This window comes from Paenibacillus sp. FSL H8-0548 (genome assembly GCF_038630985.1).
In the GTDB taxonomy this organism is placed as follows: domain Bacteria; phylum Bacillota; class Bacilli; order Paenibacillales; family Paenibacillaceae; genus Pristimantibacillus.
The window spans coordinates 4,906,281-4,963,951 of record NZ_CP152049.1 but is presented as its reverse complement, the minus strand read 5'-3'; the positions used below and the strand labels follow the sequence as shown (position 1 = coordinate 4,963,951).

Below are 57,671 nucleotides of genomic sequence, written 5' to 3'. Positions count from 1 at the left end.
AGCAGACAGCACTTATTTTCAAAATTTGGTTTACGAAGCTGATTTGAAAATCGGCGGGGTAAACTCAGACGGAACTGGCTTGCTCTTCAGAGTAAACAATTTATCAGATAGAGTTGCTGACGGATACACTGGCTATTATGCAGCATTAACTCTAGATAAAAAAGTTACACTCGGTAGAGTAACTGGAAATGGAAATGTGTGGAAAGAATTGGTGGCGCCTAAAGCAGTCGGTGTGAATCAAGGACATGTCAAGATCGTTGCAGTTGGAAATCACATTCAAATGTACTTAAACGATATGACGACCCCGGTAATTGACTATGTCGACAATGACGGACAGCAGATTACAGTTGGCGGACAGGTGGGTATCCGTACTTGGTGGGGAACATCGACAATTGATAATATAGTCGTTAGAGAGTATTCGGAGAATAAGACTTCCGCACCTGAATTCAGTGTTGCTGCTGGTAATTATGCTAAATCGCAAGCGGTTTCATTGACATCAGCTACACCTGGAGCAGTTATCCGTTATACAACAGACGGAAGTCAGCCTAACAGCGCTTCACCGGTATTTACTGCCCCGATCACCGTGACATCTCCAACGCTTATTAAAGCGTATGCAGAGAAAACGGGAGAAATGGTCTCCGAAACGGCAGAGGCTTTCTATTCTATCGCTAGAATCGAAGCGGAATTGACGGATGATTTTGAAGATGGTAATTCGGTTGGTTGGACTACTTACACAGGTGTCCAATCAGGTGCTTGGTCCGTAGTAAACGGCAAGTACGAGGTTCAAAATGCTAGAGGCGACAAAGCGATGCTTGACGTAACTCCTGAGCAGTTTGTAATGGAAGCGGATATCAATCCATCTGCCAGCCTACAAACCAGCGGTTTTGTATTTAGAGTTACGGACCCTGGCAATGGCGCGGATAATATGAGCGGCTATTTCGCAGGAATATCTCCGAGCGGATCTCTTGAAGTTGGTAAAATGAATTCGGCTGCGAATAATGGCGCTGGAAAATGGACTGAGATTACAAGGGTCACAGCTGCCGTTTTACCAAATAAAGTTAATCAATTGAAAGTGGTAGGTCTCGACTCGACTTACTATATTTTCGTAAACGGCAAATTGGAGGTTCAATTTACGGATACGGAGTATACAACAGGCGCAGTCGGACTTAGAGCTTGGAACGATAACAACAAAGTTTCTTACGATAATGTTAAGGTTACAAGCTTAACATTCAAGGCAGAAACGTTTGATGAGAATTTTGATGATGGAAACGCTCAGGGCTGGACGACTTATGGCGGCACTTGGAGTGTTACTGACGGCAAATATAAGGTGCTCGATGGTGCTGGCTTCAAAGCGGTTGCGGATGGAACCAACTACAGCAACCTGACTTACGAAACTGATATTTCTATAAGTAATGCTACTGGCGACCAGAATGCGGGCGTCCTATTCAGAGTTAGCAACCCAACGGTTGGTACTGACAATCTGAAAGGCTACTATGCTGGCATCGGCATAGATGGGCGTGTATCTGTCGGTAAATTCAATAACGATTGGACAGGAATAGCATCGATCCCTTATCCAATCAGCCAAAACAAGGTTTACAAGATGAAAGTAGTAGCAGAAGGCAGAAATATTGACGTGTATATTGACGGCGAGATTGTAGTTAGTGTCGTAGACCGCACTTATACAGAAGGTGCTATCGGACTAAGAACATTCCTCGTAGATGCGGTCTATGACAACATCAAAGTTACGGATACAGGTAAGGTTACTCAACCGTCTTATGATTGGTCATGGGTGCAAGGTGCGGTATTCGTTCCTACGAACGTGGTTAACCAAATTGAGCAATGGCGCAGTTATGATCATGAGATTAATGATCGTGAGCTCTCCTATGCCAAAACATACGGAATTAACTTCGTTCGTGTGTTCATGCACAATCTATTGTGGGAAAATGATAAGGATAACTTCATAGCAAATATGAATGATTTCCTTGCATTAGCGGATAAATACGATATTAAGGTAGAGCTTGTATTCTTTGATGATTGCTGGAATGATTTCCCGGTATGGGGTGATCAGCTTGCACCAAGATACGGCGCGCATAACAGCCGCTGGGTGGAAGGTCCAGGTGATGCAGTAAAAGCAAACTATGCAGCTAACAAAGAGAAGCTTAAAGATTATGTCCAAGGTGTAGTAGAAGAATTCGAGAACAATGATGCAGTAGTAATGTGGAACGTTTACAACGAGCCAAGCAACGGCGAGACCGGCTTGATGGACACCGTTACGAAGCAAATTATGAACGATTCTCGAATTTGGATTAGGGAAACAGGATCAATGAAGCCGATGACTTCTACTGGCGATAAGTTCTCAGGCGGACCTTTCTCCGACTTCATTACGTATCATCCTTACGATGCCACTTATCCGATTTATCCAGAGAAATTCGGACCAAACAGCGGAGTCCTAGCTGATGAGGTAATGAACCGTTTGACGCAAACGGTACCTGGTGTAGTTGAAAACTTCGGTGACAAAGGTTTAGGTTTTGTCATGTGGGAGTTTGGCATTGGCCGTGATAACACTCGTTTCCCATGGGGCAGCGATGTTAATCCTCTAACTGAAGAACCAGCAGTTCCTTTCCATGGCGTCGTCTACCCAGACGGACATCCATGGGATGTTAATGACATTAAAGCGCTAGTTGGCGATGCTTATGACACGCTGCCGATCTTTAATGTACAGTATTTTAAAGATATCAACTTCGCTCAGCCGGTTAAGAAATCGATTACGCCTCGTATTGATTTTGACCTAGGAAACGAGAGAGGAACAGGATCACCTGATCCAACAGTGGGCATCGGTGAAGATAACTTCTCCGTAAGATGGAATGGAACAATTCAACCCGCCGTTACAGGAGACTATACGATTTATGCAGACAGCGATAACATCGCGGGAGTATGGATCGGCGGTACTAAAGTTATTGATAAGAAATCTAATGTTCGAGAAGAAGTAAGCGGTGTTACTAGCCTGACAGGTGGAGATAAGCTTGCGGTAACTGTCGAATATGTACATGCGACAGGCGATGCAAGCTTGCATGTACAATGGTCCGGACCAAACATGACGAAGCGAGTTATGCTTCCGGTATATTCCGAAATTCCTGTTGAATCCGTGTCTGTAACACCTGCTAATGTATCGGTGAAGGTAGGCGAGACAACGCAGGTGATTGCTTCCTTCGAACCGGTAAACGCTTCGAATCAACAAGTAATATGGAGCTCCAGCAAACCTGGAATCGCTGTCGTTAGTGCAGACGGCGTAGTGAAAGGTATAACAGCAGGTTTAGCAACGATTACCGCTACAACGGTTGACGGCGGGAAGACAGCCACGGCAGAGGTAAACGTGACAGCTGGAACAACCTTCACGAACCCGATTGTACCTGTCTCATCGGGTGCAGGTTCGGCGGATCCATCGATTGTATTCAAGGATGGCTATTACTACTATGTGAAGTCATTGAATGATACTTCATTAGTCGTAGCCAAAGCCAAAAGATTAGAAGACATCGGTTCAGCGCCTCGCGTGACGGTGTATACGCCGCCTGCAGGCACGATGTATTCGAAAGAGCTTTGGGCTCCGGAGTTGCAGTATATCAACGGCAAGTGGTATATCTACTTCGCTGCAGATGATGGTAATAACGCCAACCATCGTATGTATGTACTGGAAGGAAATTCACAAGATCCACAGGGCTCATATACGTTCAAAGGAAAAATTACGGATTCCACGAACAAATGGGCAATTGACGGCGCTGTATTGCAAGCTGATGATAATTCCTTGTACTTTCTATGGTCTGGTTGGCCAGGCGATGTCGATGGAAGACAGAATATCTACATCGCGCCAATGAGCAACCCATGGACGATTAGCGGTGACCGAGTATTGATTTCTACACCGACTGAGTCGTGGGAGTTGAATGGAACTCCTCGCATTAATGAAGGTCCGGAAATCTTGAAAAAAGACGGAAAAATATTCATCGTATATTCCGCTAGCGGAAGCTGGACGGATGATTACACGCTGGGTATGCTGACCAACACGGATGGCAATTTCTTGACTCCGGCTTCTTGGACGAAGAGTGGCCCGCATTTCACAAAAGTTGCCACAACATTTGGTCCAGGCCATAATACCTTTACCAAATCACCGGATGGAACTGAGGATTGGATTGTTTATCACGCGACATTGAAATCTGGCGCAAGCTGGGGTAATCGAAGCGTGAGAGCGCAGAAATTCACTTGGAATCCAGATGGAACACCAAACTTTGGAACTCCTGTAGCGTACAACGCACCGGTTGAACAGCCTTCGGGCACACCTGCTGTTGACCGTTACAAGTATGAAGCTGAAGATGCAGCACTGCACGGCAACGCGGCAGTTGTTTCATCAGAGAACAGCTCTGGCGGTAAAGTCGTCGGCAAGCTCGATACTGCCAGCGATTATGTGGAATTTACAGTTGAAGTTGCGGATGCAGGTGCTTACAGCTTGATCGTTATGGCTGAGAATGGATCTGCTGACTCTGCAATTGCTGAGCATGAATTGACGGTTAATGGTGGAACAAGTCAATCGGTTTTCTACCAAAACTTTGGTTGGAATCGTATTAATCCGACATCACTAGACGTCAATTTGAACGAGGGCACAAATACGATACGTCTTGCGAAGAAAACGAATTTTGCACAGGTGGACTACATCGTGCTTGATCGTATTGTGGCTGACGCAGCTAACATTCTTCCAGTAGAATCATTGAATGTGGATAAACCTGCTTTGAGCATTTCAGTCGGAACAACTGAGCTACTAACATCATCACTAAAACCGATTATGGTTTCGGATCAAACCGTTTCGGTGCAATCATCGAATCCTGCAGTAGCGACTGTGACTCAAGTAGGAACAGATTCTGCAACAGGAAGCGCTATATTTAAGGTAACAGCATTGGTGCCTGGTACTGCGCAAATTAAAGTTGTTAGCTCAGCGAATGGCAGCGTCATGGCGGAAAGCGTTGTAAAAGTTCTGCCGGAGAAACAAGAACCGAATCTATCGCTTTATGAAGTTGATCAATTTGATACGGCAACTTTAAATAGTGCATGGTCAGTTTTCCAAGAGTTGAAATCCAATTGGAGTTTAACAAACAATAATGGATTTATGACCATCCGTACGACAGCTACAGACATCTATCAAACCACCAACTCATTAAACAACGTATTCCTGCGTAACGTACCGGCAAGCGGGGATTTTGAAATCCTTGCGAAGTTTACTGCTCCAGTTACGAAAAATCATCAACAAGCTGGTATCATCGTATGGCAGAATGCGGACAACTTCGTCAAATTCAACCATGTATGGGCTGATGGAAAGACTCTCGAGACTGCGTACGAAATTAATGCAAAGTATCAAAAACCGGGTAACTTTGTCAAACACCCAGGTGGAGAAACGCATACACTTAAGATCAAAAAGGTAGGCAATCTTTACACAACCTACTATTGGGATGGTTATGAGTGGATTCAAGCATCTGATCCTGTTACAGCTACTCTAAGTAATATTAAAGTAGGATTCTATGCAAGTAATATCGTAGCTAGTGATTCTCCAATTGACGCGAAATTTGATTATTTTGCGATCAGAGAGATCGCAGGCGGCGTAGACTTATCTCCGAAGACAGCTTCGCTGCAAGTTGGAGAGACGGTACAGCTTGAGAACTCAGGTATAAGCGGCACTGCTGTAACATGGACTTCAGCGAACACAAATATTGCTACCGTTAGCAATACAGGTTTGGTTGAAGCGAAAGCGCCAGGAAGGGTCGCTATTCAAGCGGTATCCAATGGCGGAGATTTCAGCTCGAAATCCATCGTAACGGTTCAAGGCGATGCTACGCCAGGAGAAGAGCTGTACAGTGAAGATTTCACTAGTGGTAATACTGCTGATTGGACCACTTATGGCGGTGTATGGTCTGTAAAAGACGGAGCATATACAGTTTCAAGCGGCGCTGGATATAAAGCCATGCTGGAGACAGAACAGTTCACTGACTTCGTATTGGAAACTGATGTGAAGATTGTTAGCGGAACAGAGGCTGGCCTCGTATTCCGGGCATCTAATCCAAGTATCGGTCCTGATGCGTTAGACGGTTACTATGTCGGCATTAATGCAGCGAAGAAATTCGCTACACTAGGCATGTTCACGAACGGCAAGTGGAGTGAGATTGCTACAAGGAATTTGCCGATTGATGTGAACGAATCGTATTCGATTAAAGTTATCGTGAATGAAAACCATATCCAGGTTTACATTAACGACAATCCGCTTAACATGAATCCTTATCCGAAGTTTGATGTGGCTGAGCCATCGCATCCTTCGACAGGATCGATTGGTTTAAGAACGTTCAATGCGGTAGCTCAGTTTGATAATGTGAAGGTTAGCTCCTATGTGGAAACAATTACAGGCCCAACCTACAACAACTTAAATCAGCTGGGTGGCATTGCTGATCCGCATGCCATGTTCTATGAGGGAGTTTACTATCTCTATGGTACGGACACTGCGAATTCTCCAAATATGCAAACAGGCATTAAAGTCTATACATCGACAGATCTCGTAAATTGGACAGAGGAAGGTTACGCTCTTCGTAGAGAAGATTCATGGGGCGAAAAACAATTCTGGGCACCCGAGGTTATCGAGAAAGACGGCACGTTCTATATGTACTACGCTGTAGAGGAACATCTGGCGGTTGCAACAAGTGATTCACCGCTTGGGCCGTTTAAACAGGAGGTTAAAGAGCCAATTCATCAGAATCCAAAAGAGATCGATGCACATATCTTCACGGACGATGATGGAAAAACTTACATGTACTTCGTTCGATTCAATAATGACAATCATCTTTTGGTTGCTGAGATGAACGATGATATGAAGACGATCAAAGAAGACACAATTAAATTTGTGTTCGCTGCAACTCAGGAGTGGGAGAATAGTCAGAAAGCGCCCGTTGCAAAGATTAATGAAGGACCATTCGTCATTAAGCATAAAGGCACATACTACATGACCTATTCCGGCAACCACTTCCAAAGCCCGGATTACGGCGTAGGCTACGCTACAGCGCCGACACCGCTTGGTCCATGGACAAAGTATGAGTTCAACCCGATTATGAAAGCTAACGCGCTCGTACCTGGAGCAGGACACCATTCGTTAATTCAATCGCCGGATGGTACTGAATTGTTTATGGTTTACCACACGCACTATGCAATTGGTCAAACCGAACCAAGGAAGCTGGCGATAGACCGCGTACAATTTGTACCACAAGCAGTTGGGCCGGATCTGATGGAAGTTTGGGGTCCAACGATTACACCGCAGCTAATGCCTTCAGCTAATGGAGCCATTGGCGTTGATTCGATCGCATTGAGTGGACTTGGCGGAGCAACTGCCATTACTGCAAAAGGCGGAACATTGCAGTTGATTGCGACTGTACTTCCGAACAATGCGACTAACAAACAAGTAACATGGTCGATCTTAGATGGATCTACATTTGCTGAAATCTCGGCAAACGGCTTGTTGAAAGCTAAGGCAGATGGAACCGTAACGGTTAAAGCAGAATCAGTTAGCAATCCTTCCGTATCGAATACGATTGCTATCGCAATCTCTGGTCAAGCCGATGTGGTAGATCCAGAAGTTGCAGTCGAGTCGCTTACCATAAGCGGCCAAGGCGGAGCAACAGCAATTACGGCGAAATCTGGTTCATTGCAGTTGAATGCAGCCGCACTTCCGAACAATGCGACTAACAAAGATGTAACTTGGTCGATCGAAGTCGGTTCGCAATTCGCAACAATTACGGCTGGCGGCTTGTTGACAGCTGTAGCAGATGGAACGGTAACTGTGAAAGCAGTATCGGTAAGCAATCCAGCTGTATCGAACACGATTGTCATCACGATCTCCGGTCAAGCTGATGTGATAGATCCAGAAGTTGCAGTCGAGTCGCTTACCATTAGCGGCCAAGGCGGAGCAACTGCGATTACAGCAAAAGCTGGAACGCTGCAGCTGAATGCTGCAGTACTTCCGAACAATGCAACTAACAAGGATGTAACTTGGTCGATCAATGCCGGTTCGCAATTCGCAACAATAACGGCTAGCGGCTTGTTGAAAGCTGTGGCAAATGGATCTGTAACCGTGAAAGCAGCATCGGTTAGCAATCCAGCTGTATCGAACACGATTGTCATCACGATCTCCGGTCAAGCTGATGTGGTAGATCCTGGACCTACCAATCCGCCGGTATCGACGCCTGCTCCTGAGGCTCCAGCCAAAGTTGAAGGCAACGTCTTGACGCTTCCAGTTGTGAAGCCGGATGCGAGCGGTGTGTTGACTGTTAAGGTAGCAGCTTCCGATTTCAACAAGCTTCTTGAACAAGCGGATAGCAAGTCAGTAAGTATTAAAGTCCAAAATACAGATTCGGCGAAAACGGCTGTTGTTGCTCTAACAGCAGGACAGCTTGAAGCGGCCAAAGCAAAAGGAATTGAAAGCGTCAATGTTGATATGGGCGCAGCGACATTTACCGTTACAGCAGGTCAATTTACTGCTGGACTAGACGCATCGACAGAAATCTCGCTTTCGATTTCCAAAGTCGATAACAGCAGCTTGTCTGCTGATGCCAGCGCAATTGTCGGCAGCAACCCTGTCTACGATTTCACACTCTACATTAACGGAGCAAAAGTTTCTGATTTCGGTGGAGAAACGATTAAAGTGTCGCTCGATTATGACCTGAAATCGAATGAAAATCCAAACCAAGTTGTCGTTTACTACATCAGTGACAGCGGCAAACCCGAAATCATTAAAAATGCGAAGTATAATGCTGAGACTGGCAAAGTAGAATTTGATGCCAAACACTTTAGTAAATACACGGCTGTAAACAACGCTGTTACATTTACGGATCTCGCAAATGTGGCATGGGCGCAAACAAGTATTGAAGCGCTGGCAGCTCGTGAGATTGTGAACGGTGTAGGCAATGATAAGTTTGCACCAAGCAGCAAAGTGACTAGAGCGCAATTTATTACGATGCTGATGAACGCCTTTGAATTCACTGATTCCAGCGCAGTAAGCTCGTTCAGTGATGTGGAGGAAGGAACTTGGTATTATAATGCTGTAGCTCTTGCGCAGAAGCTTGAAATCGTTAAGGGTAAAACAGACGGCAGCTTTGGTGTAAATGATGAAATTACTCGCGAAGAGATGTCTGTTATGGCTTATCGCGCATCGAAGCTTGCAAAGGTAGACCTGAGCGCTGCAGGGGAAACGCAGCAATTTGCGGATCAATCTGATATTGCAGCTTACGCTTCAGAAAGCGTCAGCGCAATGCAAGGCGCAGGAATTGTGAATGGCAAAGGGAATAACCTCTTCGCTCCGAAGGATCATGCTTCGAGAGCAGAGGCTGCCAAAATCATTTACAGCTTATTTAATCTGTTGCCTTAATATTAAATCATAAAAAAACCGCCACCTTCTCATACCAATGAGGGGGTGGCGGTTTTTGTTGATATTTAATAATTAGCTAAACAAAAGAACCGAATAGTATATAAAAAACCATTTGTGTGTAAATACATGAACCTCTAGATTACGTAAAATTATAGATGATCATAAAAATAGAGTGTTCATAAAGGAAGGAGTGGCCTAATGAGCGGAAAAGTATTACTAACGATGGAAGAGGTAAGCAAAACTTTCCCTGGTGTGAAGGCGCTTAGCGACGTGAACTTCACCCTGCGAAAAGGCGAGGTCCACGCATTAATGGGAGAGAACGGCGCGGGCAAATCGACCTTGATAAAAGTATTAACCGGTGTTCACCCGATGGATAAAGGCAAGGTGCAGTTGAACGGGAGAGTAATTACAGCTAGGTCTCCGCTGGAGGCTCAAAGCCTTGGGATCAGTACCGTTTACCAGGAGATTAACTTATGTACGAATCTATCGGTAGCAGAGAATTTGTATATCGGCCGCGTGCCAAAGCGCAGAGGATCAATTGACTGGAAGAAAATGCACGCTGATAGTGAGCAATTGCTGAAGCGGTTGAATCTAAACTTAGACGTAAAAAAATCTCTAGCCGATTATTCAGTAGCGATTCAACAAATGGTTGCGATTGCGAGAGCGGTGGATATGTCCAGCGGTGTTCTTATATTGGATGAACCGACATCGAGTCTTGATACTCAAGAGGTGCAGCAGTTGTTTACGGTTATGCGCAAGCTTCGTGACGAAGGTATGGGAATCGTATTTGTCACTCACTTCCTTGACCAAGTTTATGATATATCCGATCGCATTACGATCTTGCGGAACGGCTCATTAGTTGGCGAGTATGAGACAAGCAAGCTGTCCAAGAGCAGTCTTGTAACCCATATGATTGGCCGTGAATGGAAAGAAGAGGACGAGCATCGCAAGACAGAGTCGAGCTACACGTCAGAAGTTGTGATGTCGGCGAAATCCCTTACGAGAGCAGGTTCGATTAATCCTGTAAGCTTGGAAGTAAAGAAAGGCGAAATCGTCGGACTAGCTGGTCTACTCGGCTCAGGCCGCTCTGAATTTGCTAATCTGATCTTTGGTATTGATCAATCAGATAGCGGTGTTATGACGATGGGATCTGAGCAATTCCAATCGATGAGTCCGAAGAAAGCGATTCGGAAAGGGATTGGCTTCTGTCCAGAGGATCGTAAAATTTCCGGTATTGTTGGCGAGTTAACGATACGTGAGAACATTATACTCGCGCTACAAGCGAAAAAAGGTATTTTCAACTATATTCCTCTTAAGAAGCAACAGGAAATTGCACAAAAATTTATCGACCTGCTGCGTATCAAAACACCGAGTATGGAACAGCGAATTGATAACTTGAGCGGCGGTAATCAACAGAAGGTCATTCTAGCCCGGTGGCTGGCAACTGAGCCTAAATTGCTAATCTTAGATGAGCCGACACGCGGTATTGATGTGGGTTCAAAAGGTGAGATTCGCAGACTGATATTGGACTTGGCGAAGTCGGGACTTTCGATTCTCATTATCTCTTCTGAGCTCCAGGAAATAATTGAGTGCGCGGATCGGATTGTTGTCCTGCGTGATCGCATGCAGGTTGGGGAGATCAGCGGCGATGACATGAATGAAACAAGCATTATGAAAATGATTGCAGAAGGAGGCGGAACAGATGAGCAATATTCGCAAACTGGCAGCTAATGTCATGCATACAAAAATAATATGGCCGATTACAGCTTTAGCCGCTATCCTATTGTTTAATTTGTTTTTTGTTCCAGGTTTTTTCAATGTTGAAATCAAAGACGGTCATTTATTCGGCAGCCTGATCGATATATTGAACCGCGCTGCGCCTATTATGGTTATCGCTATCGGTATGACGCTCGTTATTGCGAAGGAAGGAATCGATATTTCTGTAGGCTCCGTTCTAGCTATTGCAGGAGCGGTCGCTATTTCCTTGATTGGCGTTGTGCCGCTATGGATCGCGATAGGCGCTGCCCTGCTTGCCGGTGTGCTATGCGGATTATGGAATGGCGTGCTTATTGCTTACTTAGGCATTCAGCCAATGGTAGGGACGTTAATCTTAATGACCGTTGGACGCGGTATAGCCCAGCTTATTACAGAAGGTAAAGTATTGACGACGGATAGCCAGGCTTACGGATTTATCGGTAAAGGTTTTTTTCTGGGACTGCCATTCTCAATCTTTATTGCGGCATTCGTTTTCCTTCTTGTTCTTTATTTAAAGAAACGTACAGCACTTGGCTTGTTCCTGGAAGCAACAGGTACCAACAAAGTTTCCAGTGAATACGCAGGGGTTGAACCACGGAAAATTTACTTGTTTGTATACATCGTGTGCGGTTTATGCGCTGCGATTGCGGGACTGCTCGTGAGCTCGAACATCAGCAGCGCAGACGCTAATAACGCTGGTTTGTGGATTGAGCTGGATGCGATATTGGCTGTTGTAATTGGCGGAACTTCGATGCGCGGGGGACGCTTCTTCCTAGCAGGTACGGTAATCGGCGCGTTGTTCATTCAATCGCTGACAACGACGATCTATTCGATGGGCGTACCGCCTGAGCGAATTATGGTTGTCAAAGCGATTGTAGTCATCATCGTAAGCTTGATGCAATCCGATCGTTTCAGACAGATGTTCCAACAGAAGAATAAAAAGGCGGTGATCGGATGAAGCTGAACTTCCGAATTAACCAGAACAACATTATCATTCTTTCGACGCTGCTTCTTATCATTTTGTTATACGGAGCCGGTTCTGTACTTTATACAGGCTTCTTCTCTTGGCAAGTATTTTTCAATCTATTTATCGACAATGCTTATCTCATTATCGTAGCTACCGGTCTTGCATTCGTTATTATTACAGGCGGAATTGATTTGTCGGTTGCCTCCGTCGTGGCCTTTGTCAGTGTCATGTCGGCTGCACTGCTTCAGCAGGGCATGAACCCCTATGTTGTAATGGCTCTTTGCTTAATCATGGGTATCCTGTTTGGCGCAGGACAAGGCTATTTGATTCAACGCTTTGATCTGCATCCGTGGATTGTAACGTTGGCCGGGATGTTCCTGGCACGGGGCGCAAGTTATTTCATTACGACACAAAGTATCGCAATCGAAAACTCGACGTACACGGCTATCTCGAAGTTTAAAATTAATCTAGTAGGATCAAATTTTATTTCGGTTAGTGTTATCATCGCATTGGCCGTCGTCGTCCTCGCCGTCTATGTTGCCAAATATACGGAGTTCGGTCGAGCGGTATTCGCAATTGGCGGCAGTGAACGTTCGTCTGTACTCATGGGTCTTCCTGTACCGCGTATTACGATATTGGTATACACGATTAGCGGATTTTGTTCAGCGCTTGGCGGTATCGTCTTTACGTTCTACATGCTGTCCGGCTACAATCTTCATTTGATGGGGATGGAGATGGACGCAATTGCTGCTTGTGTAATCGGCGGTATTCTACTAACAGGCGGCTTCGGCTACCTGGTTGGACCTCTACTGGGCGTTATTTGTTCGGGTATTATTCAAACCATCGTCATGTATCAAGGAACGCTCAGCTCATGGTGGACAAAAATTGTGGTTGGATTCCTGTTGTTCCTGTTCATTCTCTTGCAGAGAGTTATCGTTATCCGCAGACAAAAACGCCGTGTTATCAGTCATGCTCCAGAGCTGCCGGCTAATACTGGCGGAAGGGATCAGCACACTCCTGCATCCGTTTAAACGCTGTGATAGATTCACAGCCGAATATGTTAATAAGTGCTGAATATAGCAAATTATAACGTTATTTTCTAAATACAATCTTCTTGAAACAATTTATATTAATAATGTAAACAAAACACATAGTATAAAGGGAGGAACAAAGAACATGTTTAATTTCAAAAAAAGTTCTTTTGTATTGACAACCGTTTTAGCAGTAGGTCTCTTGCTTTCAGCATGCGGCGGCAATGCAGCTAACAACAATACAGGAAAGGCACCAGCTAATACTGGTACGGAGAACACAGCTCCTGCAAATGAGCCTGCATCAGACAAGAAAATTGTACTCGGCTTCTCGCAAATCGGTGCTGAGAGCGGCTGGCGTGATGCTGAAACACAATCGATTAAAGATACTTTCGGCAACGATGCGCAATTCGAACTGAAATTCTCTGACGCTCAACAAAAACAAGAAAACCAAATTAAAGCAATCCGTACATTCATCTCCCAAAAAGTAGATGCAATCGGACTTGCTCCAGTCGTAGAAACTGGTTGGGAAACCGTATTGGAAGAAGCAAAAGCAGCTAACATCCCAGTTTTCTTGCTTGATCGTACTGTAAAAGTAAGCGATGAGTCCCTTTACACTTCATTCATTGGTTCTGACTTCATTCTTGAAGGTCAAAACGCTGCAAAAACAATGATGGAACTTCTTGGTGCTGACAAGCAAGTAAACATCGTTGAGCTTCAAGGTACAGTTGGCGCGAGTGCTGCTAACGACCGTCAACAAGGTTTCCAAGAAATCGTTGACACAAACCCTAACTACAAAATCATCAAATCGCAATCCGGTGACTTCACACGTGCAAAAGGTAAAGAAGTTATGGAAGCATTCTTGAAATCCGACGGCAAAAACATTCAAGCGGTTTACGCTCACAATGACGATATGGCTCTTGGCGCAATCCAAGCTATCGAAGAGTATGGCTTGAAACCAGGTACCGACATCTTCATCGTATCGGTAGACGGAATCAAACCTGCTTTTGAAGCAATCCGCGACGGCAAATTGAATGTAACGGTTGAATGTAACCCAGCGCTTGGACCACAATTGAGACAAGCTATCCTTGATTACAAAGAAGGAAAAACTTTGGAAAAATGGATTAAATCAGATGAGGATGTATTCTTCGGTCAAAAAGCAATCGACGCATTGCCAAACCGTACGTATTAATCTGAGAGCTTTCAAATTGCAAAGGGGCATTTGCCCCTTTGCAATTTGTTATTTTCAGAGTGAAAATGTGGCTGTATACTGAAAGAAAAGAGAATAGGAAATAGGTGAGAATGTGATAGCGAGTATTAGGAATTTGGAATTCATACAACGGTTTCAAAATCGAAGCATCAGGTTCAAGCTTCTCATTTATTTTGTCATTATCATCTTAATATCGATTGTCACATTGAGCACAGTAGGGACTGCTGTTTATAAACGATCCATAGAAGATACAACGAATGAGCATACGATCCAGATGATGGGCCAAGTTAAAAATAATCTCTCGCATTATTTCGAGGAAATGGAAAACATACTCGCATATCTAGCAAATGACGATAAGGTCATGACCTTCTTTGCAGAAGCTTCTGAAGAGATGGCTGACGATTTAGAAGCTTCAAAGCTTTGGGCAGAGGTAGAGAAAGTGATCGAAATGTATGAGAACAGACATCCCGAAATTGCCGGTATCTTAATGGTTAATAAGGGTGACCAATATGTTAGCAATAAGCTGGACCGAATGATTCGTGATCCATTAGCCTCTGAATCCTGGTACAAGCAGGCCGTTAACAACCCGGATGAGGTTTTGCTCATAAGCAAGCCAATAGGAAGAAATATAAAAGCTGAATACAATTACAGCGCTGATCAAGTGCTCTCGTTCGTTAAGGCATTCAAGGTTCCTAATACAAACCAGGTATTGGGTGTTATCCTGCTCGATATGGAGCTAAGCATTATACAAACTACGATTGAACAAGTGTCACTGGGAAAAAGTGGGTTCGTCTATATTACCGATGAAAATGGCGGCATTGTATATTCGCCGGTTAATCCTATCGTTTATCGAATTAATAGTGAATGGTTAGAAAGCGGTTACACGAATTTTGAGAAAATGATAAACAATCGATCCTTTCAAATCATGCAGGATCAATTCGAACATATTAATTGGAAAATTGTCGGTGTGTTTCCATTCGATGAATCAAAATCCTTTGTGATCAAATGGCAATTTTACACCGTTATTATCGTACTCTTCACTCTATTTCTTGCCATCCTCGTATCTTGGTTCTTCACGAATTCTATTATTAATCCTGTTCGCAAGCTGCGCAGAATTATGCATAGAGTAGAGGAGGGAGAATTGCATCTTCGATTCGAAGGCCGCTCGAAGGATGAGATCGGTCAATTAGGCGACAGCTTCAACAAAATGGTTCAAGAGATTGAACAGCTGCTCCATATGGTCTACTCCGAACAAAAAGGGAAACGGGAAGCTGAGTTGAAGGTGCTTCAAGAACAGATTAAGCCGCATTTTCTATATAACACGCTAGACACGATCCAATGGATGGCGCAAGATCGTGAAGCTGACGATATAGTTGAGATTGTAATCGCGCTTACGAATTTATTCCGGATAGGGCTAAGCAGAGGTAATGAAGTAATTTCTCTTGAAAATGAATTTAAGCATGTGGAGAGCTATTTGATTATTCAAATGATGCGCTATGAAGGCAAGCTTAGCTATCAAATTAATGATATCTCCAGCCAATTGAAGAACAGCCAAGTATTGAAACTGATCCTTCAGCCATTGGTAGAGAACGCAATCTATCACGGTATTAAGATGAAGAAAGGGAAGGGTCATATTCAAATCGAGACAGAGATAAGGGACTTTAAGCTCGTGTTGTCCGTTATCGATAATGGGATAGGCGTGAAGCCGGAGCAGCTTGAAATCATTGAGCAGGGGCTGAAAAATGTCGGAGATCCTGAGCATAAGGACGGCTTTGGCTTGTTCAATGTAAATGAACGGATTCGCTTAACCTATGGGGTGTCCTATGGGATCCAAGTTCATAGCGTATATGAGGAAGGCACCCGAGTGGATGTTTTCTTACCGCTATAGCTGGATGAATTGGAAGCTAGAACTTTATCATCAAAGGAGAGATCGTTATGTGGAAACTGCTAATAGCTGATGATGAGCCTAGAATTCGCCGCGGATTAATGAAAGTGCTTCCATGGGAGGAACTAGGCATTCAAATTGTCGGGGAGGCGGAGGACGGGATCGAAGCGCTGGAACTTGCAAGGGCGACAAGACCCGACCTCGTATTTGTTGATATCAATATGCCTTTTATGGATGGATTAGCTTTCGTAGAGGAGTTGCAGATAGAATTTAAATGCCTGGTCATCGTCATTACCGGGTATGATGAATTTAAGTTTGCTCAGAAGGCAGTGAAGCTTAATGTGTTTGATTACATCTTGAAACCAGTAGATCGTGTACAGTTAAAAGAAGTGATCGACAATGCGCTGCTAGAGCTGACGAATAAAAAACTGAAAGACGAATACCGCATCTTCACGAATAAGCAGCTGGTGACTAATTCTATTCTGATTCGTGATAATTTTTTGCGGCGGTGGGTAGGGGACCTAGTAGAGCCTGCTGAAGTAAATAAGAATTTAAGCTACTTGCAGCTCCCGATTAATGAATCAACTCGTATTGGCGTATTTAAAGTTGTGCAGAGCACAAATGTGGGTACGGTGAAGAAAGAGTGGACCAAGGATTTGTTGGATTTTGCTTCTAAGAATATCGTTGAGGATATCCTTAGTAATAAAGTCCCGCACATCGTATTTCATGATGAGAAAGGTCATATCGTAATTTTCTCTCCGCTCCAAAACGAGAGTGAGTGGATCGATTTGTGTATGGCCATCCAAAACAAATTTGAAGAAATTTTAGCAAGAATGGTTATCTATACAGATAGAATGGCAGGAGAAAACTATCTTCGCGCTGATCGAATCTATAATGAGCTTGTGAAAGACATTAATATGAAGGGCAGTTTGTCGCCAGTCGTTTTGCTAGCAAAGAAGACTGTAGAGCAGGCTTACGCGATGCCCAATCTTTCTCTACAAGAGGTTGCTGATCAAGTTCGCGTAAGTCCTAACTATTTGAGCAAGCTTCTAAAGAAAGAGATAGGGTCGTCCTTCATTGATTATTTGACTGAGGTGCGTATCAAGCAAGCGGTGTTGTTCATGAATGACCCAAGCTATAAGGTATATGAGATCGCTGAGAAGGTGGGTTATAACAGCCAGCATTATTTCAGCAAAGCTTTCAAGAAAATAACGGGGGTTTCTCCAATGTCTTATCGGAAAGGAAGCCGGTCATGAGGGTAGTGCGATTTAAGGTTATATTTTTTATTGCTGCTTTCTTGGGGCTAATCAGCTTATACTCCTGCAGCAATTCAAATACGAGCCAACCCGGTGATGAAGTGAAAATTCTGATCGGCGTGTCGCAGCCAAACTTGAATGAGCCTTGGCGCGTATTAATGAATGAGGAGATTAAGAGAGGTGCTGACACCTATCCAAACTTGAGAGTCATCTTTACGGATGGGGGGAACGACAGCGTACAGCAGAAAGAGGATCTGTATAAACTAATGGGCTACGGAATCGACCTGCTTATCGTCTCATTGGATGATCCGATTCTTCTTACCCCTACCATTACAGAAATCTATAGTAAAATACCGGTCATTGTGCTGGGCCGGGGTGTTACGGGCTATGATTACACCTTATATATTGGAACTGACAATCGGCTCATTGGAAGCAAGGCAGCCGAATATGCGAAGCAGCTGCTAGGGCCGGGAGAAAATCGGATTGTTGAAATTCTCGGACTACACGGATCGCCGATGGTTGAGGAGCGCAGCGAAGGCTTTCGTGAAGGTCTTAACGATCGCGACGACATTCGGATAACCAATTCTATCTACGCAGACTGGCAGCGTGATAAATCAGAGGATGAATTAACGAAGGCACTCCAGTTCAATTCCAATATCGACCTTATTTTTGCACATAACGATGCAATGGCATTAGGCGCGTCCATCGCGCTTCAGAAGCAAGGAATTACCGATGTGAAGATTATAGGTGTGGACGGTGTCGTAGGGGAAAAAGGAGGGCTTCAGTTAGTCGACAATGGCATCTTAACCGGAACCTTTACCAGTTCTACCGGCGGCGGAGAAGCGATCCGCTACGCGGTTGATATTTTGAGCAAGGAGAAGGGGATTCCGAAGAAGGTTATTTTGAGAAGCCATCAGATAACGAGGGAGAATGTAGATAATCATGTAAGAAAGATGATGGACCCTGAATCGAAACCGGTAAGAGAAATAACTGAAGCAAGACCTATTAAAATCGGATTTGCTCAGGTTGGCTTAGAGGGTGGTTGGCGTCTTGCGCATACCAATTCCGTTATTAATGCCGCGAAAGAAGAGAACATTGAGCTGCTCTACGAGAACGCGCTCCAGAAGCAAGACAAACAGATCGAATTAATTCGTAAGTTCATCACGAAAAAAGTGGACTTTATCGTATTTTCTCCAGTTGTGAAAACAGGATGGGACGAGGTGCTGCTCGAGGCGAAGCAGGCAGGAATTCCAGTCATTTTATCCGATAGAGAGGTTAAAGTGAGCGATGACTCCCTCTGGACAGCGTATATCGGTTCGGATTTTGTGGAGGAAGGAAGGCGTTCGGCAAGGTGGCTCGTCCATGAGATCGATGACAGCACTGTACCTGTGGATATCGTAGAGCTTCAAGGCACGAAGGATTCGGACCCGACAGTGGGACGTAAGCAAGGGTTCGAAGAAATTATCCAGAATGAACAGAACTATAGAATCATACAATCCCTGCAAGGTGACTTCACACAGCAAAATGGGAAGAAGCTCATGCTTGATGCCTTGGCCGAGCACGGCAGCAACATCGATGTGGTGTACGCGCACAATGACGATATGGCCCTCGGAGCCATTGAAGCCATCGAACAATTCGGACTGCAGCCGGGGAAAGACATCAAGATCATCTCGATCGACGCGACTAGAGCCGCGTTAAAGGCGCTGGGCACTGGCAAATTAAATTTTGTAGTGGAATGCAATCCGCTTCTCGGACCTCAGCTGATGAAGGCCGTGAAGGATTACATGGCAGGAAAAGAGCTGCCTATGAAAATCATTACTTCAGAGGGTGTTTTCACCCAAGAGACAGCTAAGCGTGCGCTTGCTACAAGGGAATATTAATGACAAACCTTGAAAGGTAGCGACCATAAGAGCAATCCTTGAATTGATTTCTCCATACAAAAAGGCACAATATGGCAGCGGATAACGCCATATTGTGCCTTTTTAACTTAGTGGAAATCAGTTTTATTATTAATGATAAATCATTTGTTATTTAACACTCGCATAATAATGACGAGCGCTTCTGCACGGGTTGCAGTCTCATTTGATGCAAAGTTGTTATTCTCGCGACCATTAATAATGCCTAGCTCACGCAATGCTTCTACCGCTCCCTTACTCCAACTTGGAATAGATGCGTCATCCGCAAAGCTGGTGTGCTCGATATCATTAATTGTTAACTCTAATGCTCTAGCCAATAATACAATCATCTCAGACCTTGTCAATTTTTGGTTTGGACGGAAGCTTGCATCTGGATAACCAGAAATGATACCAAGCTGGATTCCTTGAGCAATAGCATCTGTCGCCCAAGTTCCAATCTGGTCGCTGTCATTGAAGGCAAGCGGTGCTTTTTCATTGTCCCACTTAAAAGCATTTGACAACATTACCATAAACTCTGCGCGAGTAGCTGGCGAATTTGGCTTAAAGAAATTGTCTGGATGACCTTTGATAATGTTCAAACTAGCTGCTTGCTTAATTGCAGATTCTGCCCAGTGACCTGCAGGAACATCCTTAAACACGATCGGTGGCTGCTCTTGCTGCTCCTCAGGAGCCTCTGACTCTTCTTCTTCAACGACAGGTGGTTGTGGCTGTTCTAGCTGTGCAGGGGGAGTATAACTGCTGCCACTCGTTCTTACCGTTATGCTCGGACCATCCTCACTCCAGTTTCCAGCTTCGTCAGCCGCATCAATCTTAAACGTATAATTCGTTGCCGCTTGCAAATCTGTCACATTCAGACTAAGGGTATCTCCTGAAACGATCGCTTCTTTATTTCTATCTTGCCAGGTTACCTTATATTGTGTGACAGCGACATCATCTTCAGCCGATGTCCAGTTTAAAGTCAGGCCTGTTTGAGAGACATTAGAAGATGATACGGAACTATCATTCGGCCATGCTGGGGCAACGACATCCTCCGTCAGTTCAGTTGGGATTGAAAATTGGATTTGATCAATATCTACCCACTGCTCGGCGGAGCTGTTAGTTACAAAAAAGCCAATCGTTGCCGTACCGCTGCTGACCGGAATGTTGTCCAGTGTTACGGTTGTCCAATCGTCTGTTGTTGGACATGCTATGCTTCGAATATCGCCTCCGTAATCTTTAACTTCCATAACACAAGTATTTTGTCCGCCGCTGCTGCGCATTTGGGCAGTGAGTGTGTACGTTCCATCATCCAATTTAGAAATACTTTGCCCGATATAAGCTGAACGCGGCTCGGAAATGCCGCTCAAGCTAATATAGTAATCGCCGTTATCCGTAGCTGAGCGTTCGATATTCTCATTTTGAACAAGATGAATGCGCTCCGGAAAGTCCCTGCCATAAGTTCTCCAGCCTAAAATGTTTCCGCTTTCAAAGCTGCCGTTATTAACTAGATTAGTTGCTGGTGGCATAGCGGTGTACCCATGACGAATATAGATGCTATTTACTGGATAATTGGAGCTTGTAGCAGCTACGATATGCGTTGAATCAACGACCATTAAGCTGTTCCAATTAGCTGAATTAGTTGAAGGAACTTGGAAAGTGTGGGATTTATGCGCCCAGTTTTCACCGTTGCTATCAGCGACCATTGTATGCATCGAAGTATACGCATCTCCTGTATTGCTGCTATTTTCATCAGTTTGAAATGCTGCTACTAATCCGCCGTCGCTCAAGGTTATGACGAAAGGAGCTCCCGCTTTTTTACCGCCTTCAATTGGCGTATACAGATGCTCTCTAGGCCCGTCCCAATTGAACCCATCGTTAGAAATTTTGAATTTTATGACAAAAGGATGACCAGGAACATCGCTTGCTTCGAAAATTGTCATATATCTCCCGTCATTCATGCGCGTAATGACAGGCATGCCGTCGCGTGAGCCAGCTGCTACTCCATCGCTTATTGTAATACGTTCTCCCCAGCCCGACTCAGTCCATTGCTTCATATATAAGTTTTGATGGTTAGTGGCTCCAACTGCATTCGGGCCGTCGTCGGCATACAGTACAACGATTTCGCCGTTAATTAGTTCAAGATGAGGCTCCCACACTCCTTTGAAGTTTGGAGCGGATTCTTCAACAATTACACTGCCTTGTGGCAGATCGCCCCATGTCTCGCCGGCGTCGCTGCTTTGCTTAACACGCAACGATGTATGAACTTGACCGCCGCTCTCGACAACTTTGCGATAAGCTAGCCAGACATCGCCTGATGGCAGCAACAGCATTTGTCCATTTGCTGAATTACCATCCACTTCATTAACAGCGGTAATAGGATCTGACCAGCTATTCCCTCCATCCTCGGTACGCACGACAACAACACGCGTATTGCCTCCGCCTTCATTAGTATCAAAGGAGATAAGCCAGTTCTCGGCATCCAGCTTCAACATGCGGGGATACCATACACCACCAGATTGAGGTTGATACACGGTTTGTATTTCGGGTGCCCACACAATACCATCGGATGATGCTGCTGCGCTTAGTGAAGACATGGGCAAGCACATCAAAAAAGTGCTAAAAAATAAAGTAAGCGCTAACAAAAAACTTAATGCTCTACGTTTGTACATTTCTATATCCCTCACCTTTTGATTAGTCTTAATGAAATAGTAACGCAGTAAGAATCAATTAGATATACTCAATATGTTATATAACTCAAACTTCGAAGCTTGAAATAGGCAGGTAAGTTTTGAGGCAACTGGAAAACGGCAATCCATGCTGCTAACTTCATTGTATCGCTCTGTGAAGGCTGACGGATGAACGAACAATAGCCGCCCTACTGCTTTGAAAAGCAGTAGGGCGGCTTATTCTTCGCTTATTTCTATTTTTAGTAGCCGTCCGTAGAATGGCCCAGCTCTGCTGACAGCTCCATGCCTTCGTTGGCGATGTCTGTACCCACATGTCCAGCATCCTTATGATGCTGATCTGCCTGTTTGAGTCCTTCGGCAACTCGTTTGCCATATTCGCTGTCGGCTTCCGTAAGATTGCTAATCATTTGCTCTCGAATAACGGTGCTGCAGGTACTTAGTGCCCCGACTAAATTCGAAATCAGCTCATCGCGTTCCCACGCTTCGAATTTACGATACGTTTCACCGGCTTGCTTGAAATTATTTTGGCGGTCAATAGGTTCCTTAACCAGCTTGGCAGAATAGTAAGGCTCATAGGGGTCACCAGTAGGTGTTGCCTCAGTTAATCCGCCCATTGTAGAGGGCTCATAGTTGACATGCGGATTTTGGCCGGGTGCAATGTCTACATAAAAAGCCATCTGACCATCACGCTGATTAGTAGCAACCTCTTTTTTTGGAGCATTGATCGGCAATTGGAGATAATTTGTGCCTACTCGGTGGCGCTGCGTATCGGAATAGGAGAAAGTACGTCCTTGCAGCATTTTATCGTCCGAGAAATCCAGCCCATCTACCAATACGCCCGTGCCGAATGCGGCTTGCTCGACCTCTGCGAAGTAGTTTTCCGGATTTTTATTCAGTACCATTTTGCCAACAGGCAGCATCGGAAATTGCTCAGTGTCCCACAGCTTCGTATCGTCGAGCGGATCGTAATCAAGCTCACTATGCTCGTCGTCGCTCATCCACTGTACTTGAAGCTCCCAAGCAGGGTAGTCGCCGCGCTCAATAGCTTCGTACAAATCCTGAGTAGCATGATTGAAGTTTTTACCTTGCAGCTGATCAGCTTCATCCTGTGTTAGGTTTCGAATGCCTTGCAGCGGCTCCCAATGGTATTTGACTAGAATACCGGTACCCTCTGCATTAATCCATTTGTATGTATTCACGCCAGAGCCCTGCATTTGTCTATAATTGGCCGGGATTCCCCAAGGCGAGAACAAAAAAGTAATCATATGTGTAGACTCGGGCGACTGTGAAACAAAGTCGAAGAAACGCTCCATGCTCTGTACATTCGTGACGGGATCTGGCTTGAAAGCATGCACCATATCGGGAAACTTCATAGCATCGCGGATAAAAAAGATTTTTAAATTGTTGCCTACCAAATCCCAATTTCCGTCCTCTGTATAAAATTTAGTGGCAAATCCACGCGGGTCACGAAGCGTCTCAGGTGAATGACCGCCGTGAATTACGCTTGAAAAACGGACGAAAACGGGTGTTTGTTTGCCTGCCTCCTGAAATAGCTTGGCTTTAGTAAACTTCGCGATGGGTTCATTGCCCAGCTTGCCGTAGGCCTCGAAATAACCATGCGCACCTGCTCCCCGTGCATGTACGACGCGCTCTGGAATGCGCTCCCGATCAAAATGCGATATTTTCTCAATAAAATGGTAGTTCTCGAGCGTAGAAGGGCCACGGTTTCCAATCGTACGTATATTCTGATTGTCAGCAACGGGGTGGCCCTGACGAGTAGTCAGCACGGTATCCTTTGTTTCATCTGATGCCATAACGTTCATCCTCCAATATTTGCAAATGTCAATGCACGGGGCTAGTTTGTGTCATACTTCGATTTGATATTCATATAATAAAATTGAAGGTTGGATGCTAGTTTTGCTTAAAATTTGATAGAATTATGGTATAATTGACCCATATTTCTACATTAAATTTGACATTCGTTCGCAAAACGAAAGTGATAATTTGTATTTTATAGGAGGATAAGATGTTAAAATTCGGATTGTTTATATTATTATTTGGGTTGCTAGGCAACCCGTTTATCGCTATTCTCGTTATGCTTATCCTTCTTTATGTGCTGGATCGACGTTTTATCGGAATCATGCCAAGCGTATTCAAACCAATTAAAAGAATATCGAGAATAAAGAAGCTGAGACAGCAGATTGAGCGCTCGCCAAATGATGTGTCCTCAAAGCATGAGCTAGCCCGGCTGCTCATGGAACGGAAGAAATTTAACGAGGCTTTGCGCTGGCTTGAGCCGTTGCAGCACACGCTGGAGGAATCTGCAGAGTTTTGGGATGATCTTGGAACCGCCTATTTACACACGGGAAATGAGGAGAGCTTTCTCTCCTGCACGCAACGTGGACTGGAGCTAAACCCTCGTGTTAAATACGGCGCTCCTTATTTGCGACTTGCATCATATTATTCGAATGGCCGTACAGAGCAAGCACTAGCCTGCATAAGGGACTTCCAGGCTATCAATTCATCCTCGTGCGAGGCTTATGACCAGCTGAATGTCATTTATAAGAGACTTGGCAATGCAGCGGAAGCAAGAAGTGCTGCTGAAGAGGGGCTTCGCATCTACCGAATACTCCCCCGCTATAAGAAAAGGCAAGAGCGCAAATGGGCGATACGATTATATTTTAAAAAATAGCTTTTGTATTGTCGTTTAGATCAGGATGTTACATAATGAAAGCAATAATAGATAGAAGGGCAAGATGCAGGATATGCAGCGCAACATGTGGCTTGTGGCAATAAGTGTAATCGTCGTAATCGTGTTAATAAATAATAGTGTGTATTATTTAGTTACGAAAAAAACGTTGGAAGATTCTTTTAAGGAGGAGCTGCTGACTCATGCAGAGCGTCTGCAAATTTCGCTGGAGCAATCGCGTGAGGGCTCGGAGCAGTTTCAAAATCAGATTGGAAGGGAGCTCCGCTCTGCATCAATCGCGATTCAATATGCGTTAGACCCTGATGTTGAAAAGGTAACGACAGAACAATTAATAGAGCTGCGTGATAAGCTGGATCTTAGCCACATTACGCTGTTAAAGAAGCTGCCCGACGATATTGTGCTGTACAAGTCGTCTAACGTTAATCAGCTAAATACGAGCACGAAATCTTGGGTGCCTTGGTACGAGGTGTTCTCACAGCTGTTTGAGAATAAAAATGCTTCGGTAGACTGGCTGGGACAATCGCTTCCTAATTTTTGGAGCGGTCCTTTCGAGGTTTCTACTACCGATGTGGATAAGCTGAACAAATGGGGCTATTATTACGACGGTGCGACTAATTACATCATTGATCCTTACGTGGATTATGAACGACAAGAAGAGTATGAAATTGCAACAGGCGTTCATCGGATGATTGAAAGCTCCATAAAAAGCAGCGATTCGCTGCTAGAGATTGCCTATATAAATCCAGAAACGTTCCCTGATGGGGAAATGACGATTAATACTAATGGTGATGAGCAAGGGCATAAAGTGCAAGAGCCTATTTTTTACGGCAGCTACGAGATCAAGTCAGAGCAGGACACGGAGATGGTCCGCAAAGCCTATTTCTCCAAAAAAACGGTCACTCATCGTGAAAGGATTAATGGAAAAGAAATATTCAAAATGTATATTCCTACATTCGTAAATGAAAAGGGGATCAACATTACGGATCGTGATGGCCAGCCGATGAATAGCTTTGTCTTAATGCTGACCTCAGATTACCATGTCATTCAGGAAAAGCTGGATTCACAGTTTTTGAATGTCGGCATTATTATTCTTATCGTAACGATATGCAGTTTGTTGATTGCAGTTATTGTTATGCGCTATTATAGACATTCGCGGGATAAGGTTGTTCGTGTTACACAGGAGACGTATGTGGATGAGATCAATCAAATGTTTCAATCGATCAGGGCGCAAAGGCATGATTTCTTGAATCATGTGCAAACGATTCATTCTTTGGCCGAGCTTGGAAAATCAGAGGAGCTCATTTCCTATACGAAGGAGCTGACCGGTGATATTCGATTGATGAACGATATCATTAATATCGGAAACCCTGCAATAGCTGCACTCGTACGCTCTAAGATTTCACAAGCAGAAAGCAATAAAATACAATTTAGCTGCTCCTTTACCGGTCTTAATATGCAGGAGATGGGCGTAAAGACATTGGACGTCAACCGCATGCTTGGAAATTTAATTGATAATGCCTTTGATGAGGTGCTTAAATACGCTGAATACAGCAGGCATGTGACGCTCGTCGGCAAGCAATCAGGAAGTGCTCTTGAATTTACGATTACGAATACGTGCGAAAATGCTGAAGGTGCAGTTGTCATGCCGATCTTCGAGGCGGGTTATTCGACCAAGCAGCAGGATCATCAGGGGCTGGGGCTCTCCATCGTTAAATCCATCGCTAAGCAATACAAAGGGGAAGTTTATGTTGCAGCGGAGCCTGCAGGAAAATTAACGTTTGTTGTCAAAATCCCATAAAAAATGGGTTGTAACGCCATACCAGCTAAGCAATTAGTTGGTATGGTTTTTTAATGTCTCAAGCCAAATGATGGCATCAGGCGTGTCGGCTTGATATAATAGAAGGAATGCAAGTGAACGGAAAGGAAGCTGGTGAATGTCTGTAATGCACCTCAACGAAAAGCTGCATGCGCTGATTGAAGAGCAGTTAAACGTCCGTGTCGAGACAACGATTATGAAGCGTGGCTGGCAATATTACATGGAAGGCAAGGTAAACAGCGCTAATGAAGGAAGTCATGATCATCTTTATGGCTTCGTTAAGGGCTCTGAACTTTATGCGGTCATCCTTGATGCCGGCAATCTGCGGTATAGTACTTGTACTTGTCCATATATGGGGTTTTGCAAGCATATGGCTGCCGTTTACTTTCAATACTGCAGTCAGCAGGAGGGCGGACATTCTTTAGCAGAACGTTCTTATTTCAAGCTGCTAGGACTATCTTCCGCAAGCATGCTGCTTAAAGCAAAGCAAGCTGAACCGGAAGTGCCGCAGTCAGTACCTGCTGTTTTGCCTGATCCAGGAAAGTCAGCATCTGCTAAGGAATGGCTGGACTGGATGGAGGCGACGCATGGCGAGGTTTGGCGGAAATGCCGTCATTCTCTGCATGCGCTTCAGCCCCTGTTATCTTCTTTAAAGGGACTGGCAAGAGATTGGGAGAAGCCGCTTCAGCGATTGCACTGGGCAACTGCTATTTTATTCGTATTAGCGCAAGCCGAGCGAGCGATTAACACGGTAGATTCTTTTAGCAGATATTATCATGAGATGTCCTTTATACGAATGGCTGAGCCTTGGGTTGAACATTTATATACATTGATTTCCGAGCTGGAACCTCAGCAAATGGAGCCGAAGGAAGAGGCTTGGGCAGATGATTTAATTGCTCATGTTAGAATATGGGCTTCCAGCATGGAAAAACAGCTGTTTGATTGGGAATACATGTATTTGGCTTTATGCGAGAAGCTTTCGGAGAGCAGAAGCTGGTATGAAAGAGAGCTTTCCGCGATGCTCGAGATTTCGAAGAGTGAAGACCTGGAAGAGGTTAATGCAGGATTTCTGCATACTGCCATTGGCATGATGTACTTTTATGATATGAAGGATGAGCTCGCTATTGAACATTTTGCTTTAACAAGCTTTGACCGCTCGCAGAAGGCGATGTATCCTTGTGCCGCCCAGCGTATGCAGGAACAGAAATGGCCGCTAGTGGAGAAGTGGATGAGCTTCTTGTTCGAGCGTGTAAATAAAGTGAAAAATGGACGATCAGTAGGCCCTTTCGTAACCTTATGCCGCAGAGCCGACCTTGATCGTCCGGAGCTCGGCATCTGGACCGATTATATGACACAATTGCTGCCGCATTCTTATTCAGAATTATCTGATCATTGGCTGGATCAGAAGCGTTATGAGGAATGGGCGGATTTGCAAATGCTCGTGGGGGCCCGTCCTGAGGACGCAAGCGCTCAAGCGCTTCGAGAAATTTCAAAGCTTGCTCCGCATGCCTTGCTGCCGCTGTACCATCAGTCTGTAGAGGCATCGATCCAGTCGCGCAACCGCCAAGGCTACCGAATTGCTGTCAAGCAGCTAAAGAAGCTGGAGCGGTTATATAAGGCAGATAAGGATACAGAAAGATGGGAGCAGTATCTTACTGGACTTGTGCGCAAGCATCAGCGGCTCAGAGCGTTTCAAGAAGAGCTATGGAAAGGGAAATTGGTTACATGAGAACATACATTGGCGCTCGCAAGTTAATGATAGATGGATTCTGGAATGAAGATGACAGCGGTGCCTCTGTTCTGTTAAGCGCAGTCGATCGGAAGGATGCAGCAGATGGCAAACTGCGGTCATTGTTATTTGCATGGCATAAGTCTTCTTGGTATGGAGCAGATGTAGAAGAGATTAGCTTAGGCGAGAGGAAGCTGCTGAAAATCCCGCCTTTACTCGCAATGGACTATTTATCCTCGCCACAGCATGTAAGGCTTCTTCAGCTGGAGTGGACGGATCGATTGGCTGTTTTGATGCAAATGGCTGAGCAAATTCGAATGGCTTTGCTCAGTGGCTGGTTCACACCAGACTTCGAGCATTGGAATGAAGAGCAGCGCAGCTGGAAAATAGCGATACCGGAAGAAGAGACGAACTTCGCGCAGCGCTGGGTGGAAGGCTTGGAAGCAGCGAAAGCGAACGGCGATAAAGGAATTGAGCGCTGGCTGAGCGGTGCGGTCGAGCAAATGCTTGAGGAGAATGAAGCAGCCGCTGCGGCTTGGAAAGCGATTACTGCTGCTTCAGGCGAAGCTGCACTTCGCAGGAAATCAGCTGATGAAGATGATTGGCTGATCGCGATCGGACTGCGCAAGGATATTTTGCCCTTTCGTATTGCGCTTCAGCTTGTTGAGCCGAATGGGTCAGCCTACTGGTGTCTTCGTCCGGCGCTCCAGGATCGAGAGGGAGGCCCATGGCTTCCTATTCGATTGGATGAATGGGAGCTCGGTTGGGAGGCAGACACTGAGGATGAACGTATAATCCCGGTAGAATGGCAGCCGGAGCTTGAAGAAAAGCTTGCCAAGGAGCAGCAGAAATGGCTGCTGGCGCTGCCAGGACTGCTGGATCCAATGCAGGAGAATAAGCTTAAACTGAGCCTGACGGATAATGAAGCATGGGCTTTCTTGGAAGAGGGCAGCGTTCAACTGCTTGAGGCGGGCTGTCCAGTGCTGCTTCCAAGCTGGTGGGAAGCCGTACGCTCACGCAAGCTGCGCTTAAAGGCGAAAATGAAATCATCCGTAGGCTCGGCTGCGGAGCCGATGTTTGGACTCGACCAAATTGTCCAGTTTGATTGGAAGCTGGCTCTGGGCGATGTTAATATATCGGAAGCGGAATTTCTCCAGCTGGCTGAGCAGAATCGTCGTCTCATTAATATTGGAGGCGAGTGGGTGCATTTGGATCCACAGGATGTTACGCAAATTAAGCAGTGGATGAAGCGTTTTGGCAAGAAAAAAGGATTGTCGTTCCGCGATGTGCTGGAGATGCATTTGAGGGGCGGTATTCCGCTTGATGAAACAGATGAGCTGAGTACGGAAATGGAAGCGGAGGTAGAGCTGAATGAGCATTTGACAGCATGGCTTGAACAGCTGCAGCATACCTCGCAAATTCCGCTTGCTGAAATTCCGTCAGCTTTACTTGGCGAGCTCAGGCCCTATCAGGTTGAAGGAGTATCATGGCTGCTATTTTTAAGAAAGTTCGGGCTTGGCGGCGTACTTGCAGATGATATGGGACTTGGCAAGACGATTCAGTTTATGGCTTATCTAGTCTATATCAAAGAGAGGAAGCTGCAGTCGGGCGGTCCATCTCTCTTAATCTGTCCAACGTCAGTTATCGGCAACTGGGAAAAGGAGCTAGAACGGTTTGCTCCTTCGCTTCGGGTCATGCTGCATTACGGGAACAAGCGGGATAAAGGAGAGTCCTTCCGTGATTCAGTAGCGGAAGCTGATTTAGTCATCACCTCCTATTCACTGGCGCAGCTCGATGAAGATGAATTAAGTTTAGTGGATTGGGACGCTTTATGCCTCGATGAGGCTCAAAATATTAAAAATAGCTATACGAAGCAATCGTCAGCGATCAGACGGCTCCCTGCCTCGCACCGGATTGCGATGACAGGTACGCCGATGGAAAATCGCTTGACCGAGCTTTGGTCGATCTACGATTTCGTTAATCCTGGATATTTGGGCAATATCAATGAATTCCGCAAGGAGGTCGTTGCTCCCATTGAGAAAACGCGTGATGAGAAGCTCATTACTGGTCTTCAGCGCTGGGTGAAGCCATTTATGCTGCGCAGAATTAAGAAGGACCCTTCTATTCAGCTATCGCTTCCTGACAAAAACGAGACAAAGACCTATATGACGCTAACGGCAGAGCAAGGTGCGTTGTATGAGAATTTAGTTGCCGATCTTCTGGAGAATCTAGATAAGCTGCCGCCAATGCAGCGTCGAGGACTGATTCTCGCAGCCTTAACGAAGCTGAAGCAATTATGTGACCATCCTTCGCTGCTTGCAGCTGAGGAGAAACCGAAGATATGGGATGTAGAGCGCTCCAATAAAGTAGCGAGGCTTCTCGAAATGTGCGAGGAGATTGCTGCAGAGGGAGAACGCTGTCTTATTTTTACACAATACATTGAAATGGGCCATCAGCTTCAGCGGCTGTTAGAGGAGAAGATTGGCTTGCCAGTACCGTATTTGCATGGCGGTGTACCGAAGGTGAAGCGGGACCAAATGATCGAGCGTTTCCAAAATCCGGAGGAGCCATGCTGTGCCTTCGTACTATCGCTTAAGGCTGGAGGCACCGGACTTAACTTGACGGCAGCAAACCATGTGTTTCACTTTGACCGCTGGTGGAATCCTGCTGTTGAGAATCAGGCAACCGACCGTGCGTTTCGGATTGGACAGACAAAGCAGGTTGACGTGCATAAATTTATTACACTCGGCACGCTCGAGGAGAAAATTGACGAGATGATCGAGCGGAAGCAGTCGCTTAACGATCAAGTCGTTGGACAGTCCGAGCAATGGATTACGGAAATGTCTACTGACGATTTGAGGGAGCTTTTTGCATTGCGAAAAAGCTGGTTAAAGGGATGAGGAGAATGAAATGACGGATGATCGTTTGCGAGCCAAACAAGAAAAATTACAGCTTGAACAAGATAAATGGAATGATGAAAATAAAATAGCGCATACGGAAGACGTTGTCATAGCCGAAAATAGTCAGCTAGCGGGGTCGAATTTGGAATGGAAGAGGTTTTACGAGGTCATAAAAGAGCTAACGAACAATATGCGTAAATAGAAAAACACAGTCTGCTTGGTAAAGTAACCCGGCAGACTGTGTTTTTTTATCCCTCCCTTCAAAAATAAGAGAATTGTATCCCTATCTCATCGTTATTTGAACCTCCTTACTTTTATTCAAGCCGACTATAATAAGGGTGCAAGGCAAACAAGCAATGCCTATAAACGAGGAGGTCTTCTAAATGAAAAAGAGATCCACGCTCATTGCAACACTGCTAGTATCCATTTTGCTGGTCGCAACCGCATGCGGCACAAACAACAATGCAGAGACGAACAAAAACAAAGGAGCAGGCAACAGCAGTACGAACAAGCCAGTGGAGGCTACTGAGGCACCGGTAGAAGCTAAGGATGTTACTTTGTCGCTGCGCCATACGCAAATAAAAGAGACAAGCAAAACTCGTTTGAAAATTATTGAAGATGTGGTTGCAAAAACAGAGGAAGAGAACAAAGGACTTACTTTCAAGCTTGAAGGCATTGATGAAATCGTCAACCGCGATCAAAAGCTGAAAGCTGAAATGGCCGCCGGCAATCCTCCAGATATTTTCGAAGTATTTGGCGGTGCCGACCTGAATTTGTATGTAAAAGCGGCTCGCATGCTGGATTTAACTCCGATTATTGAAGAGCTTGGCCTTAAAGACAAGTTCGCAAGCTTAGATGAATTTACTATTGACGGTAAAGTATACGGCCTGCCTTTCGGCGGTTACAGCGAAGCAATCTTCTACAATAAAAAAATATTTACTGAGTTAGGCTTGGAAATTCCCACGACATGGGCGCAATTACTCGATGTTTCCGAGAAAATCAAAGCTGCCGGCTACACGCCATTCGGCTTGGCTGCCAAGGATGGCTGGGTTAACGGTATGCTCTGGAATACGGTTATGGAACGAAATGTCGGAATCGAAGCATTCAGTAAAGTGGTATCCGGCGAAGCGAAATGGACAGATGAAAACTTCGTTAAAGGATTTGCATCCTACGCGGAGCTTGTGGATAAGGATTATTTTACAAAAGGTGCTCTAGGCCTTGCCTATGCTGATCAAGGGGCGCAATTGCTCTCCGGCAAAGCTGCAATGGTATTTACGGGAACTTGGGACGCCAATCGTTTCTCTGGTGAAGAAGCAGGTGATCTAGCGGGCCAAATTGGTTACTTCGCCTTCCCATCTATTGAAGGCGGTGCAGGAGATCAAACCTCCATTAATGCGTCGTATTCGAACGGCTTTGGTTTCTCGGCTAATTTAAATGAAGACCAAGTAGCTGCTGCTAAGAAATTTATCGCTAATTTCTATACCGAGGAAGTTCAAAAACGTACGTTGGTGGAAGACAAATTGTTGCCTTCTATGAAGCTTAGTGATCTCTCTGGCGTAGATCCGCTTACGACTGAAATTTTAACGGTCATGGCGAATGCCTCCAGCTCTTGGAAAGCCTACGATGCGATCGTTCAGCCAGCAGTAGGGGCAGACGTTAACGTTGGTATTCAAGAGCTCATCGGGAAAGTAAGCAAGCCTGAGAAAGTAGCAGAAAAAATTCAAGCGTCGCAAGACAAAGCAAACGCGGCTAAGTAATCGTGAGATATTACATTCAGTCTGTTTGGTGAGAGGGTGTCCTTCCTTCCAGAGGGATGCCCTCTTCTCATCTCAGGAAAAGAGGGGATATTATGAACAGAGCACTCAAAAATCCGATTACCTACGTGGCGTTCATTATTCCGACGCTTGCTTTATATGCTTTGTTTTTCGTATACCCCGTCGTTGTTTCTTTTTTTTACGGTTTTTTTCGATGGGACGGAATAACCGAGAAGGTATTTATCGGCTTTGATAACTTTGTACGGCTATGGCAGGATGAGGTTTTTCGGAAATCACTTGCAAACAATTTTTACTTTATGGCGTTTTCTTTAATCGTGAACATACCGCTGGTCTTTCTGATCTCAATCATTATTAGTAAAGTAAGACGGATGCGTGACTTTTATAAGTCGGCTGTATTCGTGCCGGTCGTTATCTCAACGGCAACCGTCGCTATTTTGTTCGGTGTGCTGTACAACTATGATTCCGGTATGATAAATCAGTTTATTCGACTCATTGGACCGGAGGAGTGGGCGCGGGAGTGGCTGTCGAATCCGAAGCTCGCGATGCTCTCCATCCTAATCGCAAACGCGTGGCAAAATATAGGGTTTTTCATCGTATTGTGTTTGGCGGCTATTCTAAATATACCGAAAGAAATCGTCGAGGCTTCCAAGCTTGACGGCGTAAATGGCTGGCAGGAAACATGGTCGATTACGCTTCCGCTAGTAAGACCCATCTTGTTCGTTATGCTGCTGCTTACGGTTTCAGGGACGATGAAGGTGCTTGATATCGTACAAATTATGACTAATGGCGGTCCGTTTCAATCCACTGAGGTCATGTCGACCTATATGCTGAAGGTTGGCTTCCGTTCACTTGAGCTAGGTTACGGCAGTGCGATCGGTGTTGCTATGTTCATTATTATTTTAGTGCTTACAGGTATTTTGCAGCGCATCACGAGAAGCGAGGAGGTGCAATATTGATGAAGAAATTCCGCAGCACGCAGGGGTGGATGCACCTATTTCTGCTCAGTTATGTCACCGTATTGCTCTTCCCGCTGCTATGGCTATTCATGTCCTCGTTTAAAACAAATCGAGAAATTACGGTTAACACTTGGGCTTTGCCGACGAGCTTTAACTTTGATAACTATGTCGCGGCTTGGCAAACGGCTAACATTGGGAAATACGCGCTAAATAGTACGTTCGTTACCGTGTCAGCGTGTCTATTGACGCTTCTGTTCGCGGCGATGACCTCGTTTGCTATTGCACGTATGAAATACAAGAAATCAAACAAAATGATTTATCAATTTATTTTGCTCGGCTTGATCGTGCCGCCAGGAGCATTGTTTATACCACTTTACCGTTTGGTGCAAGGCATTAAGCTGTTTGGACAGCCGTTATATGATACGCATTGGTCGCTAATTTTGGTATACTGCACATATGCATTGCCAATTACAGTATTCATTATTTATGCCTTTATGCTCTCGATTCCAAATGAGCTGGAGGAAGCAGGGATTATGGACGGGCTTGGGGCATCGGGATTGTTTTTTAGGGTGATCATTCCTATATCCTTGCCAGCTCTCGTTACGGTATTTATTTTGAATTTTATTTCTAATTGGAACGAATATATATTATCTCAGCTTTTTATTACATCGGAATCTTTGAAAACGCTGCCTACAGGAATGGCAACCTTTAATGATGGTTATCGCACGAACTTTGCATCACTATCTGCTGCTGTAATTATTAGCATCATTCCGGTGCTTGCGGTATATGTATTTCTGCAACGACAAATTATTGAAGGCATGACGGCTGGAAGCGTGAAGGGATAAGAGAAAAGGAGCCTACTAGATGAACTTGAGACCGAAATTGATGCTTGCTTTTATATTGCTGATCATTATTCCGATGATTGGTCTCGGCATATTTTCTTTCGTGAATTCAGAGAGATTGCTGGAGAAAAAATATAGTGAGCAAACTGAAATTTCGCTTCGGGCGGTAGGGGGCAATATCCGGTATTTCTTTCGAGAGCTGGACCAGCTCTCCGACGGCAATCTGACAAGCTCAGAGGTGCAGGATACCCTGAAATACAGTACGCGTACGACTAATGATGCTAGTACATTAATTGCGATAAACCAAGCTGAAAAAGAAATGAAGCGCATCTTGTTCCAGCATCGAGCGGTAAGCTTTGTCGTGCTGTACGCAGCGGATGGAACGATGTTTCGCTCGTTTCGCAACGATCCGATTACGTTCAAGCCGATTTCCTTTGATATGCTGCAGCAGCATGCTCTGTACAAAGAGGTTACGAGACTCGGCGGACGTCCGCTATGGATCGGTCCTTATGAGCAGAGTGAGCTAACAGGCGTCGATCCTCCTCTGTTTACTCAGCTGCGCGTTGTAAAGGATATCGATACGTTTAATGATCTCGGAGTTATGATTACACAATATAAAACAGAAGAATTATCGAGTATGTTCAAAGACTTTCAGAATCCTAATGCCGATGCAGCTGAGACTAGATACCTTATCGTGAACAAATCGGGTCTCATTATGCTTGACAGCAAAAGAGAGCTCGATGGTCAAAATATTAATGGCCAAACGGATGCAATGCCGCTGCTGACGGAAAATTACAACAGTTCAAGGGTAGAGTTCGAGGATGTAGACAGTCTTGTCTCTTCCTATCAACTCGATCGCAATGAATGGATGCTTGTTTCTGTGAAGCCGTGGAATTCTTTGACGAATGAGAATGTTCGCTTCGTGCAGTGGATAGGCATGATTACGGTGCTTGGTTTGTTGTCGGCTGTACTGTTCAACGTATTCTTCGTGAACCGAGTCGCCAAATCGATTATTAAAGTAGTCAGGAAAATGAGATTGGTAGAGCAAGGGCTGCTGGACATTCGCGTAAATGCAAATGGCAAGGATGAAACTGTGCTGTTAGCTAAGAGCTTCAATAGCATGGTTGAACGTATCGGACATTTGCTAAGTGAGGTTCGCAAAGAGCAGGCACGCAAGCAGCATGCGGAAATGATGTTGATGCAGGCTCAGATCAAGCCGCATTTTTTGTTTAATACACTGGAGTCGATTAACGCTCTAGCTGCACAAAATGAAGGTGCAAAGATTATGCTTATGGTCCGCAGATTAAGTATCATGCTGCGAACGAGTATGCATCACTCGGAGGAAATAAGCATAAAGCAAGAGGTGGAGCATGTTCGAAGCTATTTAGAAATTCAAAAGTATCGTTTTGAAGAGCTTTTCAGCTATGAGTTGAACGTTGCCGCTGAAGCGCTTGATTTTACTATACTAAAGCTTACCCTGCAGCCGCTTGTGGAAAACAGTATCCAACATGGCTTTGAGGGCTATGAGGATGGGAAAGGCATATTAACGCTAGATGTCATCGCTGAGCCGCATCAAATCGTCATTATAGTCCGTGATAATGGACATGGGATGAGAACAAGCGTATTAAGCAAACTAGCGGCAGGCTCAAATCCATCCAGCAAGCAGTCGAATGCTGCGGAAATCGGAGAAAGCAGAGGTCTTGGTCTGCGAAATGTTGCAGATCGTTTGCGTATTCATTATGGACCGGCGTTTGGCATGTGGATATGCAGTGAAGAAGGCAGCGGTACGGTTATTCGTTGTGTCATTCCGAAGAGCAGAGGTGATCGGCTATGATCGGAAAAGTGCTCCTTGTTGATGATGAAGCACATATTACGAGAAATCTAGAAAAGGTTATCCCCTGGGAAATGCTCGGGCTAGCGGTTGGCGGCACAGCCAAAAATGGTATTGAAGCTTTGGAGCTGCTGGAGCAGGAGCAATTTAATTTGCTGCTTTGTGATATTCGGATGCCGATTATGGACGGGCTGGAGCTTGTGCGGCATATCCGTGATAAATCGATAACTTGTGATATTATTATGCTGTCGGGCTATCAGGATTTTGCTTATACACGAACAGCCATTCAATTTGGTGTAAATGATTATGTGCTGAAACCGATCCCTTATGATGAGCTGACGGGTGTCATAGCAAGGCTTATGTCCAATCAGCGAAGCAAGCAGAAGCAGCTGGAGGAGGAGAAGCAGAAGCTGGGTCGGATGATTGACTTGGCAAGCGAGAAAATATTATCCGATATTATTATGGATTATACGGATGTTACTGCTGCTAACTGGCTGCTAACCGGGGATGAGGCACAGCTTAAGGAGCAGCATTTCGCGGTAATTGTCCTAGACATAGATGTCAGCTCGGAGAAAATGAAGGATTGGCGGGAATGGTCGGATAAGGAACGCAAACTGTGGAATTTTGCCGTCTGTAACGTTCTTCGTGAGCAGCTGCAGCGGCTTGCTCTGCATCATGCCGTCATTCAAATTCGCGATGGTGAATGGTGTGTCCTAATTGAGACGGATAAGACGGCTGTTTTCGAGCTGGACATCATTAAAGAAAGAGCAAATATGCTGCTGGCAGCAATTAAAAGTCATGTGAAGCTGTCATTGTTTGCGGGTATTTATCATCAATTTGCATCGGTTGCCGATTTGTCCCGTGCGTATAAGCTTGTACAGCAAGGTATGCAGCTAGCGCCAGAGCACGATAGTATTGCAATATACCCATCTGAGCATCAAAAATCGTCACGAGTGGATCAAGCGTTCTGGGATACGGCTGAAAAGATTGTTGGTGCGGTTAAACGCGGCGATACTTTCGGCGTAGATAAGGAGCTGCAAGGGATTACTGAGCTTTTGCAGCGCATGAACGAGCCCTCTATGAATCGTGTTAAGCCGCTGCTGCATTTCTTTGTGCTGCATCTCATGCGGGAGATGAAGGAAATGGGAGTTTTCTCGCGCGAGCAAGAGGATATGCTGTGGCGCAGATTAGATCGTCGCTTCGGTGTCAAGGATTTGCTTTCGGTTATTAGGCAGGTGACAAATGCTGTATCTGAGAAATCAATGGATAAGAAAAAGCAATCAGAGCGATCCATGACAGAAGCCAAGGCGTTTCTTAATCGGAATCTATATCGTGATCTTAGTGTAGAGGAGACTGCGACACATGTTGGTCTAAGTTCCTCCTATTTCAGCTTATTGTTTAAACAAACATATGGGGAAACGTTTATCGAATATGTGACGCGGCAGCGAATGGAGCGTGCGAAGACGATGCTGACAGAGACGCTCAAGAGTGTGGCGCAGATTTCGAAGGAAGTAGGCTATGCAGAACGGCGTTATTTTACGAAAGTATTTATGAAATATACTGGTGAAAATCCAACCGATTTCCGCAGCAAGCGGCAAGCCGACGTACAAGATCCGGGCGGCCTTATTGAGCCTACGATGTAAAATAAAGGAGGTGCAGGAGTTTATTCCTGTACCTCCATTTTTCTTTGCTTATCAATGGCTGCTTGCTCAAGCAGATTATCGGCAAGCGAAACCCATTATGAGTTGCCGCTTTTTATTCTAGCTGCGTATGTGTGCTTATCGCGTCCGAATGATTGAATCCGCCACTAAACCCACCTCATAAGCACCTATGTGTGCTTATCGTGCCCAAATGACCGAAAGCCGCCACTAATTCGACCTCATAAGCACACATTGGACCTCTGTCAAGAAAGTAAGCTTTTTTGCTGTCATAAGCACGCATGTGGTCATATTGCGCCCGAATGAGCGAAATCCGCCACTAAATCCACCTCATAAGCACACATAGGTGCTTATCGTGCAAGAAAGTAAGCTTTTTTGCTGTCATAAGCACGCATGTGGTCTTATTGCGCCCGAATGAGCGAAATCCGCCACTAAATCCACCTCATAAGCACACATAGGTGCTTATTGCCCAAGAAAGTAAGCTGCTTTGCTGCCATAAGCACGCATGTGGTCTTATTGCGCCCGAATGAGCGAAATCCGCCACTAAATCCACCTCATAAGCACATATAGGTGCTTATCGCGCAAGAAAGTAAGCTGCTTTGCTGCCATAAGCACGCATGTGGTCTTATTGCGCCCGAATGAGCGAAATCCGCCACTAATTCGACCTCATAAGCACATATAGGTGCTTATTGCCCAAGAAAGTAAGCTTTTTTGCTGTCATAAGCACGCATGTGGTCTTATTGCGCCCGAATGAGCGAAATCCGCCACTAAATCCACCTCATAAGCACACATAGGTGCTTATTGCCCAAGAAAGTAAGCTTTTTTGCTGTCATAAGCACGCATGTGTTCTTATCGCGCCCAAATGACCGAAACCCGCCACTAATTCGACCTCATAAGCACACATAGGTGCTTATTGCCCAAGAAAGTAAGCTTTTTTGCTGTCATAAGCACGCATGTGGTCTTATTGCGCCCGAATGAGCGAAATCCGCCACTAAATCCACCTCATAAGCACACATAGGTGCTTATCGTGCAAGAAAGTAAGCTGCTTTGCTTCCATAAGCACGCATGTGGTCTTATGGAAACGATGTGATCATGTCCCGCCGATAATTTCACCTGATAGGGGCTATCCCGCCTTGGTCAATGATCTTAAGGGATAGCCCTTAATCGACAGGCGTGACAACGTAATGAGGCTAAAGTACTTTGGATTTCCCTCGTCTTTATCCTTATCTTATTAACAAGTTGCAGTGATAAACAAAATCCATTTCAGCCGAAGCAGCCTATAGAGGATTCACAAAACATGATTCGAACCGATACTAATTTCAAAGGGAATTTATCGCTAAGCAAAGAAAATGAAGAAACGGTCGTGTAGGCATTGGTTTTTTATATAAAAAGTTTCTTTCGCTACTGGCCGATAAGATTAGAATAGGTCAAATCATGCAAAATGTAGGCGAGGAAAAAAATAACGCAAGGATTCTCATATCGATGCTGGACCTTTACCAGCTGATGATAATAGGTTTCTGCATAATGCGGATTGTTGCGCATCTCGAGGCTGGATTTAATTAAGGCATCAAGCTTGTCCGCAATATCGACCATTTCACCGACGTAATCATCGGATTTGCTATGGGCGATGAAGTCAGTCATATCCTCATGAAAAAGCTGAGGCAGCTTGTTGATCATAAATTGTGCGGTTTCCCGCTCATATTGCTCGAAGGCATGCTTGATGTCTGGATTATTATGCTTGAAATTGGAGACAACATCGCCCGATAACGCTTCCGGCAAATCATGCAGGACGGCCTTTGCTACGAGCCGGTACAGATCGATGCTTTTGTTGCCAAAGCGCTCTCTTTCGAGCAGCCCGTTGAAGAGTGCAAGCGACGCAACCCGAAACGAATGCGTGGCATCATTGTCCGGCACAAGATTATAGCTTCCGTTCCATCTTTTTACTGTATCTAGGCTGACGATGTATTGAATAAACTCATAAAATCCGTCCTGCTTATCGTATTCGTCCAGCAGCCAGCGGATGGAAGCGAGCTTAGTATCAAGCAGCGTCTGCTTAAGCTCCTTATGCTTGGCATGAAAGAAAGGATTCGAATCATATTCGGATTCTCTTCGGCAATAAAGATAGGCATCGAGTGTATCGATGGCGTCGACCAAACGGCCAATATGCGTATCATCCTGCGCGTTGACGATATAATCAAATGCTTGTGCCTGCAGCGACTTAGAAAGATAAGAAACAATTTCCTTGCTGAGCTCGATTTCGAAATCGAGGATATGGTTCATGACGAGCGATTCTTTTTTGGTCACATGCTTGATAGAGCCGGTTCCTGTATTTTTAAGGTCTCCCCACAAACATCTACCCAGCAGCCCCAGTTTATCCACCGGCTGCTCATACACTTTTTCCTCAATAATACCAATTAGAATAGCTAATGCCGCGCATCTAAAGCTATGAGTGGAAGCGTTGTCCTCGAAGCGCGGAGCGAACTCACTCCACCGAGGCACATATTGCATGCGAATAATTGTATTCGTAAATTTACCATTTTTCATTTGCAGTGCTCCTTTGCCAGTCTCTTTTCGAGAGTTGCCGTTCATGTGCAGGAGTGACTATGTTATTATAAAGCTTATAAACAAAAACGACTAGATAAGTTGACCTTGAAAAATGATCTTCTCGCGCAGCGCCAAAACGTGAATTTCTAGTGTAACTTATAATAGATGGAGTAGATGAGGAGATTTGTATGCGTGAATTTGGTTTAGCCTTTAATCGGCATTTTGAACGATGGATGTTTATTCTTATTCCAGGCTCTTTAATTTTTGGTTTTATATTCGCGCGGCAGTTGCAGCCGTATATCGAGACGGTGCCTTATCTATTCGCTTATGTGACTTTAACGATGGCTATTGGCTGCGGCCTTGGACAATTGCGCGAGGTGATGAAGAGGCCTGGGATTATGGCTTTGACCTTCGTCATAGCTCATGTCATATCTCCGCTTGTCGCTTTCGGTCTTGGATCGCTTGTATTTGGTGCGGATTCGCCATATGTGGTTGGTCTCGTTTTGTTTACGATTATTCCGATCGGAGTATCGACGGTTTTATGGGTTGGGATGTCAGGCGGGAGTGTACCGCTTATGCTGGCAATGGTGGTGCTGGATTCAGCGTTAAGCCCGCTTGTCGTGCCGGCAGGCATCCATCTCTTTTTTGACTCAGCGGTTGAGGTGAAGGCAGGGCCGATCATTATTGATCTGCTTATCATTATTGTGCTGCCAACCATTATTGGTGTCGGGCTTAATCAAATGAGCCGCGGACGCATTCAAAATGCTGTCGCACCCTACACATCGCCGCTCTCGAAGCTATGCTTCGTTGCTGTTGTTTCATTGAATGCTTCTGCAATTGCGCCGCATCTAGACAAGCTGAAGCAGGATATGGTGCTGTTGATACCGCTAGTTGTTGTGCTGGTTGGCCTATGCTATGCCTTTGGTTATATAGGAACAGCGAAGCTTCGCAATTATGAGCAGCAGGTGACGGTTTCCTATGCGACAGGAATGCGGAATATTTCACTTGGTATCGTGCTTGCTCTCGGTTATTTCAGTCCGCTTGCAGCAGTTCCAGTCGTGCTGTCGATCCTTATCCAGCAGCCGCTTGCAACGGTGCATCATTATGTTTTACAAAAACTTAATAGAAACAAAGCTGGCGAAAGTCCAGTACCGCATGTACGATAAACGTTGAATGCAAGCTTCGCAGCATGACTGCGAATGATGCACCGTTGCAAATCGAAGACAGTGAGGACACAGGGAGTGAATGGGATGAATAGCTTTCGGACCAGGCTGACGCTAATTATGATTGTCATGATCGCCTTATCGGTTAGTGCAGCAGGGTTATTTATGGTTAAAACGTTTAAAGAAACCCATATCGAAGCTCTTGAGGACAATATGGTGCGCGAGATGCAAATCATTTCGGCAAAAATGGAATGGAAGTCTGGAGATTTACCATCGCTATACTCCTATTATTCAAAAGAAGCAAAGGAACTGAAAGGTTATACAGGCTCTCGTGTTACGTTTATTCGCAATGATGGGACGGTGCTTGGAGATTCGGATACAGATCCGAAGGAAATGGAAAACCATTTGGACCGAATGGAAATCCAAGAGGCGCTGGAAACCGGAACCGGCAGAGTGATACGGGCGAGCAGTACAACGAAGCAAAATATGATGTATGTGGCCATTCCCGTTGACATTGTGCCAGGTCAAGCTCCGGATGTCATTCGACTGTCAATGAGCTTGAAGGAGGTTGAGGAGAGCATTCGTCGTTTAACGATGCTTCTTGTCGGCGGGCTATTGGTGCTCTTTCTAATTGCGGCTTTAATTAGCTTCCGTCTCGCTCTTGGCCTCACAAGGCAGCTGGAGCAAATCACGAAGGTTGCTAAACGCATTAAAAACATGGATTATCTTGCAAGAGTAAATGTAACGAAGCAGGATGAAATCGGTGAGCTTGGTAACGCTATAAATGCGATGGCAGATAGCCTGCAGATTCAAATGACAAGAATTCAGCAAAATGAGAACCAGCTTGAGAGTGTACTTGATAATATGATCAACGGAATTGTCATGATTGATTTCAATGGCAAAATCGTTCTGATGAATAGACGCGCTGAGGAAGTGCTGGGCTTCTCTGCTGGAGAACTGGTCGGCCGCCATTTCGCGGAAGCGAAGCAGCAGTACGAGCTCGCTCAAATGATTCAAGAGGGACTTCAGAGCAAGGTGCATATGCGCGAGGAGATTACGTTCTATTTTCCAGAGGAGAGGCTGCTGGAGCTTAATCTGGTGCCTATTCATCGCGAGAGCAAGGAATTTTCTGGCGTGCTGCTCGTACTGCAGGATGTATCAGCCATTCGCAGATTGGAGCGTATGCGCAGTGAATTTGTCGCGAACGTCTCGCATGAGCTGAAGACGCCGATTACGGCTGTTAAGGGCTTCGCAGAAACCTTGCTTGGCGGTGCAGTAAATGATGAAGAAACCGCACGTTCGTTTTTGCAAATTATTTATGATGAGAGCGACCGACTTAACCGATTGATCGGCGATATATTAGAGCTGTCCAAAATCGAATCACGCCGTGTTCCACTCGTATTCTCACCCGTAGAGGTGACCTCATTTGTCGATAAATCGATTAAGCTCATGCAATCCGAGGCTGATCGCAAAAATATTACGATTAGCCTTAATGTCGAGCCAGGCTTGTATGTCGAGGCTGACGAGGATCGACTGCGTCAAATCGTTATGAATCTGCTCTCTAACGGCATTAATTATACGGCGGAGGGAGGACGGCTTTCCTTAAAAGCGGAAGGGCGCGGCGAGGATTATATTCGAATTGAAATTAGCGACACCGGCAGCGGTATTCCAAAGAAGGATTTGCCTCGTATTTTTGAAAGGTTTTATCGGGTGGATAAAGCACGTTCGAGGAGCTCAGGCGGGACGGGACTTGGCTTATCTATTGTTAAGCATCTAATTGAGCTGCATAAAGGAACCATATCGGTAAAGAGTGAGGTTGGTATTGGCTCAACGTTTACAATTGAGCTGCCTGTCCTCCAGTAGAAAAAAAGATTTACCTATTCTTAACGAAACCGTGATACACTATTTTTAAATGTCATAAATACGCGGATGCGGCGCCTTAAGGGCGCTGCTTCTCGCTGGGTTGGAGGATCTATGTCTCAAAAAGTGCTAGTTATTGAAGATGAACCGACATTAGCAAGGCTTTTGTCGTACAATTTGACCCAAGAAGGCTATGAAACGACTGTTATCGATCATGGCGGCGAAGGCTTGCAAATGGCTTTGCAGCGCAATTTCGATTTAGTTATTCTTGATATTATGCTGCCAGGCATGAATGGATTCGAGATATTGAACCGGCTGCGCCAAAATGGCGTCAGAACACCGGTCATTATTTTGACCGCTCGCAATGCAGAGGAAGAGGTCGTACAAGGCCTGAAGCATGGGGCTGACGATTATATTACGAAGCCGTTTGGCGTTGCAGAGCTGCTTGCGCGTGTATCAGCGGTACTGCGGCGGACGCAGCTGGACGACAGCAAGCCGATTGAATCGACGGAGAAGGTTATAACTGCCGGTGAGCTTTCCATCTACCCAGAGAAATATGAGGTCATCCTAAATGGAGAAACGATTCCGCTTAGACCGAAGGAATTTGAGGTGCTGCTCTACTTGGTCCAGCGGCCAGGCATGGTCATTACTCGTGATGATCTGATGAACGTTGTATGGGGCTTTGATTATATCGGCGGTCAGCGAACGGTTGATGTTCATGTAAGCTCGCTTAGGAAGAAGCTGGAGCTTGGTCAGCAATCGGTTCAAATTGAATCTATTCGCGGCGTCGGCTACAAGCTCGTTATGCCAAAAAAGCTCGTTACCCCCAAGTGATCGGGAGGCGAGCTTTTTTCTAATTGTTTAGGCGCTATTGTCGATTCCACAGGAGCATTTTGCGCTGATATTGCTTCGGTGAGCAGTCATTGTATTTTTTGAACATTTTATAAAAATGAGCCATATTCGGCATCCCGATTCGCTCGCCAACCTCCGAAATGCTTAAATCCTTCGTTAGCAATATCCGTTCGGCCCACTTGATCTTGCGATAATTTACATATTCCGTAAACGACAGACCGATCGTTTTCTTGAAATATTTCACGAAATAATAGTAGCTCATATTAGCAATCTTGCAAACCTCTTCGACTTGAATGCGATCCATCAGGTGGCTTTCGATAAAGTCGAGCACAGGCTTTAAGCGAATCCGGTCAAAATTATCCTGCTCAATGAGCACATTCCGGCTGTCATGACGGAGCAAGAGCAGCAGAATCTGCTTAATGAGAACACTGACGGCAAGCTCATAGCCCGTCTCCTTATGCGTAGCTTCGTCAAGCAATTGCTTAATATAGGAGGCAGCTTGCTGCTTCACGGCACTATTTTCCTCAAATATATAATTGGCTTTGCTAAGCGGCATTTGAGTTTCTGAGAAATAGCGCATATAAGGAATCGTGCTTTGATCAAAAAATGGCTCCAGATCGAATTGAAGCACGATATAATCGATGATATTATGGCTGCGATCGCGATGCAGCTCGGAGGCTCCGATCAGCATGACATCACCTGTAGTCAGATGGAAGCTCTCCTCATCCACATAAACGTCGAGATTCCCTTCAAGAATAAGGAGGAGCTCGAGCTGTTTATGGTAATGCCAGTTCGTAAAGCCTTCTAAATCGCGCATCGTTTGAAAAATTCGCAGCGAAAGCAACGGGTTTTCATATGCGACTTTTTCATTTATAACTTCCAAATTAGAGCTTCCCCCTTGGTGCTGCATGACAATATCCTTATTGTAGTTAAAGGATTCGCCATTAGCAATATGGAGATGCACATAACAAAATAATTTGTATATTAGTGTTACAATAGAAGCATGGCAAGTACTCGGAAAGATAGAGAGAGAGGGCTGGAAACTGAATATGGCACGAGATTCGATGTTGGATTTGGGACTAAAAGATATACTGCTATTGGATCGGATGAATGAGCTGAATGAGATCGATCCGTTATATGCCTTTGCTTTGGATGAGCTGCTATGCAGAAACACAGGACAAGGCGGACCGGCGATCTGTCATATATGGCGTCATCCGAGAGCGTTTATTATGGGCCTGCGAGACAGCAGGCTGCCTGGCGCAGCTGAGACCGAGCGACAGCTGCAATTAGAGGGCTGGTCTACGGCTGTCCGCAACTCTGGCGGAGCTGCGGTGCCGCTGGATTTGGGTGTTATTAATATTTCGTTGATTATGCGAAAGCCAGCGGTAGATTCCTTTCATTTTCATAGCGATTTCGAGAAAATGTACGGACTTATTAGTTATGCGCTGAAGGAAACGGGCTGTCGAGTCGACAAAGGGGAAATTCAAGGGGCCTACTGCCCTGGAGAATTTGATTTGAGCATTGCTGGTTATAAATTTTGCGGCATTGCCCAGCGGCGCCAAACTCATGCTTTTATCGTCCAAGCATTTATTGTAGCAGAAGGCTCGGGGCAGGAGCGGGCGAGCCTCGTTCGTTCCTTCTATGACAAGGCAGCGGACGGGGAGGCTTCTGGTGAATATCCATTAGTGCTTGAAGAGAGCACAGCCAGTCTGCAGCAGCTCACCGAACTCGGAGAGGGAGCCGGCCAAACCTTTGTAAATGCCGTCAAACGACTCATCATTTCGCAGCAAACAGAGAGCGGCATGCAGGAGGCGCAGGAGAAGCTGGTTATGCCTAGCTCTGAACAGATTATCGCCATGGCAAAGGTGCTGCGGGAGAGGTATGCTGTTCAAGCGTGAGATGGCAGTTCTTTACATAGGCACATCGTTTACATTCTGATCAGCTAATGCTCCGATTTTCGAATGATTTGATTAATAACCTCAGAGAATATGAGACCAATCGCAATCGCACCGGAGATCATAAAGGCTTTGACGGATAGCTGTACTGCGATGTCATAGTTATCGATAACGACGTTGCGCATGGCATCATAGGCTAGACCGCCGGGAACCAATGGGATGATTCCTGAGACGCTAAAGACGATAATCGGCATTTTGTACAGCTTCGAGAACAGCTGGCTGATGACGGTGACGACGAATGAGGCAATCAGCGTAGCGGGTATAGCGTCCAAATGGAGCTGCGTGCATGTAACATAAATAAGCCAGCCGATCATGCCAACAGCGCCGCAATGAACAAGCATCTTCTTCGGTGCATTGAAGATAAGACCGAAGGCGGCAGAAGCAATAAAGCTTGTAAAAAGCTGTTCGAGCATCATCAATGTGAGATACCTCCGATCCTATTAATAGAAAGAGAGCACGGCAGCAATGCCGGCACCGATGGCGAAAGCTGTGAGAAAGGCTTCTGCACCCTTCGACAGCCCCGATACTAGATGGCCTGCCATCAAGTCTCTTACTGCAGCAGTAATGTGCAAGCCAGGCACAAGTGGCATAAGCGAGCTGATAATAATTTTGTCCAAATCATATCCGAAGCCTGCAATGACAAATAAAACGGACATTGTACCAATGAGCAAGGCGGTAATAAATTCAGAAAAAAACTTAATCGGCACGATGCGGTGAATCAGCGTCAGAAATCCGAAGCCAGCTCCGCCGATGAACAGGACGGGAAGAAAGTCGCGCCAGCCTCCCTGGAACATAATAAGGAAGCAGCTGCTTGCTAAGGCGGCTGCGATTACTTTTAACCAAGCCGGATAAACGTAAGCATCAGTATCAATGCGCAGCAGCAGGCGGTGAGCTTCCGAGGCACTCAGTTTATCTGTCCATATTTTTCTGGAAATATCGTTAACCAAAGCTACTTTGAGCAAATTAGTCGAACGGTTGGAAATTCGAATGAGCTTAGTCATCTGCGAGGAGCCGTCGATAGCGAAAATAATGCCGGTAGGTGTCACAAAGCTATGTGAATTCTGAATACCGTAGGCTGCCGCTATACGCATCATCGTATCCTCAACACGGTAGGTTTCTCCCCCGTTTTGCAAAATGATTTTCCCAGCCAGCAAACAGACTTGACTTATCTCATGTGACATGATGAATGAAACCTCCCGGTTTAGTTATCTCATACCGTGTATTTTCTTGAATTGCTCCGGGCTTAGCCCTTCAAGCTGTCGGAAGACGGAGCTGAAATAGCTCGGCGAATCGAAGCCGACACGCTGCGCGATTTCGTGCATTCTAATATCGCCCTCGCGGAACATTAACTCCTTGCTGCGATTCACCCGCTCTCGGTTGACGTAGGCCATGGGTCTCATTTTTAATGCTTTTTTGAAAAGCAAGCAAAGATATTGAGGGGTAACGGCGATGCAGCCAGCCAGATCCTTTATCGTAATGAGCTCATGATAATGCGCATCAATATATTGAAGGACAGGCTGCAGCTTCAGATAATGCTGTTCTATGGAGTGAGAGCTTACAAGAATAACCTTCATCAAATCAAGCAAAAACATGTAAACCAGCTTCGAGCATTCGAGTCCGAGAAAGGGTCGGCCGGATTGCGTCATCGCATATATATTTTTCATATGGGTAACTATCATATCATGATCAGCTGTAGAATAAACACCAGATTGTGTAATGCCTGCCTGCTGGAACAATTCCTCGACTAAGTCTCCTCTAAAGCTCATCCAAATCAATTCCCAAGGCTCCTGTGTAGAATAGTAGGCATGCTGCTCGTTAGGAAACAGGCAAAAGCCCTGCCCTGCTCGGACAATCATCGTCTGATCGCCAACACGAAGCTCGCCGGCGCCTGCCAGCACCTGCAGCCATTGAAAATGCGGATACCCGCTTTGACGATCAATCGCCTCCTGATTGCTCCAATGTCCGGTGCTGGTCAAATATACCGGAAGGGCAGTATCCGTCTCGGTTAGCGTAGGGAAAACCATCGTATCCATATCAGACACCTCCAGTTTCATATTTTTAAAGACATGCGAATATACTGTTATATAGTTGAACCTATGAACGAGTTATAATATGAATATCATTATAGTATAACCAATATACGCTGCAAGCAAGATGAAACTGGAGGTTGTTGACATGAGTTTGAAATTTCCCCCGTTAAGTACAAAAATACCGCAAATGCTGCATGGTGCAGATTATAACCCGGATCAATGGCAAAAGTATCCTGAGGTGCTGGAAGAGGATATTAGACTGATGAAGCTTGCTCATTGCAATGTGATGTCGGTTGGTATATTCGCATGGATGGCTTTGGAGCCGGAGGAAGGCGTATTTACTTTTGATTGGCTGGATACGCTTCTAGATAAATTTGCTGCAAACGGAATCTTTGCTTTTCTGGCAACACCAAGCGGAGCACGTCCAGTATGGATGTCGCAAAAATATCCCGAGGTGCTGCGCGTTGCTCCAACTGGCATCCGCAACCTGCATGGCGCTCGTCATAACCATTGCTTCAGCTCGCCTGTATATCGTGAGAAAGTAACGATTATGAATACGAAGCTCGCTGAGCGTTATTCTGACCATCCTGCCGTTATCGGCTGGCATATCTCTAATGAATACGGCGGAGAGTGTCATTGCTCGTTTTGCGAGGAATCTTTCCGCGAATGGCTGAAAAATAAATATAAAACGATTGATGCACTAAACGATGCGTGGTGGACAACCTTCTGGAGCCACACGTATACGGATTGGAGCCAAGTGGAATCACCTACTTCGCGCGGCGAGAATGCGGTTCACTGCCAAAATGTGGACTGGAGAAGATTCGTAACCGATCAAACGGTAGATTTCTGCCGCAATGAGATTTCACCGCTTCGCGCAGTGAATAGCGAGCTGCCGATTACAACGAATTTCATGCTTGATTTCGAGCCCCTTAACTATTGGAAATTCACAGAGCTGCTGGATGTTATTTCATGGGATGCTTATCCAACTTGGCATGACAACCATGAAGATGACAGCGAGCTCGCGGCGTGGATTGGCTTCAACCATGATGTTTTCCGCACACTTGGCGGAGGCAAGCCATTCATGCTGATGGAAAGCACGCCAAGCATGACCAATTGGCAGCCTGTCAGCAAGCTGAAGCGTCCCGGCATGCATATGCTCTCGTCTCTTCAAGCGGTTGCGCATGGCTCCGATACGGTGCAATACTTCCAGTGGCGCAAGAGCAGAGGCTCAAGCGAGAAGCTGCATGGCGCTGTAGTAGATCATGTCGGCCATGAGAATACGCGCGTGTTCCGTGATGTTGCTGAGCTGGGCTCGACACTTGAGAAGCTGAGCGAGGTCGTCGGTACGACAGTCAAGCCTGAGGTTGCGATCATTTATGATTGGGAGAACCGTTGGGCAGTGAAGGACTCGCAGGGTCCACGCAATGGCGGTCTTCATTATGAAGAAACGGTCAAACGCCATTATCGTCCATTCTGGGATCTAGGCGTGCCGGTTGATATTATTGATTCGGAATGCGAGCTTGATCAATATAAGCTGCTCGTGGCTCCGATGCTTTATATGGTTCGTCCAGGCGTTGGCGAGCGAATCGAGCGTTTTGTTGAAAATGGCGGCATCTTTGTGGCAACCTATTGGACAGGTATTGTTGATGATAAGGATCTATGCTTCCTATCGGGCTTCCCTGGACCGCTTCGGAAGACGCTGGGCATTTGGTCGGAGGAAATCGATTCCCTGCATGATCATGATACGAATCGTGTCGTATTGAAGGACGGCAATGTGCTTGGTCTGAGCGGTGAGTACACTGCACGCGAACTATGTGATCTGATTCATCTGGAAGGTGCAGAGGCGCTTGCCGTATATGGCGACGATTTTTATGCTGGACGTCCTGCATTGACCGTAAATAAATTGGGATCAGGTAAAGCCTACTATATCGCTTCACGAAATGATGCTGTATTTACGAATGATTTCATAGCTAGCCTTGTGAAGCAAGAGGGGATCAAGCGTGTGCTGGATGTGGAGCTGCCAGAGGGCGTTACCGTTCAATTGCGGACAGATGGCCATAGCGACTTTGTATTTGTATCCAACTTTAGCGGGAATGATGCTGTAGTTGCACTTGACGACCGCAGCTACACTGATTTGTTAACGAGTGATGCAGTCGCTGACAGCCTGGAGCTTTCTGCCTACAGCTGTCGCATTTTGAAAAGAGAATCGAAATAAGTATTTGAATAGGAATAACAAAAAGCTGATTGAAGCGCACACCAACGGTGCATTTCGATCAGCTTTTTTTTGCAATTTCACCACAAAAAATGTCGAATTTAATATAGCGATAACAATTCTATCTACTCCTGTTAATGCTTTGGACCTATAGTAATGGAAATAGGAAATAGAAGGAAGGATGAGGCGGAGTGACATCAACTATTCTGGTTAAAGAAAAAGATCTGATTGAAACCCAAATTGTACAGGCTGAAGCACACAAGCGAGCTGAAGGTACTGACGAGCAGGTGCGATTGCAGCATTTCTTGCGTCAAGCACCGACGATTACTGCAGAGCAAACCTGTAGGGAAACGATTGGTCATTTTAAAAAAAATCCAGATTCTGAATGTCTTGTCGTCATAGATGAGAAAGGAGAGCCGCTAGGCTTGATGATGCGCAATCGTTTTTTCTTAAAGCTTGGTCATCGCTTTAGTGCTGACTTGTATGATGACAAGCCGATAACGAAGCTAATGGATACATGCCCGTTGATCGTGGATGATCATTTCTCGCCGCAGCAGCTTATCGATCGTGCATTAAGTCGTGATGAGAGTGTGCTCTATGACTGCGTTATCGTAACCTCAAAGGACAAGCTGGCGGGCATATTGACGGTTTCGGACATGCTGGGACTGTCCCGTCAGCTTCAGCAGAAAGCGGTTGATGCGCAAATGAGCGTCATTCGTTCTGCGGAGCAGCGTGTGGATGAGATCGCACAAGCAGTCACTACCGTTCGAAAGTCGACCTTGCAGGGGGAATCGCTGTCGATAGAGATGGTTGATTTAACGCTATCGGGCAAAAACGAGCTGGATAAAGTAACGAAGGCGTTTGGCACGATTGCGAGCAACGTGCAGCAGCAGGAGAAACGAATGATTGACCTGCAAGCGGAAGCCGGCTCTATCAGTAAAGTATCGCTTTTAATAAAAGAACTGGCGGAGCAAAGCAATTTACTTGCATTAAATGCTTCTATAGAAGCGGCGCGTGCCGGGGAGCATGGCCGCGGCTTTGCAGTAGTAGCGAGCGAGGTTATGAAGATGGCGAGCCAAACGAAAAATTTTGCTAATGAAATCACGATTCTAACGCGAACGATCGTTGATGCCATATCGCAATCGACTGCGCTTGCGCGTGCGGGGCATTCGGAGACAACAGCGAGCGAAGCACATGTAAGCGAGGCAGGCGAGGTGTTTAATCGTTTATTCCGAGCGGCAGCTGATAACCGAAATAGCGCGAAGCAGATCGGCGTCTTATCCGAGCAGGCGCATCAGCAATCTCTTCACGTCGCCAGCGAAATGAAAAAATTGCAGCAATCATATTTTTAACATGGAGTTTACAAAAACAGAATACGAGGTTTACAAACGGCTAGTAGTATAAGAGGCACAGGGGCGATGGCCCTAAGAGATACTAAAAGAGGAGTGGTAGAGTTGTTAAAGAAAAAAGGCTTTAAGGGGATCTTGATGTTGTCGATGGTGGTGCTGCTAGCTTTTACGGCTGCATGCGGAAATAATACAAACGGTGGAAATAGAGGTTCGGAAAATACGGGCTCGTCTACGAACACAGCTACAAACGCACCGACGAATGAAACCGTAAAATTGTCAGGCGAAATTAAAATCGACGGTTCAAGCACAGTATTCCCACTTACAGAGGCAGCGGCGGAAGAGTTCAACAAAGAACATAAAGACGTACGTGTTCCTGTCGGTGTATCCGGTACAGGCGGCGGCTTCAAGCAGTTCTGCGCAGGAGAGATTGCAATTGCAGATGCTTCAAGAACGATCAAGGACGAAGAAGCAGCAGCTTGCGTATCCGCTGGCATTGAGTATACAGAGCTTTCAGTAGCATTTGACGGCTTGTCCGTAGTGGTAAGCAAAGATAATGACTTTATCGATCACTTGACGGTTGAAGAGCTTAACAAAATTTTCATTACAGGCAGCACTGTTGCTACTTGGAAAGATGTTCGTGATACTTTCCCAGCTGAGCCAATCGTGATGTTCTCACCAGGCGCTGATTCCGGAACTTATGACTATTTTAATGAAGCTATTCTTGATAAAGAAGGCATTCGCAACGATAAAGCAATCAGCTTCTCTGAAGATGATAATGCGCTTGTACAAGGCGTAGCAGGCAGCAAATACGGCATTGGATACTTCGGCTTTGCTTACTACGAAGAGAACCAAGATAAATTGAAGCTTGTACCAGTAGATGGCGGAACAGGTGCCATTTCTCCAACTTATGACACGATTAAAGACGGCACCTATGCACCATTGTCTCGCCCGCTCTTCATCTACGTAAGCAACAAAGAGCTTGAGCGTCCAGAAGTTAAAGAATTTGTACACTTCTACATCAACAACATTGGAACCTATGCAGGCGAAGTTGGTTATGTAGCTCTTCCAGACGAGCAGTATGCAACGGAAGCGGCAAAAATCTCATAAGAAGCAACACGCTGGATGCAAAAATGTGGTGTCTCGAGGGACATCACATTTTTCACGGCACATATGTAAATGAATTGTAAAGGCAAGAAGGGGGACGCCGCAATGCCAGGCCAAGGATTACAAACGGTCAGCAATACTCAAACAGGCAGCAAAGAAAACTATGATTTCAAAAATAAACGGGTAAGCATCATGAATAAAGTGATGCCCATCATACTGTTTCTATGTGCTTCGGTATCTGTACTTACGACCATAGGAATTGTTGTCACGCTCATCACGGAAACCTATCAGTTCTTTCAGAAAATACCGATCTTTGATTTCTTGTTTGGGACAAAATGGTCACCGTTAATCCCGCCAAAAAGCTTCGGCGTTTTACCGCTCCTGTCAGGAACGTTAATGATTACGTTAATTGCTTGTTTAGTTGCTATTCCTCTAGGACTTGCAAGCGCCATTTATCTTTCAGAATATGCGCCGAAGCAGGTTCGGAAAATCATTAAACCGATTCTCGAAGTGCTCGCTGGCGTGCCAACGATCGTATATGGTTATTTTGCTCTAAGTCTGGTTACGCCATTTATTCAAAGTATTTTTCCCAGCGCTGGTATTTTTAATGCACTGAGCGCCGGTGTCGTTGTCGGCATCATGATTATTCCTATGGTGTCCTCACTCAGTGAGGATGCGATGTCTGCAGTGCCGCGCAGCCTGCGCGATGGCGCTTATGCGCTTGGCGCTACAAGGTTTGAGGTTGCTTTGAAAATCGTTGTGCCGGCTGCCTTCTCAGGTATCGTAGCTTCAGCTGTACTTGCCTTCTCCCGAGCAATTGGCGAGACGATGATCGTTACGGTTGCTGCGGGTTCAACGCCTAATATGACGATTAATCCGCTCGAGAGTATTCAGACGATGACCGCTTATATCGTTCAGGTCAGTCTCGGGGATACACCGCACGGAACGATAGAGTATGGATCGATCTTCGCGGTCGGCATGACGCTGTTCGTCATTACGTTCCTGCTCAATATTCTTGCCCAGTATATCGCAAGAAAATTCAGAGAGGAGTACTAAGATGAACATATTTCAAGATGCAAACCGCAAGCAAATCGCGAATAGACGGAGAACGGATTGGATGCTCCATATATTGTTCGTCGTTGCGACCTCCATTGGCGTACTTGCGCTCTGCGCATTAATCGTAGATATATTAATTGATGGGATAGGCCGTCTTCAACCGGATTTATTCACGAACTTTCCGTCACGCAAGGCGGATGGCTCCGGCATGAAGTCAGCGCTCGTTGGTTCGATATACATGCTGCTAATCATGGCGCCTATCGCCTTTGTTTTTGGAGTCGGAGCAGCGATTTATCTCGAAGAGTATGCGAAGAAGGGCCGAATCACTCGCATTATTCAGCTTAATATCAGTACGCTTGCCGGCGTTCCGTCGATCGTTTACGGTATTTTGGGATTAACATTGTTCGTTCGTCTCTTATCGCTTGATCGCAGTCTAATTGCAGGCGCGTTAACGATGACACTGCTTGTGCTTCCTATTATTATTGTATCCGCGCAGGAAGCGATTCGCGCAGTTCCCAAATCCCGCCGCGATGCTTCATTTGCGCTTGGCGCAACGAAGTGGCAGACCGTATCCCGTTCCGTTATGCCCGCGGCTATGCCGGGCGTATTGACGGGTGTAATACTCGCTATGTCTCGTGCGATAGGCGAGACAGCACCGCTAGTCATGATCGGAGCATTAACTTACGTTGCCTTTTTGCCCAATGGTCTTAAGGATTCGTTTACCGTTATTCCTATTCAAGTGTACAACTGGCTCTCCAAGCCTCAGCTTGAGTTCAAGGAGCTCGCAGCCAGCGGTATTATCGTCCTGCTTGCGCTTCTGCTGCTAATGAATTTCTCAGCTATTTTGCTTCGCAATAAATATCAGAAAAATCTTTAAAAAGAAGAGCAAGCGGGAGCCCGCACACTTAGGAGGAAAACGTAATGGAAGCACTTATTAATATTAACAAATTGAATTTGTTTTACGGCGCTTTCCACGCTTTGAAGGATGTATCGCTAACGATTCCCGAGAAAGCGATCACGGCGTTTATCGGACCATCAGGCTGTGGCAAGTCGACACTGCTTCGTACACTGAACCGTATGAATGATATGATTCCAGGAACTCGCATCGAGGGCGGAATCGCCATCGGCGGCACCGAAATTTATTCGAATGAAGTGGACGTAGAGACGCTTCGCAAAAAAGTAGGCATGGTGTTCCAGCAGCCCAATCCATTTCCGAAATCAATCTATGATAACGTCGCTTATGGTCCACGTCTGCACGGCATTACAAGCAAAAGCGAACTGGATGAAATTGTTGAAACAAGCTTGAAATCAGCTGTTTTGTGGGAAGAGGTTAAAGATCATCTAAAGCGCTCGGCTTTCGGATTGTCTGGAGGACAGCAGCAGCGTCTATGCATCGCTCGTGCGCTTGCGGTAAACCCGAATATTTTGCTTATGGATGAAGCTACTTCGGCGCTTGACCCGATCTCTACGCTCAAAATCGAGGAGCTAGTTCAAGAGCTGAAGGATAAGTATACGATTGTTATGGTTACTCACAACATGCATCAGGCAGCACGCGTTTCGAACCAAACCGTGTTTTTCTTAAATGGCGAGGTTATCGAATATTCGGATACAGAGAAGCTGTTCTCCAATCCGACGGATCAGCGCACAGAGGATTATATAAGCGGACGATTTGGCTGAGCCATTTGAAGTATGATCTAGGCTAGTTTGACCAACCATTAGGAGGAATGCCGTTGTGATGACGACTCGCAAGGAATTTGATGCTGGACTTGAACAGCTTCATAACCTGATTATCGAAATGGGTACATTTGTGGAAAATGCGCTTGTCGAAGCAATGGAGGCGCTGAAGTTAGTCGATGTTGCTCGTGCGCAAAAAGTCATTGATAATGATCCATCTCTGAATAAATTGGAAGAAAAAATTACGGAGATTGGCTCAAAGCTGATTGCTACTCAGCAGCCGGTTGCAAAGGATTTACGCCGTATTTTGTCTGCATTCAAAATCGCTAGCGATTTGGAGCGGATGGGTGATAATTCTGTAGATATCGCCAAGGTCGTCCTGCGCTTGGAAGGACAGGAGCTTATTAAACCGTTAATTGACTTGCCGCGGATGGCAGAGATCGTACAGCTGATGACGTATGAATCGATCCAATCCTTTATTCAAGAGAACGTAGATCTGGCTTACAAGATGTCCAAGGATGACGATAAGGTAGATGCGCTGTATGGACAAATTACTCGTGAGCTCTATTCACTAATGATGGAAAATCCACGCAACATTACACAATCCTCATTGCTTAGCTTCGTCGGTCGTTATCTAGAGCGGCTTGGCGATCATGCGACCAACATCGGCGAGAGCGTCGTCTATCTCGTAACAGGGAGCAGACCGGATTTGAACGTATAGCTTTAAATGTAGAAAATGTGGACCGTCTAAGTAGTGAATAAGCTTAGATGGTTCTTTTTAATATGAATATGTGCTGAAGGCGATGCTATTGTCGATCGAGGGGATTCGGATGGATGAGGTTGGGGTTGGATTATTCAATCGAGATATGATCCGCAGCTTGAAGGAGCGCTGGCATGAGGGGGGCGTCGGCGTTGTTTATGTTCGCTTCTACATGGGAAATGCAGCCTCGGAGGCTGTTCTGCAGCTATGGGAAAACGAAGAGCAGAACATTTTTTGGCGTCAACGTCTGGAATCGGAGTTTTTCTATTTAATCGCTAGACTGCCAGATGATGAACCAATTGATAAGCTAACCGAGAAAGCACTGGAGCGTTTGAAAAACAAGCTGCGAACAGCTTGGGCCAAGGGAGCAAGCAAAGCGGATGCAGTTGCAGATGCCGAGGTAAGTCTTGGTTCAGCCACGGCTCATCCACCAGCTATGGGGCGCTCCTCGGAAACCGTTATTTTCCGAATGCTGATGGATGCCATGGAGCAAAGTGCTTATAATTTATCGCTTGGGATTGGTCAGCAGGCAAACAAGCCGGATAGGCTGCACGGCAATTATGGACTTGATGAGCAGATGCCCAATGCGCAAACGATGCAGCCTCAGCTTCATGGAAAGAGCGTTAGAATTGGGACACTAGCTGCTCCGTTTCCGATTTTCCCTGCCAGAGCAAGAGTATCAGAGGTTGCTTATTTATTTGATACGAATGCCAAGGCGCAGGGGGCCGTTATCGTTGATCAAGGACGGCCGATTGGGATTTTAATGAAAG

36 protein-coding genes and 1 pseudogene (2 of these 37 cut by a window edge) are annotated in these 57,671 nt (G+C 45.6%); 30 read left to right on the top strand and 7 right to left on the bottom strand.

Annotated elements, in window-relative coordinates; translation table 11 throughout:
• The 8 genes from MHI37_RS21585 to MHI37_RS21550 all read left to right on the top strand — a co-directional run.
• On the top strand, positions 1-9,442 hold the 3' portion of the coding sequence (locus MHI37_RS21585; RefSeq protein ID WP_076337322.1) for a family 43 glycosylhydrolase. 284 nt of this gene lie to the left of the window's left edge; only the last 9,442 of its 9,726 coding nucleotides appear in the window; its start codon lies off the left edge, out of view; its stop codon occupies positions 9,440-9,442.
• 198 nt (positions 9,443-9,640) lie between these two features.
• Positions 9,641-11,173, top strand: coding sequence for a sugar ABC transporter ATP-binding protein (locus MHI37_RS21580; protein ID WP_076337323.1), 1,533 nt, complete (start codon positions 9,641-9,643; stop codon positions 11,171-11,173).
• Positions 11,145-12,155, top strand: coding sequence for an ABC transporter permease (locus tag MHI37_RS21575; RefSeq protein WP_076337324.1), 1,011 nt, complete (start codon positions 11,145-11,147; stop codon positions 12,153-12,155). Before MHI37_RS21580 ends, MHI37_RS21575 begins: the two co-directional genes overlap by 29 nt.
• Positions 12,152-13,195, top strand: a complete 1,044-nt coding sequence (yjfF, locus tag MHI37_RS21570) for a galactofuranose ABC transporter, permease protein YjfF (RefSeq protein WP_076337325.1) — start codon at positions 12,152-12,154, stop codon at positions 13,193-13,195. Before MHI37_RS21575 ends, yjfF begins: the two co-directional genes overlap by 4 nt.
• 145 nt (positions 13,196-13,340) lie before the next feature.
• Entirely contained in the window at positions 13,341-14,384 is a 1,044-nt protein-coding gene (locus MHI37_RS21565; protein WP_076337326.1) for an ABC transporter substrate-binding protein, read from the top strand.
• A 133-nt stretch (positions 14,385-14,517) separates the two neighbouring features.
• A complete protein-coding gene (locus MHI37_RS21560; RefSeq protein WP_076337346.1) occupies positions 14,518-16,290 on the top strand; it encodes a sensor histidine kinase in 1,773 nt (590 codons plus the stop codon).
• A 47-nt stretch (positions 16,291-16,337) separates the two neighbouring features.
• A complete protein-coding gene (locus MHI37_RS21555; RefSeq protein WP_076337327.1) occupies positions 16,338-17,543 on the top strand; it encodes a response regulator in 1,206 nt (401 codons plus the stop codon).
• Positions 17,540-19,423 (top strand): substrate-binding domain-containing protein, encoded by a 1,884-nt coding sequence (locus MHI37_RS21550; protein WP_076337328.1) that lies wholly within the window; start codon positions 17,540-17,542, stop codon positions 19,421-19,423. Before MHI37_RS21555 ends, MHI37_RS21550 begins: the two co-directional genes overlap by 4 nt.
• 140 nt (positions 19,424-19,563) lie before the next feature.
• Here the strand turns inward: MHI37_RS21550 and MHI37_RS21545 are convergent, their stop codons facing one another.
• Positions 19,564-22,107 carry an S-layer homology domain-containing protein gene (locus tag MHI37_RS21545; RefSeq protein ID WP_144023701.1) on the bottom strand — a complete coding sequence of 848 codons (2,544 nt, stop codon included), beginning with the start codon at positions 22,105-22,107 and terminating at the stop codon, positions 19,564-19,566.
• A 257-nt stretch (positions 22,108-22,364) separates the two neighbouring features.
• Positions 22,365-23,930 (bottom strand): annotated as a pseudogene (locus MHI37_RS21540) (catalase); the annotation flags it as partial.
• 221 nt (positions 23,931-24,151) lie between these two features.
• Between MHI37_RS21540 and MHI37_RS21535 the strand changes: the two are divergent.
• The 10 genes from MHI37_RS21535 to MHI37_RS21490 all read left to right on the top strand — a co-directional run bounded on the left by MHI37_RS21535 (position 24,152) and on the right by MHI37_RS21490 (position 38,327).
• Positions 24,152-24,817 carry a tetratricopeptide repeat protein gene (locus tag MHI37_RS21535; RefSeq protein WP_076337331.1) on the top strand — a complete coding sequence of 222 codons (666 nt, stop codon included), beginning with the start codon at positions 24,152-24,154 and terminating at the stop codon, positions 24,815-24,817.
• A 64-nt stretch (positions 24,818-24,881) separates the two neighbouring features.
• Positions 24,882-26,633: a GHKL domain-containing protein gene (locus MHI37_RS21530; RefSeq protein WP_256710544.1), complete on the top strand. Its 1,752-nt coding sequence runs from the start codon at positions 24,882-24,884 to the stop codon at positions 26,631-26,633.
• A gap of 136 nt (positions 26,634-26,769) precedes the next feature.
• Positions 26,770-28,380, top strand: a complete 1,611-nt coding sequence (locus MHI37_RS21525; RefSeq protein WP_076337332.1) for an SWIM zinc finger family protein — start codon at positions 26,770-26,772, stop codon at positions 28,378-28,380.
• Complete coding sequence (locus tag MHI37_RS21520) at positions 28,377-31,280, top strand: DEAD/DEAH box helicase (RefSeq protein WP_076337333.1); 2,904 nt, start codon at positions 28,377-28,379, stop codon at positions 31,278-31,280. Before MHI37_RS21525 ends, MHI37_RS21520 begins: the two co-directional genes overlap by 4 nt.
• Positions 31,281-31,290: 10 nt before the next feature.
• Complete coding sequence (locus MHI37_RS21515) at positions 31,291-31,482, top strand: hypothetical protein (protein WP_076337334.1); 192 nt, start codon at positions 31,291-31,293, stop codon at positions 31,480-31,482.
• A gap of 181 nt (positions 31,483-31,663) precedes the next feature.
• Positions 31,664-33,037 carry an extracellular solute-binding protein gene (locus MHI37_RS21510; RefSeq protein ID WP_076337335.1) on the top strand — a complete coding sequence of 458 codons (1,374 nt, stop codon included), beginning with the start codon at positions 31,664-31,666 and terminating at the stop codon, positions 33,035-33,037.
• A 92-nt stretch (positions 33,038-33,129) separates the two neighbouring features.
• Positions 33,130-34,011, top strand: coding sequence for a sugar ABC transporter permease (locus MHI37_RS21505; RefSeq protein WP_076337336.1), 882 nt, complete (start codon positions 33,130-33,132; stop codon positions 34,009-34,011).
• The gene (locus MHI37_RS21500) at positions 34,011-34,856 is read left to right on the top strand and encodes a carbohydrate ABC transporter permease (RefSeq protein WP_076337337.1); all 846 of its coding nucleotides are present in this window, start codon (positions 34,011-34,013) and stop codon (positions 34,854-34,856) included. The genes MHI37_RS21505 and MHI37_RS21500 overlap by 1 nt, the downstream gene beginning before the upstream one ends.
• A 19-nt stretch (positions 34,857-34,875) precedes the next feature.
• Positions 34,876-36,687, top strand: coding sequence for a sensor histidine kinase (locus MHI37_RS21495; protein WP_076337338.1), 1,812 nt, complete (start codon positions 34,876-34,878; stop codon positions 36,685-36,687).
• Positions 36,684-38,327, top strand: a complete 1,644-nt coding sequence (locus tag MHI37_RS21490; protein ID WP_076337339.1) for a response regulator — start codon at positions 36,684-36,686, stop codon at positions 38,325-38,327. Before MHI37_RS21495 ends, MHI37_RS21490 begins: the two co-directional genes overlap by 4 nt.
• A gap of 1,416 nt (positions 38,328-39,743) precedes the next feature.
• Here the strand turns inward: MHI37_RS21490 and MHI37_RS21485 are convergent.
• On the bottom strand, positions 39,744-40,886 hold the full coding sequence (locus MHI37_RS21485; RefSeq protein ID WP_076339708.1) for a YfbR-like 5'-deoxynucleotidase: 1,143 nt from the start codon (positions 40,884-40,886) through the stop codon (positions 39,744-39,746).
• Positions 40,887-41,074: 188 nt separating this feature from the next.
• Here MHI37_RS21485 and MHI37_RS21480 point away from each other — a divergent pair, with 188 nt between their 5' ends.
• The 3 genes from MHI37_RS21480 to MHI37_RS21470 all read left to right on the top strand — a co-directional run bounded on the left by MHI37_RS21480 (position 41,075) and on the right by MHI37_RS21470 (position 44,743).
• Complete coding sequence (locus tag MHI37_RS21480) at positions 41,075-42,052, top strand: bile acid:sodium symporter (protein ID WP_076339709.1); 978 nt, start codon at positions 41,075-41,077, stop codon at positions 42,050-42,052.
• Between the two features lie 84 nt (positions 42,053-42,136).
• Entirely contained in the window at positions 42,137-43,912 is a 1,776-nt protein-coding gene (locus MHI37_RS21475; RefSeq protein ID WP_076339710.1) for an ATP-binding protein, read from the top strand.
• A gap of 111 nt (positions 43,913-44,023) precedes the next feature.
• Positions 44,024-44,743 (top strand): response regulator transcription factor, encoded by a 720-nt coding sequence (locus MHI37_RS21470; protein ID WP_076339711.1) that lies wholly within the window; start codon positions 44,024-44,026, stop codon positions 44,741-44,743.
• Positions 44,744-44,777: 34 nt separating this feature from the next.
• On the opposite strand, the gene MHI37_RS21465 is transcribed toward MHI37_RS21470, so the two are convergent.
• Positions 44,778-45,644, bottom strand: coding sequence for an AraC family transcriptional regulator (locus MHI37_RS21465; protein ID WP_083676566.1), 867 nt, complete (start codon positions 45,642-45,644; stop codon positions 44,778-44,780).
• A gap of 166 nt (positions 45,645-45,810) precedes the next feature.
• Between MHI37_RS21465 and MHI37_RS21460 the strand changes: the two genes are divergently transcribed.
• Positions 45,811-46,659 carry a ligase gene (locus MHI37_RS21460; RefSeq protein ID WP_076339732.1) on the top strand — a complete coding sequence of 283 codons (849 nt, stop codon included), beginning with the start codon at positions 45,811-45,813 and terminating at the stop codon, positions 46,657-46,659.
• A gap of 44 nt (positions 46,660-46,703) precedes the next feature.
• On the opposite strand, the gene MHI37_RS21455 is transcribed toward MHI37_RS21460, so the two are convergent.
• From MHI37_RS21455 to MHI37_RS21445, 3 genes are read right to left on the bottom strand one after another with little or no spacing between them, the layout of a single operon-like run.
• Positions 46,704-47,132 (bottom strand): threonine/serine exporter family protein, encoded by a 429-nt coding sequence (locus MHI37_RS21455; protein ID WP_076339713.1) that lies wholly within the window; start codon positions 47,130-47,132, stop codon positions 46,704-46,706.
• 24 nt (positions 47,133-47,156) lie between these two features.
• Positions 47,157-47,897, bottom strand: a complete 741-nt coding sequence (locus tag MHI37_RS21450; protein WP_076339714.1) for a threonine/serine exporter family protein — start codon at positions 47,895-47,897, stop codon at positions 47,157-47,159.
• Positions 47,898-47,921: 24 nt separating this feature from the next.
• Positions 47,922-48,749, bottom strand: coding sequence for an AraC family transcriptional regulator (locus MHI37_RS21445; protein WP_076339715.1), 828 nt, complete (start codon positions 48,747-48,749; stop codon positions 47,922-47,924).
• A gap of 142 nt (positions 48,750-48,891) precedes the next feature.
• On the opposite strand from MHI37_RS21445, the gene MHI37_RS21440 reads away from it, so the two are divergent.
• From MHI37_RS21440 to MHI37_RS21405, 8 genes are all read left to right on the top strand, one after another.
• Positions 48,892-50,961, top strand: a complete 2,070-nt coding sequence (locus tag MHI37_RS21440) for a beta-galactosidase (protein WP_076339716.1) — start codon at positions 48,892-48,894, stop codon at positions 50,959-50,961.
• Between the two features lie 188 nt (positions 50,962-51,149).
• Positions 51,150-52,310 carry a methyl-accepting chemotaxis protein gene (locus MHI37_RS21435; protein WP_076339717.1) on the top strand — a complete coding sequence of 387 codons (1,161 nt, stop codon included), beginning with the start codon at positions 51,150-51,152 and terminating at the stop codon, positions 52,308-52,310.
• Positions 52,311-52,412: 102 nt separating this feature from the next.
• On the top strand, positions 52,413-53,414 hold the full coding sequence (locus MHI37_RS21430; RefSeq protein WP_076339718.1) for a PstS family phosphate ABC transporter substrate-binding protein: 1,002 nt from the start codon (positions 52,413-52,415) through the stop codon (positions 53,412-53,414).
• A gap of 189 nt (positions 53,415-53,603) precedes the next feature.
• The gene (gene pstC, locus MHI37_RS21425; RefSeq protein WP_256710712.1) at positions 53,604-54,467 is read left to right on the top strand and encodes a phosphate ABC transporter permease subunit PstC; all 864 of its coding nucleotides are present in this window, start codon (positions 53,604-53,606) and stop codon (positions 54,465-54,467) included.
• A gap of 1 nt (position 54,468) precedes the next feature.
• The gene (pstA, locus tag MHI37_RS21420; protein ID WP_076339720.1) at positions 54,469-55,344 is read left to right on the top strand and encodes a phosphate ABC transporter permease PstA; all 876 of its coding nucleotides are present in this window, start codon (positions 54,469-54,471) and stop codon (positions 55,342-55,344) included.
• A gap of 44 nt (positions 55,345-55,388) precedes the next feature.
• On the top strand, positions 55,389-56,144 hold the full coding sequence (gene pstB / locus MHI37_RS21415) for a phosphate ABC transporter ATP-binding protein PstB (protein ID WP_076339721.1): 756 nt from the start codon (positions 55,389-55,391) through the stop codon (positions 56,142-56,144).
• A 58-nt stretch (positions 56,145-56,202) separates the two neighbouring features.
• The gene (gene phoU / locus MHI37_RS21410; protein ID WP_076339722.1) at positions 56,203-56,862 is read left to right on the top strand and encodes a phosphate signaling complex protein PhoU; all 660 of its coding nucleotides are present in this window, start codon (positions 56,203-56,205) and stop codon (positions 56,860-56,862) included.
• A gap of 88 nt (positions 56,863-56,950) precedes the next feature.
• Positions 56,951-57,671, top strand: partial view of a GGDEF domain-containing protein gene (locus MHI37_RS21405; RefSeq protein WP_179090327.1) — the 5' end (the start) only. 821 nt of this gene lie beyond the right edge of the window; 721 of the gene's 1,542 nt are visible here — the first part of the coding sequence; it begins with the start codon at positions 56,951-56,953; its stop codon lies beyond the right edge, outside the window.

Coding starts and splice junctions, on each gene's coding strand:
- MHI37_RS21580 (WP_076337323.1), top strand. CDS start 9,641: ATGAGCGGAAAAGTATTACTAACGATGGAAGAGGTAAGCAAAACTTTC.
- MHI37_RS21575 (WP_076337324.1), top strand. CDS start 11,145: ATGAGCAATATTCGCAAACTGGCAGCTAATGTCATGCATACAAAAATA.
- yjfF (WP_076337325.1), top strand. CDS start 12,152: ATGAAGCTGAACTTCCGAATTAACCAGAACAACATTATCATTCTTTCG.
- MHI37_RS21565 (WP_076337326.1), top strand. CDS start 13,341: ATGTTTAATTTCAAAAAAAGTTCTTTTGTATTGACAACCGTTTTAGCA.
- MHI37_RS21555 (WP_076337327.1), top strand. CDS start 16,338: ATGTGGAAACTGCTAATAGCTGATGATGAGCCTAGAATTCGCCGCGGA.
- MHI37_RS21550 (WP_076337328.1), top strand. CDS start 17,540: ATGAGGGTAGTGCGATTTAAGGTTATATTTTTTATTGCTGCTTTCTTG.
- MHI37_RS21545 (WP_144023701.1), bottom strand. CDS start 22,107: ATGTACAAACGTAGAGCATTAAGTTTTTTGTTAGCGCTTACTTTATTT.
- MHI37_RS21535 (WP_076337331.1), top strand. CDS start 24,152: ATGTTAAAATTCGGATTGTTTATATTATTATTTGGGTTGCTAGGCAAC.
- MHI37_RS21530 (WP_256710544.1), top strand. CDS start 24,882: ATGCAGGATATGCAGCGCAACATGTGGCTTGTGGCAATAAGTGTAATC.
- MHI37_RS21525 (WP_076337332.1), top strand. CDS start 26,770: ATGTCTGTAATGCACCTCAACGAAAAGCTGCATGCGCTGATTGAAGAG.
- MHI37_RS21520 (WP_076337333.1), top strand. CDS start 28,377: ATGAGAACATACATTGGCGCTCGCAAGTTAATGATAGATGGATTCTGG.
- MHI37_RS21515 (WP_076337334.1), top strand. CDS start 31,291: ATGACGGATGATCGTTTGCGAGCCAAACAAGAAAAATTACAGCTTGAA.
- MHI37_RS21510 (WP_076337335.1), top strand. CDS start 31,664: ATGAAAAAGAGATCCACGCTCATTGCAACACTGCTAGTATCCATTTTG.
- MHI37_RS21505 (WP_076337336.1), top strand. CDS start 33,130: ATGAACAGAGCACTCAAAAATCCGATTACCTACGTGGCGTTCATTATT.
- MHI37_RS21500 (WP_076337337.1), top strand. CDS start 34,011: ATGAAGAAATTCCGCAGCACGCAGGGGTGGATGCACCTATTTCTGCTC.
- MHI37_RS21495 (WP_076337338.1), top strand. CDS start 34,876: ATGAACTTGAGACCGAAATTGATGCTTGCTTTTATATTGCTGATCATT.
- MHI37_RS21490 (WP_076337339.1), top strand. CDS start 36,684: ATGATCGGAAAAGTGCTCCTTGTTGATGATGAAGCACATATTACGAGA.
- MHI37_RS21485 (WP_076339708.1), bottom strand. CDS start 40,886: ATGAAAAATGGTAAATTTACGAATACAATTATTCGCATGCAATATGTG.
- MHI37_RS21480 (WP_076339709.1), top strand. CDS start 41,075: ATGCGTGAATTTGGTTTAGCCTTTAATCGGCATTTTGAACGATGGATG.
- MHI37_RS21475 (WP_076339710.1), top strand. CDS start 42,137: ATGAATAGCTTTCGGACCAGGCTGACGCTAATTATGATTGTCATGATC.
- MHI37_RS21470 (WP_076339711.1), top strand. CDS start 44,024: ATGTCTCAAAAAGTGCTAGTTATTGAAGATGAACCGACATTAGCAAGG.
- MHI37_RS21460 (WP_076339732.1), top strand. CDS start 45,811: ATGGCACGAGATTCGATGTTGGATTTGGGACTAAAAGATATACTGCTA.
- MHI37_RS21455 (WP_076339713.1), bottom strand. CDS start 47,132: ATGATGCTCGAACAGCTTTTTACAAGCTTTATTGCTTCTGCCGCCTTC.
- MHI37_RS21450 (WP_076339714.1), bottom strand. CDS start 47,897: ATGTCACATGAGATAAGTCAAGTCTGTTTGCTGGCTGGGAAAATCATT.
- MHI37_RS21445 (WP_076339715.1), bottom strand. CDS start 48,749: ATGGATACGATGGTTTTCCCTACGCTAACCGAGACGGATACTGCCCTT.
- MHI37_RS21440 (WP_076339716.1), top strand. CDS start 48,892: ATGAGTTTGAAATTTCCCCCGTTAAGTACAAAAATACCGCAAATGCTG.
- pstC (WP_256710712.1), top strand. CDS start 53,604: ATGAATAAAGTGATGCCCATCATACTGTTTCTATGTGCTTCGGTATCT.
- pstA (WP_076339720.1), top strand. CDS start 54,469: ATGAACATATTTCAAGATGCAAACCGCAAGCAAATCGCGAATAGACGG.
- pstB (WP_076339721.1), top strand. CDS start 55,389: ATGGAAGCACTTATTAATATTAACAAATTGAATTTGTTTTACGGCGCT.
- phoU (WP_076339722.1), top strand. CDS start 56,203: ATGACGACTCGCAAGGAATTTGATGCTGGACTTGAACAGCTTCATAAC.